Here is a 56,209-nt window from a genome sequence, read left to right on the forward strand (position 1 = left end):
AGTGGCCCGCTCATCACGACATTCGAGCCGTTCCAGGTGTAGTGGATCGCCACCGGACCGCCCTGCGGCGCGGCGAAGGGCTCGTCGCCCGCGAGCCACTTGTACTCGACCGTCACGGTGGTGTCGGTGTAGCCGACCACCGAGGTGAACGCGTACGCCTCGGAAGTCGCTGTGCCAAGCCACTTTCCGTCGTGGAAGAACAGCACGTGGATCGGCGCGCCCGCGGAGTTGCCGCCGACCGCGCGCACCCACAACAACTGGGCGCACTGGCCGGGTAGATCCGCCGACGCCTGCTGGGCGACCCAGTTGCCGTCGAGACGCGCCAGCGCGTTCCGCACGCCGGTCGACTGGGGATCGATGCAGCGGCCCGGTCCGCTGATGTCGTCGGCCGGTTGCGGTTTCGTGGTGCCGGGGGCCGCGGTGACGGGCGGCGCTTCGGTCACCACCGGTGCCTGGGTCCCGCCGGACAACCCGTTCCCACCCGGCGCCTCGGTCGCCCGCGGCTGCTCGCCCGGCGTCTGCGGCGCGCTCGCGGCGACCGTGGTCGTCGCCCGGCTCGTCGACGGCGAAGCGGCCGAACCGTTCTCCGCGTTACACCCTGCCACCGCCGCCGTGGCGATGGCGATCAGCGCGCTCATCCGAACTGCGTTCTTCATGGTTCTCGACTCCTCGTCCGCCGCGCCGGTCGCGCGTTCTGCTGACTCCATCGGGACCCTGAACAGCCCTGTTAGGCGAAAATCGGCGATCATCACCCTAGGGTGCGAAATCGTCACCCTTGCTAAGGAAATCCCGCGGCGAACCCGAAATGCCGTGCGGCGGACAGGGACCGAGCCGGGGCGGCGCCACGCACAGCTCCGGCCGGGGGCGCAGCGCACCCCCGGCCGGAGTCGGGTCGACCAGATGCCGGTTCAGACGATGTCGGTGGTCCCCGAACAGGTCACGACCGGCACCGGCACGGGACCGGTGTTGACGACCGACAGGTCGATGCGCACCGGCCCGGTCCCGGTCGGCACGTCGGTGAAGTACACCGTGCCGCCGGTGCCGAAGAACGACGAGATGTTCGTGTGCCCGGTCAGCGAGCCCGACGCCCCGGTGGCCAGATTGGTCCAGGTCAGCGTGGGGTGGGTCTGGTAGCCCCAGATGCTGGCGCCGGAATGCACGGTGAACGACGGCAGCCCCGACTGGTCGTACAGGTAGGAGACGATCACCTGGTTGCTGTAGGGCACATCGACGATATTCGGACTCAGCCCGAGGCAGTTGATGCCGACCAGGCTGCTCGGCAGCGCGTTCGCCGCCCCGGCGCCCGCGACCATCGTCCCCGCCACCACCGCGACGCCCGCCGCGAGACCGGCGATCGTGGACCTCACTCGCATAGTCATACAGATCCTTCCACTCGTGTCGTATCACCCCCGTATCCGACCGGGACGGCACATTGTTACTGAATGAAAGCATCCTTCGAGGTCCGACACGCGCTATACCTAGGTCTGCTAGGTTATGACCTAGCGGTTCTAGGTATAGGAGTCCGATGCGGATCGACAAAGACCTGGTGGCGGCCTCGGCGACCCCACTGGTACTCGGGATTCTCGCCGAGGGCGAGTCGTACGGGTACGCGATTCTGGAGCAGGTGAACCACCTGTCCCGGGGCCGCATGCAGTGGACCGACGGCATGCTCTACCCCCTGCTGCACCGCCTGGAACGGCAGGGCCACGTGACCTCGGCCTGGCGCACCGCCGACAGCGGGCGACGGCGCAAGCACTACCTGATCACCGAGTCGGGCCGAGCCGCACTCGCCGAGCGGCGCGCGCAGTGGGCCGTCGTCGCCGAGGCGCTCGACCAGGTCTGGCGCGACGCCACGACCCACCCCAGCGTGGCGAAAGGATGGGCGTGATGGACGCCGAGACACAGCTCCAGGCCAATATCGAGCAGTGGCGCGGCTACGTCCAGCGCCACCGCGCGATCTCGGTCGCCGACGTCGACGAGATGGAAGACCATCTGCGCGAACAGGTCTCGTCCCTCCAGGACGCGGGTCTGGACGAGGACGAGGCGTTCCTGGTCGCGGTGAAGCGGATGGGCAGCCTCGACGCGCTGTCCCGCGAGTTCGCGCTCGAGCATTCCGAAAGACTGTGGAAGCAGCTGGTCCTGGTGCCCGCCGAGGCCGACACGACCGGGCGACAACGGAATCGGGAACTGGTGGTCGTCCTGGCGCTCGCGGTCGGTGCGGCCCTGTCGCTGAAGGCGGGCTTCGCCTGGCTGCACGGGTCGGCGGTCGGCGTCAACGCCGCGCTGCTCGTACTCCCCTTCCTCGCCGCGTATTTCGCGTGGAAGCGGCAGGTGATGGCACGGGTCGCGATCGCGCTGGCCGTCCCGTTCGCGCTCGTCGCGCTGGTGCTGAACCTGTACCCCTTCGAGCCCGAGGGCGCGACCGAGGTGATCGCCGCGATCCACGCGCCGATCGCGCTGTGGTTCGTGATCGGTCTGGCGTATGTCGGCGGTGACTGGCGATCGGACCGGCGCCGCATGGATTTCATCCGGTTCACCGGCGAATGGTTCGTCTACCTGACCCTGCTGGCCCTGGGCGGCGGCGTGCTGATCGGGTTGACGGTCGGCGCGTTCGGCACGCTGGATCTGGATATCGAACCGGTCATCGAGGACTGGGTGCTGCCGTTCGGCGTCGCGGGCGCGGTGATCGTCGCGGCCTGGCTGGTCGAGGCCAAGCAGAACGTCGTGGAGAACATCGCGCCCGTGCTCACCCGGGTGTTCACCCCGCTGACCATCCTCATGCTGGTCGCCCTGCTCGCCGCGTTCGCGACCACCCGCAGCGTGATCGACGTCGACCGCACCCTGCTCATCCTGATGGACCTGATCCTGGTGCTGGTCCTCGGCCTGCTGCTGTACTCGATCTCGGCGCGCGACCCGCTGGCCCCGCCCGGCTTCTTCGACCGGGTGCAGTTGGTGCTGGTGCTGTGCGCCCTCGCCGTCGACGTGGTGATGCTGACCGCCATGCTCACCCGCATCGCCGAGTTCGGGTCATCGCCGAACAAGGTCGTCGCGCTCGGGCTGAATGTCGTGCTGCTGGTGAACCTGGCGTGGTCGGTGCGGCTCGGCCTCGGATTCCTGCGCGGGCGACAGGGATTCGCCGACCTGGAACGCTGGCAGACCCGCTATCTGCCCGTGTACGGGGTCTGGGCCGCCTTCGTCGTGGTCACCGTTCCGCCCGTCTTCGACTTCGTCTGAGGCCGCAGCGCCGCGAGTAGACTCGGGGAATGCACGCGGCGCCGGCGTGCCCGGCGCCGCGGTCCACGGGAGTGGCGGATGAGCGCTGGTGACGGGTCCGAGCGGATACCGAGGAAGTGGCGACTGCTGCTGACGGCAGTCGCGGTGGCCTTTCTGTCCCTGCTGCTCGTGCCCCGGCTGATCGGCGTCTACGTCAACTGGCTGTGGTTCGGCGAGGTCGGCTATCGCAGCGTGTGGTCGACGGTGCTGCTCACCCGGCTCACGCTGTTCGTGGTGATCGCGATGATCCTCGGCGGCGCCCTGTTCACGGCCCTGTGGCTGGCCTACCGGTCCCGCCCGGCCTTCTTCCCCGGCGGGCGCGACGACGACCCGATCACGCCCTACCGCACCGTGGTGGGCCGCTATCCGCTGCGATTCGGGCTCGGCATCGCCGCGGTCTTCGGCTTCATCTGCGGGCTGGCCGGGCAGTCACGATGGCAGACGGTGCAGCTGTTCCTGCGCGGTGGGTCCTTCGGCGCGCGCGACCCCCAGTTCGATCTCGACGTGGGGTTCTACGTCTTCGACCTGCCGTTCTACCGGCTCGTGCTCAGCTGGCTGTTCGTCATCGTGTTCGTCGTGTTCCTGGCCTGCCTGGCGACCCACTATCTGTTCGGCGGGGTGCGGCTGTCCGGGAAGTCGATCGGGATCACGGTCGCGGCCCGCTGCCAGCTCGCGGTGCTGGCCGGGCTGTTCTTCGTGCTGAAGGCGGGCGCGTACTGGCTGGACCGCTACGCCCTGCTGTCGAGCGGGCGGCGGGAGCCGACCTTCGCCGGCGCGGGCTACACCGACATCAACGCCGTGCTGCCCGCCCGCTTCATAATGTTCGCCATCGCGCTGATCTGCGCCGCCGCGGTGTTCTCCGCGGTGGTGGTGCGCGATCTGCGGGTGCCCGCGATGGCCGCCACCCTGCTGTTGCTGTCGTCGATCGTGGCGGGCGGGGTGTGGCCGCTGGTCGTCGAGCAGTTCTCGGTGCGCCCCAACGCCGCCGACCTGGAGAGCCCCTACATCGAGCGCAATATCGCCGCGACCAGGCAGGCCTACGGCATCGGCGAGGATCGGGTGCACTACCAGCCCTATCCCGGCGTCGGCACCGCACCGCCGCCGGAGGTCCCCGCCGACGCCACCACGATCGCCAACCTGCGCCTGCTCGACCCGCACGTGCTCTCGCGTACCTTCACCCAGCAGCAGCAGCTCAAGAACTTCTACAGCTTCCCCGACAACCTGGACCTGGACCGCTATCGCATCGACGGACAGCTGCGCGACTACGTGGTCACCGCCAGGGAACTCACCCCCGCCGCGCTCAGCGGCAACCAGGGACACTGGGTCAACCGGCACACCGTCTACACCCACGGGGACGGGTTCGTCGCCGCCCCGGCGAACCGGGTCAACGCGGCGGTCGTCGACGCGGCGAGCGACAGCGCCGCGGGCAACAGCGGCTACCCGATCTACGCGGTCAGCGATATCGCCACCCAGCACGCCGGGCACCAGGTGATCCCGGTCGAGCAGCCCCGGATCTACTACGGCGAGGTGATCGCGAGGGGCGATCCGGACTACGCCATCGTCGGCGGCGGCACCGAACCGCGCGAATACGACACCGACAGCACCAAATACACCTACGCGGGCAAGGGCGGTGTCCCGATCGGGAACTGGCTGAACCGGCTCGCCTTCGCCACCGTCTACACCGAACGCAACATCGTGTTCTCGACGGCGATCGGCGCCGACTCCAAGATCATCTTCCACCGCGATCCGGGCAAGCGGGTCGAGCGGGTCGCGCCCTGGCTGACCATCGACAACAATCCCTACCCCGCCGTCGTCGGCGGCCGCATCGTCTGGATCGTGGACGCCTACACCACGATCGACGGCTACCCCTACGCCGCGCGCAGCTCGCTCGAGGCCCTGTCCGTCGGCGAGGACCAGGGACTGCGGGAGCCAGGGGAGATCTCCTACATCCGCAACTCGGTCAAGGCCACCGTCGACGCCTACGACGGCACGGTGACGCTGTACCAGGTCGACGAGCAGGACCCGATCCTGGCCGCCTGGATGCGGGTCTTCCCGGGCACCGTCCAGCCACCGTCGGCGATCGGTGACGAGCTGCGCGCCCACTTCCGTTATCCCGAGGACCTTTTCGTCATCCAGCGCGACATGCTCGCTCGCTACCACGTGGACGAACCGCGAGAGTTCTTCACCAACAACGCGTTCTGGTCGGTGCCCAGCGACCCGACCGTCGAGAGCAACCCGCACCAGGCCCCGTTCTACGTGCTGGTCGGCGACCCAGGCACCGCCGACGCCTCGTTCCGGCTGGCCGGTGCGATGGTCGGCTTCCGGCGAGAGTTCCTCTCCGCCTACATCTCCGTGCATTCCGACCCGGAGAACTACGGCGAGTTCAGCATTCTCCAGCTGCCCACCGACACCCTCACCCAGGGCCCGCAGCAGATCCAGAACTCGATGATCTCCGATACCAGGGTGGCCTCCGAACGCACCCTGCTGGAACGCTCCAACCGCATCCAGTACGGCAACCTGCTCACCCTGCCGATCGCCGACGGCGGCGTGCTGTACGTGGAACCGCTGTTCACCGAACGGATCTCGACGGCACCCAACGGGTCGACGTTCCCGCAGCTGGCCCGCGTGCTGGTGAGCTACCGCGAGCCCGGCACCGGTGGCGTCCGGGTCGGCTACGCGCCGACCCTGGCCGAGGCCCTCGACCAGGTCTACGGCCCGGCCACCGGCGATCTCGCCACCGCGCCCGGCGGCGGCCCCGGCGCCCCGCCGCCCCCTGGCCGTCGTCCACCGGCGCAGGCCCCGCCGCCACCGTCGGCCACCGAAGCGCCGCTGGACGAGGAAGCCATCGCCCGCATCGAAGCCGAACTCGAGGCGGCCAGGGCCGCGCTGGAACGGCTCGAACAGCAGCTCGGCATCCTGCGCGGTCCCGGCCGGTGACCGCGCGCGCCCGGCTCAGAGCCGGGCGAGCACCAGCGCGGCACAACCGATCAGCGGCGGCACCAGCTGGATCAGCGCGGCCCGCGCCTTGTCCGGCGACGACACCAGCAGCACCACCCCCGCCGCCACCATCGACCCGGCGCCGGCCAGCACCAGCGCCAGCCCGATCCCGGCGTCGCCGAACGCGGTGAACCCCATGCCGACCGCGGCGACGATCGCGAGAAACAGGTTGTAGAACCCCTGATTGAACGCCATCTCCTTGGTCGCCTCGGCCTGCTCCGCCGTGATCCCGAACGTCGCCCTGGTCCGCGGACTGGTCCACTGCAGCGACTCCATCACGAAGATGTACCCGTGCAACAGCACAGCGACCCCGACGAACACCAACGCCACCGCCGTCATCGCGCCACCTTCCGACCGGCCCGGCCCACGCCGAGCTCGCCGCGATTATCACCCACCACCGCACCGCCGACCGGGTCGCCGGGCCGGTTCTCGCCCCGGAAAACCACTGGCCCGCCATGACAGGATCGGTGTGTGCTGTTGACGATCTCCACCACCCACACACCGGCGACCGATCTCGGGTACCTGCTGGTCAAACACCCCGACCGCGTGCAGTCCTTCGCGACGACCGGTGGCACGGCACATGTCTTCTACCCGCAGTCCGACCCCGACCGCTGCACGGTGGCGCTGCTGCTCGAGGTGGACCCGGTGGAGCTGGCGCGTCCGGCCAAGGGCCACCACGGGTTCGCCCTCGGCCGCTATGTCAACGACCGGCCCTATGTGGCGTCGAGCCTGCTGGCGGTGGCGCTGGGCAAGGTGTTCCGGTCGGCGCTCAACGGGACGAGCCGGGACCGCGCCGAATTGGCGACGACGGCGATCCCGTTGGAGATCGACGTGCCCGCCGTCCCGTGCCGGGCCGGCGCCGACCTCGTCGAGCGCCTGTTCGCGCCGCTGGGCTGGACCGTCGCCACGGCGACCGCGCCCCTGGACCCGGAGTTCCCGGACTGGGGCGAGTCACCGTATGTCCACCTCCGGCTGACCGGCACGCTGCGCCTGTCCGCCGCGCTGAACCACCTCTACGTCCTGCTCCCGGTGCTCGACGACGCCAAGCACTACTGGGTGTCCGAAGACGAGGTCGACAAGCTGCTGCGCGCGGGCGACGGCTGGCTCGGCGAGCACCCGGAGCGGGAGCTGATCGCCCGCCGGTACCTGGCCGGGCGCCGCTCGCTCACCCAGACCGCACTGGAACGCCTGCGCTCGGTGGACGACCAGGTCGACGACGCGACGTCCGACACCGACGCCGTCGAGCGCCGCGCACCGCTGGTCCAGCTGCGCAAGGAGGCCGTCCTGGCCGCCCTCGCCGAGACCGGCGCCACCCGCGTCCTCGATCTCGGCTGCGGCCCCGGCGCGTTGCTGCTGGCGTTGGAGGCCGACCACCGCTACACCGAGATCGTCGGCGCCGATGTCTCCAGCGCGGCGCTGAGCATCGCCGAACGCCGCCTGCGCTTCGACCGGATGTCGGATCGGCAGCGGGCCCGGATCTCGGTGCTCCAGTCGGCGCTGACCTACCACGACGACCGGCTGCGCGGCTTCGACGCCGCCGTCCTCATGGAGGTGATCGAGCACGTCGACGAGGCGCGCCTGCCCGCGCTCGAACGCGCCGTCTTCGGGCACGCCGCACCCGGCGCCGTCATCGTGACGACGCCGAACGTCGAGTACAACGCGCGCTACGAGACGCTCGACGGGCACCGCCACGACGATCACCGATTCGAGTGGACCCGTGCGGAATTCGCCGCCTGGACCGCCCGCGTCGCCGCCACGTTCGGCTACACGGCCGAGCTCCGTCCCGTCGGCGACCTCGACGCCGACCTCGGCGCCCCCACCCAGCTCGCGCTCTTCCGGAAGGCCTGACCCATGCACATCGACCTTCCCGAACTGTCCCTGGTGGCGCTGATCGGCATCTCCGGTTCCGGCAAGTCCACCTTCGCCCGCGAGCACTTCGCGCCCACCGAGGTGCTGTCGTCGGACTTCTTCCGCGCCCTGGTCGCCGACGACGAGAACGACCAGTCCGCGACCGCGGACGCCTTCGACGCGCTCGGCCACATCGCCGGGATCCGGTTGCGCGCCGGGCGACGGGTCGTCGTCGACGCGACGAATGTGCAGAAGCACGCGCGGGCCGCCTTGGTCGCGCTCGCACGGTCATTCGATGTGCTGCCGGTCGCGATCGTCATCGATACGCCCGAGGCCGTCGCGTGGGAGCGGACCAAGGATCGCGACGACCGCGACTTCGGCCGCCAGGTGCTGCGGCGACAGAGCCAGGACCTGCGCCGATCGCTACGGCACCTCGGCCGCGAGGGTTTCCGCAAGGTGCACGTCGTCACCGATCCGGCCGACGTCACCATCACCTACGAGCGGGCGTGGAACGACCGCCGCGAGCTCACCGGTCCGTTCGACATCATCGGCGATGTGCACGGCTGCCGGGCCGAGCTGGAGAGCCTGCTGGGCGAACTCGGCTGGCAGCTGATCCGCGACGAAGCGGGCCGGGCCGTCGACGCCACCCACCCGACGGGCCGCCAGGCGGTGTTCGTCGGTGATCTCGTCGATCGCGGTCCCGACTCCCCCGGTGTGCTGCGGCTGGTGATGGGGATGACCGCGAGCGGTGCCGCGCTGTGCGTTCCGGGCAATCACGAGCAGAAGCTGCTCAGGAAGCTGCGCGGCCGCGATGTCACGGTGTCGCACGGGCTGGCCGAGACGCTGGAGCAGCTGGCGGCCGAGCCGCCGGAGTTCGTCGAGTCCGCCGCGCGGTGGATCGACAAGCTGGTCAGTCACCTGCGCCTCGACGGCGGGCGGCTGGTGGTGGCGCACGCCGGACTCAAGCAGGAGTACCACGGCCGGGCCTCCAGCCGCGTCCGCGACTTCTGCCTCTACGGCGAATCCACCGGTGAGACAGACGAATACGGGCTTCCGGTCCGGTATCCGTGGGCGCGCGACTATCGCGGCTCGGCCATGGTCGTCTACGGCCACGTGCCGACCCCGAAGGTGGAGTGGATCAACAACACCGTCTGCCTGGACACCGGCGCGGTGTTCGGCGGCGAGCTGACCGCGCTGCGCTATCCGGAGAAGACGTTCGTGGCCGTGCGCGCCGAGCGGGTGCACTACGCACCGGTCAAGCCGATCGGCGACACCGGTGCCGCCCGCGCCGGCGACACCCTCGATCTCGCCGATGTCACCGGCCGCAAGCACCTGCGCACCGACTACGGCACCGTGCTCGTGGAGGCCGAGAACGCCGCCGCCGCGCTGGAAGTGATGAGCCGCTTCGCCATCGATCCGCGGCTGCTGCTGTGGCTGCCGCCGACCATGTCACCGCCGTCGACCTCGACGGTCGAGGGCTACCTGGAATACCCGACCGAGGCGTTCGCCGACTATCGCGCGGCGGGCGTCGACCGGGTGGTGTGCGAGGAGAAGCACATGGGCTCGCGCGCGGTCGTGCTCGTCTGCCGCGATCAGGCGACGGCGGCGGACCGTTTCGGCGTGACCGACGGCTGCTCCGGCGCGATCTACACCCGCACCGGCCGGTCGTTCTTCACCGACGCGGCGCTGATCGAAGCACTGCTCGAGCGCGTCCGGGCCGCCGCCACACCGCTTTTCGACGAACTCGACACCGGCTGGCTGCTCCTGGATTGCGAGCTCCTGCCGTGGTCGGCCAAGGCGGGCGGGCTGATCCGCACCCAGTACGCGGCGATGGGTGCGGCGGCGCGGGCGGCCCTGCCCGCGGCGGTCGACGCCCTGAATGCCGGTCTCGCGCGCGGACTCGACCTCGGTGACCTGCGGGCCCGCACCGCCGCGCGCGCGGACACCGCGGCCGACTTCACCACCGCCTACCGGCGATACTGCTGGCCGACCACCGATCTCGACGGCCTCCGGATCGCGCCCTTCGCGCTGCTCGCGGCCGAGGGCGCGAGTTTCGCCGGGCGCGACCACGGCTGGCACCTCGATGTCTGCGATCGACTCGTGGCCGCCGACCCGGAGACGTTCCGGCACACCGAACGCCGGGTCGTCGACCTGTCCGATCCGGTCACCGAGGCCGAGGCCACCACCTGGTGGCTGGCGCTGACCGAGGCGGGCGGCGAGGGCATGGTCATCAAGCCGTACGCCGGGCTGGGGCACCGGGCCAAAGGCAAGCTCGTCCAGCCCGGGATCAAATGCCGTGGCCGCGAATACCTTCGGATCATCTACGGTCCCGACTACACCGTGCCCGAACACCTCGAGCGCCTGCGCGACCGGACCCTGAGCCGCAAGCGTGGTCTCGCGATGCGCGAACACGGACTCGGGCTCGCGGCGCTCGACGCCGTGGCCGCCGGCGAGCCGCTGTGGCGCGTGCACGAACTGGTGTTCGCGATCCTGGCGGTGGAGTCCGAGCCCACCGACCCCCGGCTCTGATCGGCGCGGCCGCCCGCGCCGATCGGGTGCGGGCGGCTAGCCGACGAGGTCGACCTGGCGGCCGACCTCATCGAGGTGGCCCAGGGCCTGGGCGTACGACTCGAGCAGAGAGGTCTCGCAGTACGGGACACCGATCTCGGCGCAGAAGTCCGCGACGACGGGCTGGGCTCGGTGCAGGTGGGAGCGGGGCATGGACGGGAACAGGTGGTGCTCGATCTGGTAGTTCAGGCCGCCCAGGGCCGTGTCGACGAGAAAGCCGCCGCGGACATTGCGGGAGGTGAGGACCTGGCGCCGGAGGAAGTCGGTGTTGTCGCCCTCGGGCAGGACTTCCATCCCCTTGTGATTGGGGGCGAAGGTGCAGCCCATATAGAGGCCGAACAGTCCCTGCTGAACGGCGATGAACGCCAGCGCCTTCCCCGGCGAGAGCACCAGGAAGACCGTGCCGAGATACGCGCCCGCGTGCGCGGCCAGCAGCAGGCCCTCGGTGACCCGGTTCGGGATCGGCCAGCGGAAGACCGCCCGCACGCTGGCGAAGTGCAGACTGCCGCCCTCGAGCAGCAGCAGTGGGAAGAACAGCCAGGCTTGGTAGCGGAAGACGAACCGCCGCCAGCCTTTTCCGGCCCTGGCCCGCTCCGCGGAGAACGCCAAGACACCCATGGCGTCGGGATCGGCGCCCTCGGTGTTGGGGTGGGCGTGGTGGCGATTGTGATTGCTGGTCCACCAGCCGATGCTCAGCCCGATCGCGAGGTTGCCCGCGATCAGGCCGTACAGGTAGTTGGCGCGGCGGCCCGCGAAGATCTGCTTGTGTCCCGCGTCGTGTCCGAGGAACGCGATCTGCGCGAACACCGCGGCCAGGAACACCCCGATTCCCAACGCCCACCAGGAATCTCCGACGGCGACGAGCGCCGCCCACCCGCCGAGGAACGCCGCCGCGGTGAGCGCGCTCTTCCACCCGTAGTACCGCAGGTCACGGTCCAACAGGCCGGCCGCCCTGATCCGGCGCAACAAGATCGAATACTCGCTGCCGCGCACCGGGGCGACATCAGAAACAGCTACCACCGCACCAGCATGACGGATCCAGGCCACCGCCAGGTGAACTCGGCGCATCTGCCGAGATGGACTAGGTCACGTCGGAGCGGGATCGGCCGGTATCCAGCGCCGTGAACGCCGCCGCGGCCAGGATCAGCACCGCCGACACCACCAGGGCCACGTCCAGCCCGTGATGGAAGGCCACCTTGCCCTCGTTGAGCACCTCCGACACCTTCGACAGGTACTTCAGGTACGGCCCGATGTCGACGCCTTCGGGAATGCGACCGCGCTCCACCGCCTGGATGGCGTCGGGCTGCAACGAGGTGGGCAGGCCCAGCGCGTCCATCTTCTTCTTCAGATCCGCGGTGAGGAACGAGCTAACCAGCACACCGAGCACGGCGACACCGAACGCCGAGCCGACCTGGCGCATCGTATTGGTCACCGCGGCCGCCATGCCCGAATGCTCCGCCGGGACACCCGACATCACCGCCGAGGTCAGCGGCACCACCGCGATGCCGAAGCCGAGCCCGGCCACGCCCATCGCCGCGGCGATCCACGGATCGTGCAGCGTCCCCGACAGCGCCTGGCGGGTCAGCAGGATGCCGCCCGCGCCGAGCACGCATCCGAGGATCATCGGGACGCGTGCCCCGCGCCGCGACACCCAGTAGCCCGCCACCAGCGAGCCGATCACGATTGTCACGGCCATCGGCACGAAGACCGCCGCCGTGCGCGCGGCCGAATACGACTGCATCACCTGCAGATACAGCGCGGTGAAGAAGAAGATCGAGAAGATGCCGAAGTAGACGGCGAAGGCGACCACCAGCGCGCTGCGCACCGCGGGCACCTTCAGGTACCGGAAATCGAGCAGCGGAGCCCGCACCCGTTTCTCGACGAGCACGAACGCGATCAGCGCGGCCCCGCCGAGCGCGAACAGCCCCAGCACCGACGGCGAGGTATAGCCCCGGTCCTGGCCGACGGTCGCGGCGTAGACCAGCGCGCCGAACGCCGTCGCGCTGAGCACGGCACCGGCCCAATCGACGGGCTCCTGCCGCGGATCAGAACTCTCCGGGACCGCCCACAGCGCGACGATCATCGCCACCGCGCCGATCACCAGGTTGAACCAGAAGATCGACCGCCATCCGTACAGGTCGACCAGCACACCGCCGAGCACCGGTCCCGCCGCCAGCGCGAGGCCGGACACCGCCGCCCACACGCCGACCGCCTTGGCCCGCGAGCGTTCACCGGGGAAGATATGGCGCAGCACCGACAGGGTGCCCGGCTCCGAGGCCGCGGCGCCGAGGCCCATGATCGCGCGGCCCGCGATGAGCAGCGCGACGCTGCTCGCGAGCGCGGAGACCACCGATCCGGCGCAGAAGATCACCAGGCCGACGATCATCACCTTCTTGCGCCCCCACCGGTCACCGAGCGATCCGCCCGCCAACATCAGTCCGGCGAAGACCACCGTGTAGGCGTTGACCACCCACTGCAGCAGGGTCACATCGGTACTCAACTCACGTCGGATATCGCCGAGCGCAACGCTGACCACGGTGGTGTCCAAGAAGGTCACGAACACCACTGCCACGACTGCTGCCAGAGCGACTCCCGGCCGCGCCGGTGTCCCCGGCGCTGTGTCCATCGGTCTCACGGGCACAGGTTACTGGCGAGTTCCCCCGGACGCCGACCCAACCTCGATGCCGGCCGCACTTCGACGGCTCCTGTTGGGCGAGCCGACGTCTCACCGTCACCAGGCGTAGTACGACCGGACCGACGGCTGCCCGGTATATCCCGGTCCCGCGGTGTCGTCGGCGCCCAGGTAGGTCGCGGGGAAGCGGGGTGAGCGCGGCCCCTCACCGCGCAGCCGGTGCGTGCGCCGGTCGAAGGTCATCCCGCTCGCGCGCAGGGCCGCGAGGACGGCGGGCCCGGCCGCGGATCCGTCGGCGCGACAGATCTCTTCGGGATCGAAGTCGGCGGCACACCGGCCACCGGGTACGACCCAGCCCGCCATGGCGGTGAGCACGGCGAGTTTGTCGCCGATGTAGTGCAGGCCGTGGACACAGGTGACCAGGTCGGCGGGGCGGTCCGGGGTCCAGGTCGTGGCCGAAGTGGTGATCAGCCGCAGGCGATCGGTGCGCGGCCGGGCTCGGAAGAAGCCGACGAGGTCGATCCCGATCAGCGTGACATCGGCCGACGGAAACTCTTGAGCGAACCTCTCTTCCGCCTCGAGCAGCGCCCGTCCCTCCCCACAGCAGACATCGATCCAGGTAACCGTGGCGTCGGGATCGGCGCGCAGCCGCTGCGCCAACCGCCGGTAGGGATCGAAGCCGAGTTCCCTGGCATAGCTGTTGACCCCCGACAGCCCGCGCCCGCGATTCATCGCGTTGTTCGCCACCACCGACGACAGTTCCAGCGCGGCGTCATCGAGCAGGCGGGGTGCGGATTCCGTGGTCACCCCACCATTCTGCCGATTCCCGCCTATCCCTCGTTCAGCTCGACCGCCGCCCGCACGAGTTCCTTGAACCCCACTTCATCGAGCGCGTCCCCCTCCCGCAGATCGATCACCCGCCGCGTGTTCCCCTCCAGCCCGGAGTTGAAAACCCCACGCGGATCGGGCAACCGAGCCCCCTTGGCGAAGGTGACCTTCACGATCTCCTTGTACGTCTCCCCCGTACACACCATCCCGTCGTGGTACCACACCGGCACCCCACGCCACTTCCACTCCTCGACGATCCCCGGATCCGCCTCGTGCACCAACTCCCGAATCCGCGCCAGCACCTCCCCCCGCCAATCCCCCAACTCCGCGATCCGCTCATCGATCCGCCGCCCAGCCGAACCCTGATCACCCGTCACAGTCATCACCGGTCGCTCTCGTCGTCGTCACGCCTGAACCCCGAGTATCCCCCGACCACCGGGAAATCCCGGTCAGGCCTGCTCGAGCATGTCGAACGGAATAGTCACCTCGACCGGTTCGTCGAGCAGGAGAACTCTGCGATGGACGGTGTGTGCTCGGTAGCGCCGTCCGGACCAATCGAGGCGATACTCCTCGATCTCCTCGATCCGCTCCTCCTTCTGATCGAGCCTGACGATGAGGTAGCGCGGGATTCCCGCAGCCGCGTACTGGATCCGTTTGTCGGTGATGTCTGCGTCGATGGTCGATTCCGAAGTCACCTCGACGACGAGCAGAAGGTGATCCCGCACAGAGTTGACGTCGTAGGGCTCGCAATCGCGGATCCAAACATCGGGATAGCGAATATTCAGCCGCCGGTCGGCTGCCGACGAATCGGCATCAGCGAATCGTGCCGCGACATCGGAATCCACGATCATGCCGGGGCCACCGGCACGTCGACCCGCCTCCAGCAATCCCGCGAGCCGCCGCACAACCCGGCTGTGCAGCGGACTCTGCGCCATCATCCGCACAACCCGGCCGTCGACGATCTCGATGTCATCCCAATCGTCCGTGGCGCCGTCCAGGAAGGCCTCAACGGTCAGTCGCTGCTCACGATGCTGATCGGGGGTACTCATACCGCCGATCATTGCAGGCATCGACGCGGGACCGACCGACCACGGCGAATCATGCCGGTCGGCGAGATCCTCGCGGGCTCGCCGGTGCGGCGACGCTGGTGCGTGGCCTCACGCGAGACACACCGGGCGGGCGTAGGCAAGGGACGCGGGAGTGTTGTCCCGGTCATCGGGAGAGCGTCGAGGAGCGGTGCCGAGCTGACCCTAGTGTCCTGGCTCACACGCATAGCCACGAAGGAGTCTCAATGCGTCTGCTGAAATCCCGTCCGTCCGCGATCCTCGGATCGATCATCGCGGTAGGGGCCCTCATCGCCGCCGGCAGCGGTACCGCCGTCGCCGCGCCGAACGCCGGCAGCTCGTTCGGCGACACCGGTGAAATGTTCCTCACCTTCGTCCGCCACGCCCAGTCCGCGGGCAATACCTCCGGCCTGATCGACACCTCGGTGCCGGGGCCCGACCTGACCGCCAAGGGCCGGGACCAGGCCGTAGCGGTGGCCGAATTCCTGAGCGACTGCAAGTTCGACGGCATCTACGCGTCGACGATGGTGCGCACCCAGCAGACCGCCGCGCCGACCGCACAGCGATGCAATCAGCCCACCGTCGTGGAGGAAGGCTTCCACGAGATCGAGGCCGGCATCTACGAGGGCACCCCGGAGGCGGAGGCGCGCGAGGGCTACCTCGCCGCCCCGATCCAGTGGATTCAGGGCAACCTCGACGCCCGCATCCCGGGTTCCCTGAACGGCCACGAGTTCAAGAAGCGCATGGACGACTCCATCCGGGACGTCCAGAACCGCGGCGACAAGCGGGCCGTGATCTTCTCCCACGGTGGCGCCATCATGTTCTGGGCGCTCATGTCCGTCGAGAACCCGGACCCGAGCAAGCTGCAGACCGACCCCCTGCACAACACCGGCCGGGTTGTCGTGAAGGGCAGCCCCGCGAAGGGCTGGAAGCTCGTCTCCTGGGACGGCCATTCCGTCTCCTGACCCGGAGACCCCCGCCGACGACAGTCCGGCGAACAGCAGCGGGATCGCGCCGAAAACCGGCCGCGATCCCGCTGTCGTGCCAACTCGGCCCGAGACGCACCGGATGACCGGATCGACTGGCGGCCGATCCAGCGAATCATGTTCAGCAACAGAGCATTACAGCGCCCCCACGCGCTACGACTGAGATGGGCGGCGCTGCTACAAGGGCCACGAGCGCCGCCACTTTTGCTGTTGCCTTCCGCGCCGGAACGTCGCTACGTTGGTCTCGATACATCGAGGAGGGGGCTCGCGTGTCGACTGAATCAGGTATGCCCGGAACAGATCTCGCGATGGGTCCAAGCGAGGTAACCGATGCCGGTGTCTACATCCAGCAAGTCGCGGATTCTCTGATCAACGGACTGAGTTCGCTTGACCTACTGGAACTGAACACGTGATGGCCGACGACGCACGCGACTTCACGTTCGACATCGACGAGCTGGACCAGCTCGTCATTGAGCGAATGGCTGGCGTGGAGGAGTTGGAATCAACCATGACCGATGTTCAATATCCCGAGATGCGCAAGTCCGTGATAGATGCACTCGAAGCGCTCGCCGATCCGGACTATCAAAGGCGAGTCTGGATAAATCACGAATTCCCGCAAGAGAATTTCTACGACGACTTGGACGTGAACGTCAGTATCTTGTACGACGACTGCGTCGTCGTCCCTGACCCTCGCAGCAGGATCGGCACCGTGCTCGTCGATGGACCAGAGGTCGACCGACTGATCGAGTTGGACCGGGTGCTCGGTCCCATGATTGGCCGACTGGGAAACGTACCGGATGCCACATACCTCGGCGATTCAGAGTGGCCGATGGTGGTCATAGCCGCACGTGCAGCTCTGGCCGCGATGCGGGATGCCTGACCAACGCGTCGGATGATTCGCGCCGAAGCAGTGACACTCGGCCAACTCGAGGTTCGGGCCTCGCGTCGACCTGCGGGTCGTAGCCTCGAGGCGACTTAGCGTTAGGGCTCGGCCTGATCTGAACCAACAAGCCCGACCCGCCGACGGCCCAAGCCGTGTCGACGGGAAGCAGGACCAAACGGGGGTAACGCGGGCCAGATACAAACAGGTCAGGCCCGGACTAAGTCCGGGCCTGACCTGCTATTTGGGTGGAGCTAAGGGGACTCGAACCCCTGACCCCCACACTGCCAGTGTGGTGCGCTACCAGCTGCGCCATAGCCCCGTGTTCTTTTGTTTCAGCCGCTCTCGCTGCTGCCTGAATGAAGTTACACCATGCATCTCGGCGACAACAAATCGGCTGGTAGAGGGCGAAAAAGTGGGGTTTCGGGCGGGGCGGGTGTGGCTTGCGTGGGGGGCGGGGAGGGTGGGGGCGGAGTAGAATGTGCCGAACCTCACGCGGGGGTGTCAGGGGGCGAGGTTCACGACCCAGTTCGGGTCGGTCCAGTCGATCTTGGTGGTGCCGTCGTAGATGGCGGGGGTGGCGGCCTTGTTGCCGGTGCGGGCGTCGAGGTCGTCGAGGTTCTTCTTGGCGGCGGCGCGGGCGGCGTCGAGCTGGGTGCCGTTGGTGATGCACGGGCCGACCGACTCGGGGGCGCCGGATTCGATGGCCAGGGTGGCCAGGGCCGGGTTGCTCAGGTCGTCGCCGCCCTCCTCGGGCTGTTTGGTGGTGAACAGGGCCTCGTGGAACTTGCTGTAGGTGGGGCCCGAACCGGTCTGGGCGACGCAGAGATTCGCGGCAAACGCGCGGGTGGAGTAGTCCTTGCTCTTGGACTGGGTGTCCAGGAACGTCACGAAGTGGTAGTTCACCGCCAGCTTGCCCTCGTCGATCTTCTGGGCGAGTTCCTGGCCGAAGGTCGTCTCCATCGCGCCGCAGGCGGGGCAGATGGGGTCTTCGAAGATGTCGACGGTCTTCGTCGCGTCGGGCTTGCCCAGGCGGATGACACCCTCCGGCGTGGCCGTGGCCTGCACGGCGGCCTCGCGCACCGCGCCGTAGCCGTCGTTGCGCACCTCGGTGGGCGCCTGCTTGGTCCACTTGAACGCGGCGAACACGAGGAGCCCGATCACCACGACTGCCACCGCGGCCAAGGCGTAGGTGGTGTTGCTGGAAACGGGACGTGGATTGTGCTGGGAACCGGCGCTGCTCACCCGTCCACAATGCCTCGAGTGTCCGAAGACGCGCCGTCTGGGCGGTCGATTATGCCGCTGACGTGGGGATCTATCGAGTCGGTGTGTCGGCGTCGAGCGGCTTGCGCGGCGGGACGAGGCCCGCGCGCACGACCGGCACACCGTCGGGACAGCCGTCGCAGGTGCACTGCGGGTCGATGCCGTCGCCCGCGTGATCGGGATGTTCCGGGTCCTCGGGGTGCCGGATGCGCGACGGTTCGGGCGTCAGCAGCCAGACCGTCGCCGAGACCGCGAGCACACCACCGGTGACCGCCATGCCGACCCCGAACGAGGTGTGCTCGGCGATCCAGCCGATCCCGATCGGCCCGAGCACCGTGCCCAGGTCCGCGGCCATCTGGAACGCCGCAAGCACCGGGCCGCCCCGGGCGCGGTTGCCGATCACGTCGGCCAGTGCCGCCTGCTGGGCCGGGCTGAACATGCCGGACCCGACCCCGGCCACGAACGACGCGGCCAGGAACCAGGGCAGCGAGGGGGCGTAGCCCAGCACGCCGGTGCCGAGCGCGCAGATCGCCGACCCGGCGATCAGGAAGGGTTTGCGCCCGAATCGGTCCGACAGCCGGCCCGAGACGAACAGCACGGCGGCGTTGCCCGCCGCGAAGACCGTCAGCGCCACGCCGGCCATGCCCGATTCCTGGTGCAGGATCTCTACGACCAGCAGCGGCACGAACGCCATCCGCACGCCGAACACGGCACAGCCACCGGCGAAACTCGACAGCAGGATCGCCCGGTAGGCGGGCTCGGACCACGCGTGCCGGAAGGTGAACGCCGGACCGGCCGCGCCCTCCTCGGCCGCCAGCACCGGGGACTCGCGCAGGCCGAGGAACACGATGAGGCACACGATCAGCAGCGCGGCGGCGTAGATCAGGAACGGCGCGCGCAGCCCGAGCCCGGCCAGCCCGCCGCCGACCAGCGGACCGAGCAGCGAGCCGATCAGGAAGCTGGTCGAGTACACCCCCGAGACCCGGCCGCGCGCGGCGGGCGGCGAGACCCGGATGATCAGCGCCATCGACGACACCGTGAACATCGTCGACCCGACACCGCCGAGCGAACGCAGCACCAGCAGTTGCCAATACGTCTGCGCCAGCGCGCACGCGCCAGTCGACAGCGCGACGATCACGATGCCGGCCAGGTACACCCGCCGCTCGCCCAGCTTCTGCACCAGCCGCCCGCTGGCGGGCGCGAAGAGCAACCGCATCAACGCGAACGCGCTGACGATCGCCGACGCCGCCGCGATGCCGACGCCGAACTCGCGCGCGTACTGCGGCAGCACCGGGGCGACCAGCCCGAAACCGAGCGCGATGACGAACGCCGCCGCGATCAGGACCCAGATCTCGGCGGGTAGCCGGACCTTGGCGGGTGCGCTCACTCGCTCAGCGCCTGGGTCACCATCTCCTCGGCGGCGGCCTGCACCTGGGTCAGGTGCTCGGCGCCGAGGAACGACTCGGCGTAGATCTTGTACTTGTCCTCGGTGCCGGAGGGGCGGGCCGCGAACCAGGCGTTCTCGGTGGTGACCTTGAGCCCGCCCAGCGACGCGCCGTTGCCGCGCGCGGTGGTGAGGATGCCGGTGATCTCCTCGCCCGCGATCTCGGTGCCGGTGATGGCGTCCGGGGTCAGCGCGGCGAGTTTGGCCTTCTGCGGGCCGGTGGCCGCGGCGTCGATGCGCGCGTAGGCGGGACTGCCGTACTGGCGTTCGAGCTCGCCGTAGCGGGCCGACGGGGTCTGCCCGGTGACGGCGGCGATCTCGGCGGCCAGCAGCGCCAGCAGGATGCCGTCCTTGTCGGTGGTCCACACGGTGCCGTCCATCCGCAGGAAGGACGCGCCCGCGCTCTCCTCGCCACCGAATGCCAGGCTGCCGCTGAACAATCCGGGCACGAACCACTTGAACCCGACCGGCACCTCGTAGACGTCACGGCCGAGCACGTTGACGACCCGGTCGATCATCGACGAGCTCACCACCGTCTTGCCGATCTTGGTCAGCGCGTCCCACCACATCCGGTTGGCGACCAGGTACTCGATCGCCACCGCCAGGAAGTGGTTGGGGTTCATCAGGCCACCGTCGGGGGTGACGATGCCGTGCCGGTCGGCGTCGGCGTCGTTGCCGGTGGAGATGTCGTAGTCGTCCTTGATGCCGACCAGTGCCGCCATGGCGTGCCGGGAGGACGGGTCCATCCGGATCTGCCCGTCGCTGTCGAGGGTCATGAAGCGCCAGGTCGGGTCGACGAACGGGTTGACGACCTCGAGCTCGAGATCGAACCGCTGCCCGATCTCCTCCCAGTAGTCGACGCTCGCGCCGCCCATCGGGTCGGCGCCCATCCGGATGCCCGCGCCGCGGATCGCGTCCAGGTTCAGCGCGTTCGGCAGGTCGGCGACGTAGTGGTCGAGGTAGTCGTAGCGCTCGACGTGGGTGCTCAGCGCCTGGGTCAGCGACACGCGCTTGACCCCGGCCAGGCCGCCGCGCAGCAACTCGTTGGCGCGCGCGGCGATGGCGTCGGTGGCCTTGGTGTCGGCCGGGCCGCCGTGCGGCGGGTTGTACTTGAAGCCGCCGTCGCGCGGCGGGTTGTGCGACGGGGTGACCACGATGCCGTCGGCCTGGTGCTTGGTGCCGCCCCGGTTGTGCCGCAGCACAGCGTGACTCAGCGCCGGGGTCGGGGTGTAGCGGTCGCGCGCGTCGACCACCGCGGTGACGTCGTTGCCCGCGAGCACCTCGAGCGCGGTGGTCCAGGCGGGCTCGCTCAGCGCGTGGGTGTCGCGCGCGAGGTAGACCGGGCCGGTGATGCCGCGGGTGGCGCGGTATTCGACGATCGCCTGGGTTATCGCCATGATGTGCGCCTCGTTGAACGCGCAATCCTCGCTCGAGCCGCGGTGTCCCGAGGTGCCGAACACGACCTGCTGACTCGGTTCGGCCGGATCGGGCACGCGGCTGTAGTACGCGGTGACCAGGTGGGCGATGTCCACCAGGTCGGTCGGGCGGGCGGGCCGTCCGGCGCGATCGTGGGCCATGGTGGGTGTTCCCTTCCGTGTCGGCTGCGCGCGGCTGGTCATGAGGATCATGCGCACAACCACTGGGTGAGGGACGCGGCGGCGTACACCGCGGCCAGGCTCGCCGCGACGCTGATCACGACATTGCCCACGGCGTACACGTAGGCGCCCTCGGTCACCAGACGGATCGTCTCGTAACCGAACGTGCTGAACGTGGTCAGCGCACCACAGAAGCCGGTCCCCGCGAAGGCCAGCAGCGTACTGCCCGCACTCGCGCCGATCAGACCACCGAGCAGCGCCGAACCGACAATGTTAACGGCTAGCGTCCCCCACGGCAGCCCGGTGGGAAAGCGCGCGGAGACCGAGCGATCGACCAGGTAACGCGCCGGTGCGCCGAGCATCCCGCCCGCCAGTACGAGTGCCGTCGTCATGCCCGTCCTCCCCGTGCCAGCGCCCACATCTCGATCATCGGATGGCACCTTCCGTCGTCGGATTCATGTGGTCCGCCCCGCCACCCACCTCGTCGTGGCCATGGCCACGACGACAGCACCGAGCCCGGCGAGCATCGACAGCCCGAGATAGGCCACCGCCGTGGCCACCGCACCGGTGTCGATCAGTCTACGAAGCTCGAGGCCGAAGGTGGAGAAAGTCGTGAACCCGCCCAGCACACCGATTCCCAGGAACGGGCGCACCAGTTTCGGCGCCGCCCACAGTTCGGTGACCGTCACCATCAGCACGCCGATCGCGAAGCAGCCGACGACGTTGACCGTCAGCGTCGACCACGGGAACTCCCCCGGCCGCACCGGCCACCACCGCGCGACGCCGAAACGCGCCGTCGCCCCGAGGCCACCGCCCACCGAGATCGCCGCCAGGACGGCCGGATCGAGCGCCGGGGGCCGCGATGCCATGCGCTGCCCTCCCCTGCCGATCCGATGGTGGTCGTTGCTCATGGTATCGAGACGCACCGACAGCCGGACGGGCGGTGGCCCGCAACGACGGCGGGAGCACGACCGCGGGCAAACTCCCAGCACCCACGCGGCGGAGCCCGCCGCGGCACGGAAAACACGACGGCCCGGACCGATCTCGGTCCGGGCCGTCGTGGCGTTTCCGGCAGGTCAGTGCGCGAGCACCGGCTCACCTTCGGCCGGCGCGGGCACCGTGTTCGGCATCAGCAGGCCGATCACGATCGCACCGAGCACGAATGTGGCTGTCGCCCACCAGAAGCTGGTGGTGTAGCTCTCGATCGCGCCCTGCGCCATGGTGAGCGGGCCGGGCTGGTGCGAGGACACGTAGTCGGTCATCGCCGAGGCCGCGATGGTGCTCAGCAGCGCGGTACCGATGGAACCGCCGACCTGCTGGCTGGTGTTGACCATCGCCGAGGCGACACCGGCGTCGTCGTGGTGCACACCGGCGGTCGCGCCCTGGAACGCCACCGACATCGCGCCACCGAGGCCGAGGCCGAGCAGGATCAGCGCGGGCAGGATGTGGGTGGCGTAGCCGGTGTCGAGACCGATCCGGGTCAGCCACAGCATGCCCGCCGCGGCGACCAGGAAGCCACCGCTGATGACGACCTTCGGCCCGACCTTCGGCAGCAGCAGCGAGGGCGCTGTAGTCGAGGAGGCCACCATGCCCGCGACCATCGGCAGGAACGCGACGCCGGTCATGATCGGCGAGTAGCCCAGGGTCAGCTGCATGTAGTAGGTCAGGAACAGGAAGATCGCGAACATCCCGATGCCCATGATGAACACGGTCAGATAGGACCCGCCACGGGTGCGGTCGGCCACGATGCGCAGCGGCAGCAGCGGATGCGCGACCCGGGTCTCGATCCAGGCGAACGCGGCCAGCAACACCGTGCCACCGATCAGGAAGGCCAGCGTGGACGGCGCGGTCCAGCCCTCGGACTCGGCCTGCGAGAAGCCGTAGACGATGCCGAACAGCGCGGCGGTGACGGCGATCGTGCCTGGCCAGTCCAGCTTGGGCCGGGTGGTCGAGGTGTGCTTGGCCAGCAGCAGCACGGCGCCGACCAGAGCGACGGCGGCGAAGATCAGGTTGACGTACATCGCCCAGCGCCACGACGCCCACTCGGTGAGCGCGCCGCCGAGCAGCAGGCCGATGGCGCCACCGGCACCGGCGACCGCGCCGAAGATGCCGAAGGCCTTGGCCCGCTCACCGGGTTCGGTGAAGGTGACCGTCAGCAGCGAGAGCGCGGCGGGCGCGAGCAGCGCGCCGAAGACACCCTGGCCGACGCGGGCCGCGACCAGCATCTCGAAGCTGGTGGCCGCGCCACCGATGGCCGAGGCCACCGCGAAGCCGATCAGGCCGATGATGAAGGTGTTGCGCCTGCCGAACAGGTCGCTGAGCCTGCCGCCGAGCAGCAGCAGGCTGCCGAAGGCCAGGGCGTAGCCGGTGATGACCCACTGCCGGTCACCGTCGCCGAAGCCGAGGTCGGCCTGGGCCGCGGGCAGGGCGATGTTCACGATCGTCGCGTCCAGCACGACCATCAGCTGGGCGATGCCGAGGACGGCAAGCACCCACCAGCGCAGGGCGTGCGACCCGCGGCGGCCGGTATCCGCGGCCGCGGGACCCTTCGTCCCGATGTCGAGTGTGGTGGTCATAACTCCCCTTGTAGGTCGGCTGGGTCGGTGGCGAGTGGCATAATCGGAGATACCGCCTCCGCTTCATTCGAAGCTACCAGAGTAACGGAGAAACCACCTCCACTTAATCCCTCGATTGGTAGGATGTACCTGTGAATCACGCCACGACGACTGCCGCACCACCCCGCCGACTGCGCGCCGACGCCGCGCGCAATCAGGCCCGCATCGTCGCTGCCGCGCGTGAACTGTTCGCCGATCACGGCCTGGAGATCACCCTCGACGACGTCGCCGAGCGCGCCGGCGTGGGCGTCGGCACCGTCTACCGCCGCTTCGCGAACAAGAAGGAATTGATCGCCGAGGTCTTCGACCAGCACATGGTCGACTTCGCCGACGCCGCCGACGCCGCCATGAACAACCCCGATCCCTGGCTGGGCCTGGTGGAGTTCTTCGAAGACGCGTGCAGGCACCTGGCGACCAATCGCGGTTTCGGCGAGGTGATGCTCGAGCTCGAGGAAGACCCGGCCCGCTTCGCCGAACTGCGCGATCGGATCCGCCCCTCGGTCACCGCGATCATCGATCGCGCGCGCGACGCGGGGGCCGTGCACCCCGATGTCACCACCACCGATTTCTTCGCCCTGATCCACATGGTGAACTCCTTCGCCGAGTTCGCCGGACCGGTGAATTCCGAAGTGTGGCAGCGTTATATGGCCATCACCCTCAACGGCGTCCGCACCGACGCCGTGCCGCGCAGGCCCCTGCTCGTCGCCCCGCTGACCGATGACGAGGTCGAGCGCGCCAAGGCGGCGGGCTGCCTCGGCCGACGCCGCTGAGCAGTACTTCTTCCCAGCACCAGTAGCGCGCGTCACAGTCCATCCTTTACAGTTGGACACATGACCAACAGCTCCTGGGTGAACTGGGCGGGCGAGCAGCGCTGCTCACCCGCCGTCGTCGCCGCACCGCGCGGCGTCGAAGAACTGGCCGAGATCGTCACCGCGTCCGCCGCCGCGGGCCGGACCGTGCGCGTCGCGGGATCGGGCCATTCGTTCACCGACGCCGTCCTCACCGACGGCACCCTGATCGATCTCGGCGGCCTGGACCGGGTGCTCGACGTCGACACCGCGACCGGCCGCGTCCGGGTCGAAGCCGGATTGACCCTGCACGCGGCGAGCCCGCTGCTGCACTCGCACGGCCTGGCCTTCCCCAACCTGGGCGATATCGACACCCAGACCATCGCGGGCGCGACCGCCACCGGCACCCACGGCACCGGCGCCAAGCTGTGCAACATCTCCGCCGCGCTGCACTCGGTGGAGATCCTGCGCGCCGACGGCACCACGGTCGAGCTCAACGAGGAGACCGATCCGGACGGCTGGCGCGCGGCGCGGGTCAGCATCGGCGCGCTGGGCATCGTCACCGCGGTGACCCTGCAGCTCGAGCCCTCGTTCGTGCTCGACCTCGTCGAGCGGCCGGTACCGATCGCCGACGTGCTCGCGAATCTCGACGAACTCGCCGACGGCAGCGACCATTTCGAGTTCTTCGCCTTCGCGCACGCCGATGTGGCGATGACCAAGTCGAGCAACCGCAGCACCGAACCCGAGCAGCCGCGCGGCAAGGCGGGCGCCTGGCTCAACGACGTCCTGCTGTCGAATCACCTCTACGACACCATGTGCAAGCTGGGCAGGCGGGTGCCCGCCACGGTCCCGGCGATCCACCGGCTCGCGACCAAGGCCGGCAGCAACAATCGCAAGATCGACCGGTCCTACCGCGTCTTCGCGACCCCCCGCCTGGTGAAGTTCAACGAGATGGAATACGCCATCCCGCGCGAGCACGCGCGCGCCGCGATCGGCGAGATCCTCGAGGTGACAAAGCGATTCGGCACCCCGATGCCGATCGAGGTGCGCTGGGTCGCCCCCGACGACGCGCTGCTGTCCCCCGCGGGCGGGCGCGAGACCTGCTACATCGCCGTGCACCAGTACGAGGGCATGGTGTGGGAGCCGTACTTCCGCGCCTGCGAGGCGGTGTTCAACCGCTACCAGGGCAGGCCGCACTGGGGCAAGCGGCACTTCCAGACCGCCGAGACGCTGCGCCCCCGCTACCCCGAATGGGACCGGTTCGCCGAGGTGCGCCGCCGCTTCGATCCCACCGGCGTCTTCGCCAACGACTACGTGAACCGGGTGCTCGGGCCGCTGAGCTGACGGCGGACATCCGCCGGACAACAGTGTCGCCGGTCGCCCCCACACCCACCGGTGCGGATGGAATGATGGTCGGTGATACCCGAAGCGCCACAAGCACTTCGCCCCTGCGCCGAAAGGGCGACCATGGCCCACACTCCCAGCGTGTTGTTCGTCTGCGTCCACAATGCGGGTAGATCGCAGATGGCGGCGGGTTTCCTACGGGCGATGGCGGGCGACCGGATCGACGTGCGGACCGCGGGCAGCGACCCGGCGGCCGAGCTGAACCCGGCCGCCGTCGCGGTGATGGCCGAGATCGGCATCGACATCGCCGGGGAACGGCCCAAGCCGCTCACCGACGACGCCGTCGGGGTGTCGGATGTGGTGATCACCATGGGCTGCGGCGAGGTGTGTCCGTACTTCCCGGGGATCAGCTACCGGGACTGGGTCCTCGCCGATCCGGCCGGGCAGCCGATCGAGGTGGTCCGCAGCATTCGCGACCACCTGCAGATCCTGATCGGCAATCTGATCGCCGAACTGGTGCCGGTCCCCGCTCGCTGAGATCGGCGGCCCGGACGTCCGATTCGTTCAAGACGACACCACACGCCCGTGTCTACGCTGCGGATATGACTCCTCAGCTCGATGTCGTCTCGATCGTCGTCTCCGATATGGCCGCCTCGGTGGCCTTCTACCGCAAACTGGGGCTCGTGTTCCCCGAGGGCGCCGAGTCCGAGGGCCACACCGAAGCACAGGTCGGCGGTGGCCTGCGCCTGGCCCTGGACACCGAACAGGTGATCGCCTCGTTCACCCCCGGCTGGCAACCCCCGACCGGGCACGGACGCAGCGGAATCGCGTTCCGCTGCGCCGACCCGGCCGAGGTCGACAAGCTCTGGGCCGAACTCGTCGACGCCGGCTATCACGGAGAACTCGCGCCGTGGGACGCCGTCTGGGGCCAGCGCTACGCCACGCTCGCCGACCCCGACGGCCAGGGCATCGACCTCTACGCCCCGCTGCCCAGCGAATAGGCCGACCAGCCGCCGGGATCGCGCTGACGCCGCTGATAGCGGCCGAGCAGCTCGCCGACCTCGTCGCTGACCGGCGGTTCGCCGGTCAGCCTGGTCCACAGGTGGGTGTCGTGATCGGTGAGCGTCACCGGTCCGGTGGCGGCGACGTCGACGACGAAGGTGAACTGCCGCGTGCGGGCACCGCGCCCGGACAGGTAGTCGAATTCGCCCAGGTAGTCGCTGACCTCGGTGACCCGCAGGCCGGTCGCCTCGAAGACCTCGCGCGCCACCGCGTCGTCGAGCGACTCCCCCGGCTGCACGACCCCACTCGGTAGCTCCCAGCGACCACTCAGCGAATCCGATCGTCGGCGGCGGAGGATGAGCACCCGGTTGTGGCGGACGACGACCGCTCCGACGACAAGTCGACGGACTTCGTCTCTTTCGGCCTCGATACGGAGCGTGGAGTACACGGATACGTCGATCATCGGGTTCACATCCTCTCGTCGGTGGTTCGGACTTGCCTGGCACATACGACGGGGCGTGCCTTGTGAGCGTAACTCGCCGGTACGACCTTGCCGAATGAGACTTTCCGGGCGCGGGCGCGAGGCTCAGCCCGCTTGTAACGCGCGCACCGAGCATCCGGCCAGGTCACGGACTTCCCTGGACAGATGCGCCTGGTCCGCGAAGCCGGTGACCGCGGCGGTTTCCGCCGCCGGAATGCCCGCGCGCACCGCCGCGAGCGCGCGCTGGAAGCGCAGAATCCGGGCCAGCATCTTGGGTCCGTAGCCGAAAGCGGCCAGGGAGCGCCGGTGCAGCAAACGCGCGGACATCCCCGCCGCGGCCGCCGTGCGCGCCACCGTGGTGCCCGCGGCGATGGCGTCGACGATCCCGGCGAGCGCCGGGTCGGGCGGTGCCGCGTCGGAAGCGAATCGCAACACGATCGATTCCAAGGCCGCAACGCGGTCGGGCGCGTTGTCCACCCGGTCGACCAGCGCGCGGACCCGGCGATCGGGGAAGAGGTCGGCCAGGTCGACCCGCTGATCGAGCAGTTCGACGGCGGGAATGCCCAGCAGCGCGGGCGCGGTGCCCGGCGCGAACCGGATGCCGACGAACTCCGCGGCCCTGGCGGTGGGTACCCGGACGGCGCGGCTGTCCGGGCCGGCCACCATCAGCGTGCCCTCGGTCCAGATCAGGTCCATGCAGCCGTCGGGGAACACCGTGACCGGGCCTGCCGGTTCAGCCACCGCGCGCGTCCACACGACGGCGCGATCCAGCCGCGCCGCGCGTTCCCGGTATTCCGCCACGCCTTCGACGGTAACCCCGACCACCGACGAATCGCTCCGCCACCGGCCCGCAATCGATACCCTGGCTGGCGTCGGGACAGTGAGGTCCCGTTTCGCGAAAGGACGCGGCCCATGCCCGCAGACGACTTGGTCGACACCGTCAACAGCGTCATCGAGGTGGCCATGCCGGTGGCCGCGAAGATGGGGGTCCGGGTGCTCGAGGTGGGGCGCGGCCACGCCGTCACCACCGTGCCGATCGAGGGCAACGGCAATCACTTCGGAGCCATCTACGCGGGCGTGCAGTTCACCGTCGCCGAGGTGCTCGGCGGCGCGATCACCGCGGGCAGCTTCGACACCTCGGCCTTCTATCCGCTGGTGAAGTCCTTCGACATCGCGTTCCGGGCGATGGCCCGCACCGACCTGCGCGCCGAGGCCACGCTGAGCGAGGACGAGATCACCCGGGTCGCCGCCGAAGCCGCGGCCGCTGGCAAAGCCGACTTCGTCCTGGAGGCGGTCGTCACCGACAGCGCGGGCACCACGGTCGCCACCTCGCGCGGGCTCTACCAGCTGCGCGCCTTCGGGCGCTGACCCGCCGCGGCACGACCGGGGCGTGGACCGGGGCTGACCGCGACCCGGTGCCGGATCGGTCGTAAGATCTGGCGGCACAACGTTTCGGCTCGGCGGAGGGGTGCGCTCCATGCAACCGGCAGGATCAGTGCGGCGACCGCGGGTCGCGGGATTTCCCGGCCCCGACATCGATGACGAACCCGATGTCTGGTCGGGCGCGGCGATCGATGACGACCGGATCAGGGCGCTCGCCGTCGGCGCCTACTACGGGCGCAGCTGGGGCGCCTACTGCGACGCGGTCGCGTTCCTGCCCGAGGAGGACGACAGCACCGCCACCCGGCGCGAGACCGCCATCGAGGGCCTGCACGAATCGTGGGGCGTCGACAACGCCGAGGACGCGCGCGACACCATCCGCAGGCTGCTCGCCGGCATGCACGCGCCGCTGTTCGAGCTCGTCCATCCGCTGGCCGTGGCCGCGGCCACCGAGACCGGGCGGGTCGACCGCACCGGCCTGGCCGACGAGCATCGCGAATTCCTGCACACCCTCTCGGGTTTCCGCGGCTATCGTGGGCCCGCCGGCATCGACCGCGACTACGACGCCTGGCTGCAGGCGATCAAACTCGGCATCACCGAGAGCTTGCCGACCCCGTTGCAGACCGACGCCACCGCCTGGGACCTGGCCCGGCTGGTCTTCATCGCCCGCGCCGCCTGCACCGCCGGGTATCTCACCGAGGACGAGGCGTGGGAACACATGCTGACCGGCCTCGACCGCGCCCGGCAGCACTACCGCAACTGGCGCCAGTTCGGCGACGGCTTCCTCACCGGCGCCATCTTCTGGGCCGCCGCGCAGGATCTCTCGGCCGCCAGGACCCAGATCGCCGAACGCAGGCGGATGATCGCCGGACTGCACCTGCGACCGTCGAGCCCGTGGCGGCGGGTGGCCCTGCACCGGGGCGCGCCGGTGTTCAGCCCGGCATCGCCAGCATGATGCCGACGGCCTGACGCCGGAACGGATCGTCGGCGACCATCCCCAGCTTGCGCCGCTCCACCAGCAGCTGCCATTCGCCGAACAGGTCGGCCGAGGACGGCAGCGACGGCGAGATCGACCCGTCGACGTGCTCGATCTCGCAGGCCAGCCGCAGCGCCTCGGCGACCCGGCCGAAATCCTCGGGCTCCCAGTCGAGGAAGTCCAGGTCGCTGCCCGCGCCCGACACGCGCAGCGTCACCACCTGCCCCGGCGGGGTGCGCACCTCGGCGCCGGTGAGCACGGCGACCGGGAACTCGTAGATCGCCCACGCCGAGACGAACAGCAGCCGCAGCGTGGTGATCGCGACCAGTCCCGGCGCGCCCTCGTGCCCCGCCTGGGCCAGCTCCAGCACGTATTCGTCCGGTCGGGCGCAGCCGTGCAGGATGTCGATCTCGCGGACCGAGTTGCCCGCGAAGCGCATTCGGTCCGCCGCGGCCGACACATCGGGCCTGCGCGGACCGTTCGGGCCGGGCACCGGGCGCGGCGGCACGAGATTCGGCCGCGGTGGGAACACCCGGCGCAGGCTGACCAGATCGCGTTCGACCGCCCGGACCAGCACCTGCGCCTGCTCGCGCACCCCGAGCTCGAGGAACACCGGGACCGGATGCCGGTCGGTCGCCGAGCCGTTGACGCGGAACTCCGACGACCGGAAGAACAGCAGCATCGCCAGCTGGTCGTCGTCGGTGGTCGCGAGCGCGATCCGGGCCAGCTCGGCCACGGCGATATCGAGCGCGGTCTCGTTGTCGGCCCGCAGCGGCGTCGTCACCAGCCTGCCGTCCGCGTACCGCACGGCGACGCGCGCACCCCACACCTCGATCACAGCCACATCCCTCCTGGCCCGCCCCGCCTCGCAGGATCCTACCGATGGGCTGTTCCGGCGGAAGGGGGCGGCGTAGATTCGACTGCGCTGCTCGGGTGAGTTTTCTTCCACGAAGGGATCGCCGTCATGAGCGTGTCGCCCCGGTACCGGGGGCACCGTAGCGCGTCCGCGGTGCTCGCGTTCCTGCTCGTCCTCGGCACCGCGGCCTGCGGGTCCGGCAGCGACACCGGGTCGTCGACCGCGCCGCCGGACAGTCCCGAGGCCACCGCGATCACCGACATCGTGCGCGGCAAGGTGACCAAGCTCGGGGTCAGCTCGGCCGTCTACGGGGTCTGGCGGGGCGAGGAGCAGATCGCGCTCGGCGCGTTCGGCGGATCCCCGCTCGGTGTCCCCGCGACCCCCGAGATGAAAGTGCGCGTCGGCCAGCCGATGGAACCCATGCTGTCGACCGTGCTGTGGCGGCTCGACGGCAACGGCGTGCTGAAGATGGACGAACCCATCGCCCGCTGGCTGCCCGACTTCCCGCGCGCGGACAAGATCACCCCGCGCATGCTCGCCGACAGCACCTCCGGCATCGCCGACTACGTGACCGACCCGGAGTTCCTGAAGATCTTCGCCGAGAACCCGATCCGCGAGTGGACCGCGTCCCAGCTGTTCGAACGCGCCAACGCCCGTCCGCCGCTGTTCGAACCCGGCACCGACTTCGGCTACGCGCACAGCGATCTCGTCGTCCTCGGCGAGGTGCTGCAGAACGCCACCGGGAAGCCACTGGGCGAGTTGATCGCCCAGCACATCCTGATCCCGCTCGGCATGCACGACAGCAAGGTCGTCCTGAACCCGGCGATCGACGAGCCCTACCTGCACGGCTACACCAACGAGCGCAACGGCTTCGAGGACTCCACCTTCTGGAACCCCACCGCCTTCCTGCACAGCGGCAACATGAACGCCCCCGTCGCCGACCTCGGCCGCTGGGTCCGCGCCCTCGCCACCGGCGAACGCCTCACCCCCGACCAGTTCCAGCAGATGATGGGCCCCTCCACCGCGGGCCTCGGCCCGTTCACCACCGAGAAGTACTTCGCCTTCGGCGTCGTCCACCTGGCCGACTGGCTCTACATGAACCCCGCCTACGGCGGCTACAACGGCGTCGCCCTCTACGACACCAAAACCGAGACCACGATCATCGTCTACACCACCCACGGCCCCACCTCCCCCGCCACCAACAACGCCATCCCCATCGGCACCGCCCTGGCCACCCACCTCGTCCCCGACCGCCCACCCGCCGTTCCGGGGGAATGATCGACGGAATCCGTCCGAACCGGAAACGACCTCCGTTCCGCTGACCTGTGGCTTTACGAATTACGCAAGAGTCACACAGCCCGACCTCCCCTAGCGTCTACCGAAAGCGTTGCGCCGCAACGTGACAACGGCCGGTGGCGATGGTTCCGCCGGGGTGGAGGGGAGAGACATGAAGATATCGGCGATGGTGGTCGCGGTGCTGGGTGTTGCACTGACCGGGGTCGGTAACGGGGTCGCCGGGGCCGAGGCCGGGATGAGCACGATCGTGGCGGAGGACTTTCCCGGGTCGTGTCTGGTGGTGCAGAACCATGTCGGGCACGATGTCGAGATCCGGCTCAACTACCCGACGTGGGGTGGGTACTGGACGTTCGTGCACGACCAGGTGAGTGTCGTGGCCGACGCGGACAACGTCGTGATCACCTCGCCGAGTGGTGCCTGGAACTTCACCATGAACCCGCCCGCCGAGGTCGTCTGGGTGTTCGACGCCGGGCTCAACACCGAACTGGGGTGCAACGGTTCCTGGGTGGCGAGCCTGACCTGACAGCGGTTGCCCGCCTGCGGATTCGACGATCGGCCGAAAGGTGGCAGGCTGTGGTGATGGCCGACGAACTAGAACCCGCCACCGAACTCTCCGGTGGCGACGCAACCGAAACGCAGGAAGAAGCGACCAAGCGGAAGTTCCGCGAAGCACTCGAGCGCAAGAACGGGAAGGCCGGGGTCGGCGGCGCCGGGCAGAACGCCGCCAAGGTGCGCGGAACCCAGTCCGGGGCAGGGGGCAAGCGCACCTTCCGCCGCAGGGCCGGCGGGTAGACCGAAGCGAAAAGCCCCTCACCTGGATTCCAGGTGAGGGGCCTCGAGTGGAGCTGCCGGGAATCGAACCCGGGTCCTCCGTCGTGCCATCAGGGCTTCTCCGTGTGCAGTTCGCTCTGCCTCTACTCGGACCTCCAGGTCTCGCGAACAAGCCCGGATGACGATCCCAGTCGCTGTTAGATGTCCCGTCCGACTCCGCGACCGAGCCGAACGGTAATTCCCTCTAGCTGATGCCAGGGTCCGGATCGAGGGACGAACCCGGTCTGACAGAGACGACCTGCTACTTAGGCAGCGAGGGCGTACTCGCGCTGATTGGAATCGGCGCTTAATTGGTTGCAACGACGCTTACGGTGGTCTCTTGCCTGCACCGACACGCTTCCCCTGAATCAACGTACGCAGTCGAAACCGTTCAGCCCCGTACGTGCCCGCACCGTGCGGGCTAGTCATGTTAACACTGCCGTCGCCGCGAATCTTCCCGATATTTCTGCCAGCGCGGGGTGTCGCCGATGTGACTCGTCAGCGAACCACACTGATTCGCACCGCCGATCCGGGTAGACGCGCCGGTCGACCGGGGTACTGTTCTCGATCGGCCGGACCGGGACGCGCGAGATCCCGTGTGCGGCTGGAACAAGGAGTTACCTCATGGCATTCACCAGTCGGCTGCGTCGGTCGGCGGCTGTGCCCGTCGTGGCCGGTCTCGTCCTCGCTGCCGCTTGCTCCGCCGGCGAATCGACCGCCGGGCCGGGTGTGACCAGCGCACCGTGTCCCGGATCACCGCACAAGGACCGGGGGTGCATCTACCTCGGCGTGCTGTCCGACCTGGCGAACGGCCCGTTCACCGCGCTCGGCGCGTCGATGAACGAGGGCCAGCTGGCGTTCTGGAACCAGGTGAACCAGGCGGGCGGCATCGGCGGCTACGACATCGACATCACCACCAACACCCGCAACACCTCCCTCGACCCGCGCACGCACCGCACCGCCTACGCCGAGATCGAGCCGAACGTGCTCGCGCTGGCGATGAGCTTCGGCACCGCCCAGACCATCGCGATGCTCAATCAGATGGACGCCGACGACATGGTCAGCGTGGCGGCCACCCAGTGGTCGGGCTGGAACTACCGCAGCGCCGATCGCAACCTGGTGCTCAGCGCGGGCTATTCCTACTGCACCGAGGCGGTGACCGGCCTGGACTGGTTCACCCGCACCCACTACGCGCCGCACAACATCGCCGTCGTCGCCTATCGCGGCAACTACGGCGGCGACTACGCCAGCGGCGCGCTGAAGTGGGCGATCGCCAACGGCGCCACCATCGCCGACCGGATCGACACCGGCCCCAACGGTGAGGTCGGCAATCAGGACGGGCCGGTCGAGGAGATCCTGGCCGCCGACCCCGACCTGGTCATGCTGGCCACCGGTCCGGCCGAGACCGCCGAGATCGTGGGCAAGCTGGTGAAGTCGGGCTACACCGGCCGCTTCCTCGGCTCGCTGCCGACCTGGAACGCGGCGCTGCTGCAGACCGCCGCGGCCCCCGCGCTGACGGCGCTGTACAACTACACGACCCCGGTCGACAGCTGGAACGGCGACAGCGTCGGCGCCCGGCACGCCCGCGCCGCCATCGATCGCGAACCGGCCAACTTCGGCTATTCACTCGGCTGGGCGATCTCCTATCCGCTCAAGGCCCTGCTCATCGCGGCGGCCGAGGAGCGGGAGCTCACCCGGGCCGGGTTGCGCCGCACGATCACGGATCTGCGCCCCGACGGTGAGGGCATGGTCGTCATCCATCCGGCGGGCGCGAACGAACCCGATCTGAGCGGCGAGTGGACCTCGGTGTTCGAGCCGGACAAGGCGGCGCCGATGGGCGCGCGGGCGATCGAGGTCGGCTACCAGGGCAGCACGCTGGAAAAGCTGAACCTGCACGAGCCCTGCACCCGGCTGTAGTCGGCGTCAGCTCGCGGCGATCATGGCGACCGCCGCGAGCGCGAGCACCATGCCCACCTTCTGCGTCGTGCTGATCCGTTCGCCGAGCAGCACCATCGCCAGCAGCACGGTCGCGGCCGGATACAGCGAGCCGATCACGCTGACCACCGACAGCAACGATCCGTGGAAGGCGTACAGCAGCGCCGCGTTGGCGATCACATCGAGGACACCGACCGCCAGCGCCAGCCGCAGCGGTTCCCCGTGCAGGCCGCGGAACTGGCCCGCCGCCAGCGCGGAGGTCCAGACGACGGCCGTCGCGGCGGCGCGCTGGCCGAGCAGCGGCCACAGCCCGGCACTCGCGCTGGTCTCGTGCAGGAAGAAGAAGGCGAATCCGAACGCGGCGCCGGAACCGACGGTCAACAGCGCGACCCGGCGGGTGAAGCGCAGTTCCCGCCCGCCGATGATCTCCTCGGTCGTCTCGTCGGGCGCTTCCCGGCTGACCAGCACGACCGCGACCAGCGCGAGCGCGATCCCCGCGATGGCCGCCGGGCCCGGCCGCTCGCCGAGGAAGAACCCGGCGACCACCGGGATCCCGGCGACCAGCACCGCGGTCACCGGCGACACCACCGACATCGGCCCGTCGGCGAGCGCGGCGTAGAACCACCACACCGCCAGCCCGCTGGCCACGCCGGCGGCCAGGCCCCACAGCATCGACGCCGCGTCCGCGTGCCCGCCGACCAGCGGCGCGATCAGCAGGACCAGCAGCACCGAGAACGGGTACGACACGACGACCACCCGCAGCGCGGTGACCCGCCGGGCGGCGATCCCGCCGAAGAAATCGCTGACTCCGTAGCCCGCCGCCGCCACGAGGGCGAGCAGGACGGAGATCAACGCATGCCTTTGACCCGCCGACCGATCTCGCGCGTGACCTCCCGCTCGGCCTGCCTGCGGGCGAGGTCCTGGCGCTTGTCGTAGTCCTGCTTACCCTTGGCGAGCGCGAGCTCGACCTTCACCTTGCCGTCGGAGAAGTACATCGACAGCGGCACCAGCGTCTGGTTGCCCTCCCTCGACTTGCCGACCAGGTGCTCGATCTCGCGCTTGTGCAGCAGCAGCTTGCGGGTGCGCCGCGGCGAATGGTTGGTCCAGGTGCCGTGGCTGAACTCCGGAATGTGCAGGCCGCGCAGCCAGACCTCGCCGTTGTCGACGGTCGCGAAGGCGTCGACGAGGGACGCCTTGCCTTCGCGCAGGCTCTTCACTTCGGTGCCGACCAGCGCGATCCCCGCCTCATAGGTGTCGAGGATCGTGTAGTTGTGCCGCGCCCGGCGGTTGGTCGCGATGACCTTCCTGCCCTTTTCCTTCATAACGGTCAACTCTAAGTGACCGCGCCAGCCGTTTATTCCAAGGTCCGCCCCGCCCTCAGCTCGCCGCGCGCTCGAGGGCGCGGGCCAGTGCCCGGTCGCGCTGTTCCTCGAAGCGGGTCGCCTTGGCCTCGAGGTCGAGCAGGTAGGCGTGCAGTTCGTCGCGGGCGCGTTCGCCCTCGTCGCCGAGGTCGGTGCGGTCGAAGACCTTCCAGGTGCGCAGCACGGGTTCGAGCACGACATCGAGGTGCTGGCGCAGGTCGTAGACGCCGTGCTTGGCGAGCAGGACCGCGTTGCGGCGGAAGTTGGGCTGGTTCAGGCCGGGCATCTGGAAGCGCAGGACGACGTCGGCGATGGCGCGCATGGTCGCGTCGGGGGTGAGGTCGAGGGCGGCCGCGCAGAGCTTGCGGTAGAAGACCATGTGCAGGTTCTCGTCGGTCGCGATGCGTGCCAGCATGCGGTCGGCGATCGGGTCGTCGCACAGCCTGCCGGTGTTGCGGTGGCTGATCCTGGTGGCCAGCTCCTGGAAGGTGACGTAGGCGACGCCCTTGAGGAACTGCGAGCCCTTCTCCGGCTTGGCGATGCCCGCGGTCATGTGCGCCATCCTGGCTTCCTCGAGCGCCACCGGGTCGACCGCGCGCGTCACCACCAGGTAGTCGCGCATGACGATGCCGTGCCGGTTCTCCTCGGCGGTCCAGCGCCCGACCCAGGTGCCCCAGGCGTTGTCGAAGCCGAAGGTGTCGGCCAGCTCGCGGTGGTAGGAGGGCAGGTTGTCCTCGGTGAGCAGGTTGGTGATCATCGCCGCCTTGGCCACCTCGCTGAGCCGGGACTGCTCCGGGTCCCAGTCGATGCCGCCCATCGCGGCGAAGTTGCGGCCCTCGTCCCACGGCACGTAGTCGTGCGGGTGCCAGTCCTTGGCCTTGGCCAGGTGGTCGTTCAGGTTCGCTTCGGCGGTCGGTTCGAGTTCGGCCAGGATGTCGCGGTCGGACAGCTGGAGCGTCATTGGATGTCACCTCGGAGTTGACGGGCGGGAAACGGCTGACCCCCTGGGCCCAACGATGGCGGGCCGACGGTCCGGCGGCGGGTCACATGACGAAACACTGTGTCCGGTCACAGCGAACGGCTAACCGGGCGGTAGCGCGGGACCGAAGCGGTCGATCCGCAGCGGCAGCACCGGCCACAGCGTGCGGTCGGGAGTGAACTCGCCGACGACGAGCACGCCCGCGTCGTCGAAGGCCGCTCTGGCCCGGTCGACATGGTCGCCGGAGGTCACCAGCACGGCGGCGCGCAGGTGATGTTCGGCCATCAGCGCGGCGGTGAAGCGGGCGTTGGCCACCGTGGAATCGGCCTGCGGCTCCCGCAGGATCCGCGCCGGGTCGACACCGGCCGCGAGGAGCCAGTCGGCCATCGCGTCGGCCTCGCTCAGCCCGGCCCGCGGGTTCCCGCCGGTGACGATGATCGGCGACCACGGCGCGAACACCGCCTGCACCAGGCCCGCCCGTAACCGCCGGACCAGTTCCGGGCGCAGGTCGCCCTCGGGTGTCAGGCCGTAGCCGAGGATCACCACGGCGGTGTCGTCGCCGTAGGTGCCGAGCAGCGTCGGCGTCAGCATCCGATGCAGGTCCGCGACGCCGATCGGGGTCGCGGGCTCGGCGGTGCCCTCCGGTGCTGTCGCACAGACGAATCCGGTCGCGATCAGGGCGGCGCACACCCCTCGCGTCACCCAGGTCACCCACAGCATTCCCGTCGCCTCCTCGGGCCGGGACCGATCGGCTCGATCGGTCGAGGAGGCCTACAGTGCGCCGCGGGCGGAGCGGTCGGCGGGGCTATGACCTGCGGCTACCACAGGTCACAGTGCTCGGCGTCGTCTCCTGGTCCGCAGCATCGCAAAGATTCCGGAACCGCGCGGGTACCGGATCGCGAGGGGCCCGGCCGTCAGCCGCCCGGACGCAGGGCCAGATAGAGGGCGAGCGCCGAGGCGAAGACGAGGATCAGGGCGACGGTCGACCAGCGTGGCCTGCCCCGGTGGACCACCGGGTGGTGGCCGCCGAGCAGGCTGGGCGCGACGACCGGGTCGATGTGCCGGTGCGGGATCGGCGGCAGCGGAGTATCGCCGCCGCCCTGGCTCGTGCCGCCCGACGACTCGCTCTCGGAGCCTTCACCGTTCGCCATGCCTCGACAGTATCGCGCCCCGCCCCGGTTCGTCGCGGGTTCCTTCGCCGGTTACTCCTCGGTCAGCGCGGCCAGTACGCCCTCGCCGTAGCGGGCCAGTTTGTTCTCGCCGACGCCGCCGACGGTCCCGAGTTCGGCGAGCGAACCCGGTTTGCGCGCAACGATTTCGCGCAGGGTCGCGTCGTGGAACACCACGTAGGCGGGCACGCCCTGCTCCTTGGCGGTCGCCGCCCGCCACGCGCGCAAGCGTTCGAACAGCGGCAGGTCGGTCGCGGGCAGGTCCACCGCCGCCTTGGCCGATTTCGCGCTGCGCGCGGGCCGGGCGGCGCGTTCGGGCTCCCGGCGCATCAGCACCTTCTTGCCCTCGAACAGCACCTCGTTGCTGGCCTCGGTGAGCGCGAGCACGCCGTACTCCCCCTGCACCGCGAGCAGGCCGCCGGCGAGCAGCTGACGCGTCACGCCGCGCCATTCGGTATCGCGCAGATCGGTGCCGATGCCGAAAACCGACAGCTCGTTGTGCCGGTGCTGGGTGATCTTCGGGTTCGACTTGCCCAGCAGGATGTCGACCAGATGGCCCGCGCCGAACGCTTGTCCCCGTTCGCGTTTGAGCCGCAGCACGGTCGAGAGCAGCTTCTGCGCCGGGACGGTGCCGTCCCAGGTCTCCGGCGGATTCAGGCACACATCGCAGTTGCCGCAGGCCTGGCCGGGCTGACCGAAGTAGTTCAGCAGCTGGACGCGGCGGCAGCCCACCGTCTCGCACAGCGCGAGCATGGCGTCCAGGTGCAGCTGCAACTGCCTGCGGTGCGCGGCGTCGCCCTCGCTGGAGTCGATCATCTTGCGCTGCTGGACGACATCGGCGAGGCCGTAGACCATCCACGCCGTCGACGGCTGCCCGTCGCGGCCGGCGCGACCGGTCTCCTGGTAGTAGCCCTCCACCGACTTGGGCAGATCGAGATGGGCGACGAAGCGCACGTCGGGCTTGTCGATACCCATGCCGAAAGCGATGGTGGCCACCACGATCAGGCCGTCCTCCCGCAGGAACCTGGCCTGGTTCTCGGCGCGGGTCCGGTTGTCCAGGCCCGCGTGGTACGGCACCGCGCGCACGCCGTTCTCATTGAGCATCGCGGCGGTCTTCTCCACCGAATTGCGCGAGAGGCAGTAGACGATGCCCGCGTCGCCGGGGTGCTCGGCGCGGATGAAATCGAGCAGCTGGCGGTCGGCCCGGTTCTTCGACTCGATCCGGTACTGGATATTGGGCCGGTCGAAGCTGGAGACGAACTGCTTCGCCGACCCCAGGTCGAGCCGCTCGACGATCTCGGCGCGGGTCTTCTCGGTGGCGGTCGCGGTGAGCGCGATGCGCGGGACATCGGGCCAGCGCTCGTGCAGCAGCGACAGCGCGAGATAGTCGGGCCGGAAGTCGTGGCCCCACTGCGACACGCAGTGCGCCTCGTCGATCGCGAACAGCGCCACCGTGCCGCGGTCGAGCAGCCGCAACGTGGACTCCAGGCGCAGGCGTTCGGGCGCGAGGTAGAGCAGGTCGAGTTCACCGGCGACGAACTGCGCTTCCACCGTGCGCCGCTGATCCGGCGACTGGGTGGAGTTGAGGAACCCGGCCCGCACGCCGAGCGCGCTGAGCGCGTCGACCTGGTCCTGCATGAGCGCGATCAGCGGCGAGACGACCACCCCGACACCGGGCCGCACCAGCGACGGCACCTGGTAGCACAGCGATTTGCCGCCACCGGTCGGCATCAGGACCAGCGCGTCACCACCGCCGACGACCTGCGCGACGATGTCGGCCTGGTCGCCACGGAAGGCGTCGTAGCCGAAGACCCGGCGCAGCACCTCGTCGGCGGTCTCCGCGCGGGCGGGCGCCGCCGCGCGGCCGGGGGTGGCCGGGGCGAGGTCGTCGAAGTGGAAGCCGCCCGTGTCGTCGAAATCATGCTCGGAGACGTAGCCACCATCGGACGGGTACGCGTCGTCGGGCGGGAAGTCTTCGGGCGGGAAGTCGTCGACATCGGGGGCTGTGGCGCCGGAATTGCTCACCGGGCCATCCTACGAGCGCGGGCCGGGCGCGCAGCCCGTCCACCGGACCCGACGACGGCGTTCACCGGCCTGCGCGCACATGTGGATAACCCGGATCAGCCGTGCAAACGGGCGAGGACCTCGTCCTGGAGCAGGCCGTTGCTCGCCACCGCGTCGCCGCCGTGCGGGCCGGATCGACCGTCCAGGGAGGTGAACGCGCCACCGGCCTCGCGGACCAGGATGTCGAGCGCGGCCAGGTCCCACAGCGAGACCTCCGGCTCGGCGGCGATGTCGACCGCACCCTCCGCGACCAGGCAGTAGTTGAAGAAGTCGCCGTAGCCGCGGACCCGCCAGACCTCGTCGGTGAGGTTGATGAACTGCTCCCGCAGCCCCCGCTCGTGCCAGCCGGACAGGCTGGAGAAGGCCAGGCTGGCCGAGTCGAGATCGCCCACCGCCGACACCGTGATCGGCTTCGGCGCGCCGGGGTGCACCTGGGCCCACGCGCCCGAGCCCGCGGCCGCCCACCAGCGCCTGCCCAGCGCGGGCGCGCTGACCACCCCGACCACCGGCACCCCGTCGACGAGCAGCGCGATCAGGCTCGCCCAGACCGGCACGCCACGGACGAAGTTCTTGGTGCCGTCGATCGGGTCGACCACCCACTGCCTGCCGGTGAACTCGGCGTCGCCGCCGAATTCCTCGCCGAGCACGGCGTCGCCGGGGCGTTCGGCGGCGAGCACGCGCCGGATGACCTGCTCGACCGCCAGATCGGCATCCGAGACCGGCGTCAGGTCCGGCTTCGCGTCGACCTTCAGGTCGACGGCGCCGAAACGCACCCGCGAGATCGCGTCGGCCTCGTCGGCCAGTCGGAGGGCAAGGTCCAGGTCAGCGGAGTAGGCAGCCACGCGGGCCAGTGTATTTGGCCGCGCGGACGCGGCCGACGTCGCGGCCGACGGGCGTGCCGCTCGGCGCGGCGGCACGTGTGCCCGCGGCCGCGCACGGCGGCCTTCGCGCCGGGCCGACCACGCGGTCGGCCCGCCTGCCTCGGTCGTCAGACCGCGACCTGTGCGGACCGGGCGGCGACGAGAGCGCTTGCCCACCAGTGCAACTGATCGAGCAGGGCCTGCGCCGCCGCCGCCGGCTCCGCGGGCTCCCGCAGCTGCCCGTTCTCGTCGAAGAGCAGGTAGTAGCGCGGGAAGGACACATAGTTGCGCACGGTGTGGGCGTTGAGCTCGTTGAACACCTGCCGCAGGTGCTCGATGGCCAGCAGTCCGCCGGAGCCACCGCTGTAGCCGACGAAGCCGATCGACTTGGCGTCCCACTGGGTGAAGTGCCAGTCGATGGCCGATTTCAGGGCGGCCGGGTAGCTGCGGTTGTAGTCGGGCGTGACGACGACATAGGCGTCGGCGGCGGCCAGCCGCTCGGTGAGGTCGTTCATCCCTGCCGGGCGCGGCATGTCGGGGTCGACGGCGGGCGGCACCGGCGGCAACGCGGCGGGCAGCTCGGCCTCGGCCAGATCGATGATGTCGACGTCGAAGCGGTCGTCGACCTGCTGGGCGAACCAGTTCGCGACCACCGGACCGAACCGGCCCTCGCGGACGCTGCCGATGATGATCGCGAGCTTCAGTGGCTGTGCGGACACCGTGTTCTCCTCTGTCGTGAGCCCGGCCCGATCGGCCGGTGTCACTACCGTCGCCGGTCGCGGAGCTGGCAGGGAGACCACGCTGAGAGTGGTAGTGGCACGGCCACTCTCCGGCCCGCGCGAGTGGGTACCGTCGATCGGGTGAGCGACAACGAACTCGGGCTGTTCCTGCGTACCCGCCGCGAGGCGGTGACGCCCGCCGAGGTGGGCCTGCCCGCGGGCACGCGCAGGCGCACACCGGGGCTGCGCCGAGCCGAGGTCGCGATGCTGGCCGGGGTCAGCGTGGAGTACCTGATCCGGCTCGAACAGGGCCGCGACCGGCATCCGTCGCCGCCGGTGCTGTCGGCGCTGGCCGACACGCTGCGGCTGAGCCCGCGCGAACGGGTGCATCTGCACCAGCTCACCAAGGGCATGTCCGGTTTCAGCTGCGGTGCCGCCGAGAACGGCCCGAACCGCACCGTCCGGCCGACCATCCGCGCCATCCTCGACCAGCTCGAACCCGCGCCCGCCGCGATCACCAACCGGTTCACCGAGGTGCTGGCCTGCACCGCGGGCTACCGCACACTGATGGCGCCCAGCGGTCTGTTCGAGCAGGGCGAACCGGCCAATGTGGCCCGGTTCGTCTTCACCCATCCGGGCGCGCGCGAGCTGTACCCGGACTGGGACGCCGCCGCCGACAAGCTCGTGGCCTCGCTCAAGCAGGGCCCGTACCGCGCCGATCCGATGGTGGCCACGCTGGTCGACGAGCTGACGGTCACCGCGGGCGCGCCGTTCACCGATCGGCTGGCCACGCTGCCGGGACTGCCACCCTCGGGCGGGATCAACCGGATCAGCCATCCCGAGGCGGGCACGCTGCGACTGGCCTACGAATCACTGGATCTGTCCCTCGACGACGACCAGTCACTGTATGTCCTGCTGCCCGCCGACGAGGCCAGTGCGACGGCCCTGGACCGGCTGCTCGGACGGCGCCCCGGCGGCCTGCGCGCCATCGCGAGCTGACCGCAGCGCGCCGTCGCGGGTGCGCGTGTTTCACCGTGTCGGAGCCGACCGGTAACCTTGGGAATCGTGCATCCTGACGTTATCGCCGATCTCGCCGAACTCGACACCACGCTCAAGACGGTCGAGTCGGTCCTCGATGTCGAGGAGCTACGCCGTCGCATCGATGAGCTCGAGCACCAGGCGGCCGATCCCGAGCTGTGGAACAACCAGGACCACGCCCAGCAGGTGACCAGCGAGCTGTCGCACGCCCAGAGCGAGCTGCGCCGCGTGGAAGACCTGCGCCAGCGCCTCGAAGACCTGCCGGTGCTCTACGAATTGGCCGAGTCCGAGGAGGGCGCGGCCGCCGCGGAAGCCACCGCCGACGCCGACACCGAGCGCGCCGCGCTGCGGGTCGACATCGAGGCGATGGAGGTGCGCACCCTGCTCTCCGGCGAATACGACAAGCGTGACGCGCTGGTCAACATCCGCTCCGGCGCCGGTGGCGTCGACGCCGCCGACTGGGCGCAGATGCTGATGCGCATGTACATCCGCTGGGCCGAGCGGCACAAGTACGTCGTGGAGGTCTACGACACCTCCTACGCCGAAGAGGCGGGCATCAAGAGCGCCACCTTCGCGGTGAAGTCGCCCTACGCCTACGGCACGCTCTCGGTGGAGATGGGCACGCACCGGCTCGTCCGGATCAGCCCGTTCGACAACCAGGGCCGCCGCCAGACCTCCTTCGCCGAGGTCGAGGTGCTGCCGGTGGTCGAGACCACCGACCACATCGAGATCCCCGAGGGCGAGGTCCGGGTGGATGTGTACCGCTCCTCGGGCCCCGGTGGTCAGAGCGTCAACACCACCGACTCCGCGGTGCGCCTGACCCACATTCCCACCGGCATCGTGGTGACCTGTCAGAACGAGAAGTCGCAGCTGCAGAACAAGATCTCGGCCATGCGCGTGCTGCAGGCCAAGCTGCTCGAGCGCAAGCGCCAGGAGGAGCGCGCGCAGATGGACGCGCTCAAGACCAACGAGGGCGCCTCGTGGGGCAACCAGATGCGCTCCTACGTGCTGCACCCGTACCAGATGGTCAAGGACCTGCGCACCAACTATGAGGTGAACAACCCCTCGGCGGTGCTCGACGGCGATATCGACGGCTTCATCGAGTCCGGAATCCGTTGGCGCATGCGGGAACAGGCCGACGCGTAGCCACCTGTTCGCTCGGCCGGTGTGACGCTGTTCGCGTTTGACCGCGCACCGTGACCCCGCTGTAACCTTTCGGGTGTGTGTTCGAGCGAACCGGAACTGTGCCAGCGCAAGCCCCGTCGACTCTCGGCCGGGGCGAGGCGATGAGCGGCGTCCTCGCGATCAACACGGCACCGGAGATCACCGCGTGGCTGCGGTCCAGTGGGCTCGAGATCGTCCTGCTGGTGGTCGGCGCGATGCTGTTCGGCCGGTTCGCCGCCTTCGTGCGCGACCGGGTGACCACCAAGATCGACGCGGGCTTCCACTCGAGCGACGCCCTGGTCCGCACCGAGGCCGCCAAGCACCGGCACGCCCTGGCCCAGGTCATCACCTGGGTGGTGCTGACCATCGTGTACGTGCTGGTCGGCATGGAGGTGCTGCGCAGGCTGGGCTTCGCGGTGACCGGTCTGGTCGCCCCGGCGGCCGTGCTCGGCGCGGCGCTCGGTTTCGGCGCGCAGCGGATCGTGCAGGACATCCTGGCCGGGTTCTTCCTGATCACCGAGCGCCAGTACGGCTTCGGTGACGTGGTGCGGATCGCGGTCACCGGATCGGCCGACGCGGCCGAGGGCACCGTGGAGGACGTGACGTTGCGCATCACCACGCTGCGCAACTCCGACGGCGAGGTCATCACCGTCCCGAACGGGCAGATCGTGAAGGTGACCAACCTGTCCAAGGACTGGGCACGCGCCGCGATCGACGTGCCGGTGTCGGCCCAGGCCGACATCACCAAGATCAACGAAGTCCTGCACGAGGTGTGCACCAAGGCCTACCAGGACCGCCGCCTCAAGCCACTGCTGCTCGACGAGCCGTCCGTGATGGGTGTGGAAGATCTCTCGCTCGACGAGATGAACATCCGGATGGTTGCCCGCACATTGCCGGGCAAACAATTCGAGGTGGGGCGTGAGCTGCGCGTGCGCGTCGCGGCCGCCCTGCGTAAGGAAGGAATCAGTGAAACCACGTAAGTCGACGGCGATCCTCATGGCCACCTGGGTGTCCACGTTCGTCGTCTACCTGTTCGTCAAGCCCGCCGAAACCGCCAACACCGGCCCGGTGTCGCTGCTCAACGCCGTGCCCGCCTGGGTCGATCCGACGCCGTAGGGTTGCTCGCCGCCTCGCCGACGCCGGTCGGGGCCCGGTCGCCGGGGCGGTCGCTGGCTACACTGGCTCCCCGTGATCACCATGCGCAACGTCACCAAGTCGTACAAGACCTCGACGCGGCCGGCGCTGGACAACGTCTCCGTCGAGGTGGACAAGGGCGAATTCGTCTTCATCATCGGCCCGTCCGGTTCGGGGAAGTCGACCTTCATGCGGCTGCTGCTCAAGGAGGAGTCGCCGACAGCGGGCGAGATACGGGTGGCCGATTTCCGGGTCGACCGGCTGCCGGGCCGGAAGGTGCCCAAGTTGCGGCAGCGGATCGGGTGCGTCTTCCAGGACTTCCGGCTGCTCCAGCAGAAGACCGTGGAGCAGAACGTGGCCTTCGCGCTCGAGGTGATCGGCAAGCGGCGGCAGTTCATCGAACGCACCGTGCCCGAGGTGCTCGACATGGTCGGGCTCGGCGGCAAGGGCAACCGCCTGCCCTCGGAGCTGTCCGGTGGTGAGCAGCAGCGCGTGGCGATCGCGCGCGCGTTCGTCAACCGGCCGCTGGTGCTGCTCGCCGACGAGCCCACCGGCAATCTCGACCCCGACACCAGCGCCGACATCATGGCGCTGCTGGAACGGATCAACCGCACCGGCACCACCGTGCTGATGGCCACCCACGACAACCACATCGTCGACGCGATGCGCAGGCGGGTGGTGGAGCTCGACCACGGCAGACTCGTGCGTGACGAAGCGACCGGTGTCTACGGGGTGGGGCGATAATGCGACTGAGTTTCCTGTTCACCGAGGTCGCCGACGGTCTGCGCCGCAACCTGACGATGACCATCGCGATGATCCTGACCACCGCGGTCTCGCTGATGATGCTCGGCGGCGGCATGCTGTCGGTGCGGATGGCCGACAAGACCGAGAACTTCTTCATCGGCAGGCTCGAGGTGCGGTTCTACCTCGACGACGCCGTCTCCGACACCGATCCCGACTGCGCCGCCGACCCGTGCAAGTCGCTGCTGGCGGATCTGAAGGGCACCTCCGGGGTGGAGAGCGTGCAGTTCCTCAATCGCGCCGACGCGCTCGAGGAGGCCAAGAAGCTGTTCGCCGATCAGCCGGAGATGGTGCAGTACATCGCCGACTCCCCGCTGCCCGCCTCGCTGCGGGTGAAGATGACCGACGCCGATCAGTACCAGCACATCTACGACAGCTTCGCGACCAGGCCCGGCGTGCGGATCGTCGCCAACGACAAGGAGTTCGTCGACCGCCTGGTCAGCCTGTTCGACGGGTTGCGTAATGCCGCGTTCGGGCTGGCGCTGGTGATGGCGCTGGCGGCGATGCTGCTGGTCCTGAACATGGTGCAGATCGCCGCGTACACGCGGCGCACGGAAGTCGGCATCATGCGCCTGGTCGGCGCGACCCGCTGGTACACCCAGCTGCCGTTCCTGCTGGAGGCGGTCGCGGCGGCGTTCGTCGGCTCGGTGCTGGCGATCCTCGGGCTGGTGATCGCGCGGCCGCTGGTGATCGACCGGGCGCTGGGCCCGCTGTTCGACAGCAATGTCTTCCCGCGCATCACCGGGGACGACATCGCGGTCGTCGCGCTGACCATCGCCCCGATCGGCATCGTGTTCGCCGCCGTGACGGCCTATCTCACCCTGCGGTTCTACGTCAGGGAGTAGTCGAGGCGCCGTGGGCGGGGACCCGCTCCCCGGTCTCCGCCGTCCGTGCGTCCAGCGCGGCGCCGAGTTGCGCGGTGAGTTCGACGCGCTGCCGGTCCAGGTCGGTGATCCGCCGGGTCAGCTCGGCGCTGCGCTCGGACATGATCCGTACCGACATCTCACACGCCTGCACCGGCCCGTCCGGGTCGGTGCAGGGCATCAGCTGGGCGATGTCGTCGGTGGTCAGGCCCGCCGCGAGCAGCTCGCGGATCTTGGTCACCTCGCCGACCGCCGCCTCGGGATAGCTGCGATAGCCGTTCGGGTCACGGTGTGGCCGCAGCAGACCCTGTTCCTCGTAGTAGCGCAGCAAGCGCGTGCTGACGCCGGTCCGGTGCGCGAGTTCGCCGATCAGCATGTGATCGCCCGCACGTTCGCCTTGACCTTCACACCCATGTGAATCCCTAACCTCCGCCGTATGACAACGATTCCCTTGCGAACGACCGTCCACGGCTCCGGCCCCGGCCTCGTCCTCGCCCACGGCGCCGGCGGTGCGATCGAGAGCAATTTCGGCGTCGTGCTCGCCGACCTGGCCGCCGCGCACACGGTGGTCGCCTCCGACTACCCCGGCGACGACACCCCGCTCGACCTCGACGCCCTCGCCGACGCCCTGGTGGCGGCCGCGGTCGACGCGGGCGTGCCCACCTTCACCGTCCTCGGTTTCTCCCTCGGCACCGCGGTCGCCGTGCGCGCCGCCGCCCGGCATCCGGAGCGGGTCACCGGCCTGGTGCTCACCGCCGGACTCGCGGCACCGGACAACCGTGCCCGGCTGGCTGTGCAGGCCTGGCAGGACCTGCTCGCGCGGGGCGCGACCGAGAGCTTCGCCCGGCTGGTCCTGCTCACCGGGTTCGCGCCCGAGTTCGTCAACGCGCTGCCCGCCGCCACGATCGACGAGCTGGTCGCCCAGACCGCCGCCGGGATCCCCGGCGGCACCGGGCAGCAGGCCGCGCTCATCGAGACGGTCGACACGACCGCCGACCTCGCGGGCATCACGGTGCCCACCTTGATCGTGAACACCGCCGCCGATCTGCTCGTCGACCCGGCCAATTCCCGCGCGCTGGCCGCGGCGATTCCCGGCGCCGAGTACACCGAGATCGACGCAGGTCACGTGGTGATGGCCGAGCAGCCCGACGAGTGGCGCAAGGTCCTGCTCGAGTTCCTGGCCCGGCGCGGTCTGTAGTGCTCAGCCGAGGGCGCGCAGCTGCGGCCACACCTGCGACCAGAGCCGCAGCGGCGCACGGCAGACGAACAGCGGCTCGCCCTGCTCGTCGTTGTCGATCCCGAGCCCGTTGTCGAGCACACCCACCGGTTCGACGACCGCACACAGCTCGGTGAGCCGGTCGCGCTCGATGCCGACGGTGAGGACGGTGGTCGCGGTGTCGGGCGGCGGGCCCCACCACCAGTAGGCGTTGTGGCCCGAATACGGTGTCGGCAGGCCGTGTTCGGGCCCGTAACGTTCGATGGCGCCCGCTTCGCCGTAGTTCGCGGTGAGCACGGCGGCCTCCGGTGGCCGGGCGGCCGCGATCTGCGCGACGTAGCGGGGCCAGCCGATGGTCTCCCCCGCGTCGTAGTTCACCGCGAGCACCGGCGAGTCCGGCAGCTGCGCGACCGGGAGCACCGGCAGGAACAGCACCGCCGACATCGCCGCGTTCAGCGCGACCACCGAACCCACTGCCGCCCAGCGCTTCCGGTGATCACCGAGTGCCGAGGCCAGCCCGACCGCACCGGCGGCGAGCAGCACCGGATACATCCCGCCGAGGTAGTACGCCTTGCCGCCGCCCACCAGGAACAGCACGAACAGCAGCCCGTAGGCGAGGGGGAAAGCCCGATACCGCGAGCGCCACAATCGCCACATCCCGTAGCCCCACAGCGGCACCAGCAGCGGGCCGAACAGCCCGAATTGCAAGAGCACGAACATGATCGGCGAATCCGAGGTCCCCGACGACCCGCCGGCGATCGCCCGGCTCAAGGCCCACTGCGGCCAGCCGTTGTCCGCCTGCCACCACAGATACGGTGCCGCGAGCACCGCCGAGATCCCGAGCGCGGCCGCGAAATACTTGGTGGCGAACACTTTTCGCTGGTCGGTCAGCAGCACCGCGAGGGCGAGCGCGCCGACCGGCACGACGATCAGCACCTTGTTCTGCACCCCGAACCCCACCGCCGCACCGACCGCGAGCCACCATCGCGGATCGGCGCCGCGCAGCAGCTTCAGCACCAGCAGGCAGATCAGCGACCAGGCCGCCAGGTCGAAGACCGTGGTCCCGAACAGGTGTCCCGCCGCCTGCGCCATGGCCGCGCTCGCCACCGCGGCGGCGGCCAGCGCCCGCGCGCCACGCCCGCCGCCCAGCTCTTTCGCCAGCAGTCCGGCGCAGACCACGACGAAGGTCGCGGCCGCGATCGCGGGCAGCCGCAATACCCACAGGGCATCGGGGTCGATGGTGCTCAGCAGCCGGGCCAGCGCGGGGGTCAGCGGGGGTTGGTCGGGGTATCCCCAGTCCAGGCGGCGACCCGCCGCCAGGAAGTACATCTCGTCACGGTGGTAGCCGTAGCGCGTCGTGGTGATCAACAGAACCAGCGCGAAAACCGACGCGATCACGGTCACTCGTCCAGACTGACACGAAATCCCCGATTTCGCGGACATCGACGAGCTTCTTACTCCAGAGTAAGATAGTCTTACCGAGGAGTAAGATAGCTGGGGTCCACAGCGCCCCGACAGCCGAGGAAATCAGGTGATGATGAGCACTCGAGACAGCGCGACGAAGCGACGTCCGAACGACACGTCCGCGGTCGGCCTCAGCCAGCCCAAGCGGGACTGGATGGGCGCCGCCATGCGCGCTTTGACGACCATTACCGGGTCGGAGCTCGCCGAGAAGTACAACCTGCGTAAGCCCATCGAACGCGTCACCTACGAGGGCACCAAGACCGGCTTCCGCACCCTGGGCGCGGCGACCCGGACCTTCGCCAAGGTCACCGGCGGCGGCCAGCCCAAGCGGCTGCCCGACAACGAGGCCAAGACGAAGGACTACTTCGACCTCACCCCCTCCGACGAGCAGCAGATGATCGTCGAGACGGTGAAGGACTTCGCCGGCGAGATCCTGCGCCCGGCCGCCTACGACGCCGACAACGCGGCCAAGGCGCCGCGCGATCTGCTCGAGCGCGCCGCCGAGCTCGGCATCACCCTGATCAACGTGCCCGAGGAGCTGGAAGGCGCGGCCAGCGAGCGTGGCGCCGTCACCAACGCCCTGGTGGCCGAGGCGCTCGCGCACGGTGACATGGGCCTGGCGCTGCCGATCCTGGCGCCCAGCGGCGTGGCCGTCGCGCTGTCCCAGTGGGGCACCGACGCGCAGCAGCAGACCTATCTGCCCGCCTTCACCGGCGAGAACGTGCCGCAGGCGTCCGTGGTGATCAACGAGCCGCGCGCGCTGTTCGACCCGTTCGCCCTGCAGACCAAGGCCACCCGCTCCCCCAGCGGCTTCCGCCTCAGCGGCGTGAAGAGCCTGGTCCCGGCCGCCGCCGATGCCGAGCTGTTCATCGTGGCCGCCGAACTCGACGGGCGCCCGGCGCTGTTCATCGTCGAGTCCGACACCGCGGGCCTGTCCGTCGAGGCCGACCCGAGCATGGGTCTGCGCGCCGCGGGCCTTGGCCGCCTGGTCCTGGACAACGTGGCCGTCGGCGCCGACGCCGTGCTCGGTGACGGCGACGCCAAGGCGCGCGCCGAGGAGTACGCCGACGCGGTGCAGCTGGCGCGCCTCGGCTGGTCGTCGCTGGCGATCGGCACCGGCCAGGCCGTGCTGGACTACGTGATCCCCTACGTGAACGAGCGCGAAGCGTTCGGCGAGCCGATCTCGCACCGCCAGGCGGTCGCGTTCATGGTCGCCAACATGGCGATCGAGCTCGACGGTCTCCGGCTCGTGACCCTGCGGGGTGCGTCACGCGCGGAGCAGGGTCTGTCGTTCGCCCGCGAGGCGGCGCTGGCGCGCAAGCTGGCCACCGACAAGGGCATGCAGATCGGCCTGGACGGCGTGCAGCTGCTCGGCGGCCACGGCTTCACCAAGGAACACCCGGTCGAGCGGTGGTACCGCGACCTGCGAGCCGTCGGCGTTGCCGAGGGCGTGGTGCTGGTCTAGTCGGTCCGTCTTCGATACCCAGGAGAATTCCATGATCAATCTCGAACTCCCCAAGAAGCTGAAGGCGAGCGCCAACCAGGCCCACCAGGTCGCCTCCCAGATCTTCCGTCCCATCTCCCGCAAGTACGACCTCGGTGAGCACGAGTACCCGGTCGAGCTCGACACCATGGCCGCCATGATCGAGGGCCTGTCGGACTCCGGCACCCAGAAGATCGGTGGCGCCGCGGGCGGTCGCGGTGACGAGGCGGACGGCGACCTGGTCGCCAATGCCAACGGTGGCAACATGTCCGCGCTGCTCAATGCGCTGGAGACCTCGTGGGGCGATGTCGGCCTGATGCTGACCATCCCCTATCAGGGTCTGGGCAACGCCGCGATCGCCGCGGTCGCCACCGACGAACAGCTGGAGCGCTTCGGCAAGGTGTGGGCCGCGATGGCCATCACCGAGCCGTCCTTCGGTTCCGACTCCGCCGCCGTCACCACCACCGCCGTGCTCGACGGTGACGAGTGGGTGCTCAACGGCGAGAAGATCTTCGTCACCTGCGGTCAGCGCGCCACCCACATCGTGGTGTGGGCCTCGGTCGACAAGAGCCTCGGCCGCGCGGCGATCAAGTCCTTCGTCGTCCCGCGCGACGCTCCCGGCCTGTCGGTGGCGCGGCTCGAGCACAAGCTCGGCATCAAGGCCTCCGACACCGCGGTGCTGCTGCTGCAGGACTGCCGCATCCCGGCCGACAATATCCTCGGCTCGCCGGAAGTCAACGTGGAGAAGGGTTTCGCGGGGGTCATGCAGACCTTCGACAACACCCGCCCGCTGGTGGCCGCGATGGCCGTCGGTGTCGCCCGTGCCGCGCTGGAGGAACTGCGCACCATCCTCACCGAGGCCGGTGTCGAGATCTCCTACGACACCCCCGCGATGAACCAGCACGCCGCCGCCGCCGAATTCCTGCGCCTGGAAGCCGATTACGAGTCGGCCTACCTGCTCTCGCTGCGCGCGGCGTGGATGGCCGACAACAAGAAGCCGAACTCGCTCGAGGCTTCCATGTCCAAGGCCAAGGCGGGCCGCACCGGCACCGACGTCACCCTCAAGGCCGTCGAACTGGCAGGCACCCTGGGCTACTCCCAGCGCCTGCTCCTGGAGAAGTGGGGCCGCGACTCGAAGATCCTCGACATCTTCGAAGGCACCCAGCAGATCCAGCAGCTGATCGTGGCTCGCCGCGTCCTCGGCAAGACCAGCGCCGAGCTCAAGTGAGCTGGTAGACAACGGGAGAACCGGTGCGGGTCGTCACGACGCGCACCGGTTCTTTCGTTTCCGGGGTCAGGGGACTTCGGTCAGGGGTGGGGGTGCCCAGCCGCCGTTGCCGACGGAGCTTTTCGGGACATAGCAGCGGAAAGTCAGGGAGAACGGCTTGTCTGGGGCCGAGGGGAGCCAGTTCGATTCCGGTACGCCGGGAACAGCTTTCGGGCCGATGCCGATCTTCAGCGAGCCGTCCGGTTCTGGGGTCAACGCGGAGTGGTCGTTGAAGTTGTAGCGGTGCAACGGGTTCGGGATCACCCGGAAGTCGGGGACCGAGACCAGGATGACCGACCAGTAGCCGTCGACGACCGAACTCGGCAGGCCGTCGGCCGGGAAGTGCAGGACGTAGCTCTTCGCGCCGTCGAGCGGCTTGCCGTCCGCGCCGCGGCTGGTGTTGAAGTAGACGACCTCCTCGGAGGTGTTGGCCCAGATACCGAGCAGGTCGACGACGGTGCGCAGGGTGTAGTCGGCGCCGTAGTTGCCCGAGGGCATGCCACCGACCCAGCGGTTCACATACGGGGCGCTCTCGGTGAGCGCGTACTCCTTGAATTCCGGGACGACTGTCTCACGCAGAAAGGTGTCGACCTGGTCCCGCACGGCCGGGTCCGAGGCCAGGTAGGTCGCGATCGAGCGGGCCAGTACTTGCATCCGGAATGCCGCGGGCGAGACGTCGAGCGCGCCGGCCAGCACCGCATCGAGATCGTCGAAGATCTCGGCGCCGAGCAGGTTCGCGTTGTCGAAGGCGGGGATCCGCGGTGGGGGTGCCACGGTGATGTCGCCCAGCGGCGTGGCGGTGAACTTGCGCTGCAAGGCGAGCGCGCCGTCGGGATCATCGCCCAGTTCCACCCTGGCCAGCAGCTTCGCCTTCGCCGAATGCAGGTCGATGCGCGTCGCCCCGTCCGGAATCGGTGGGTACGTCCCGGGTTTCACGAGCGCGAAGGTGCCGTAGGGCTGCGATGGCGTGGTCCGCTCGTTGATATTGAACGTGACCTCACCCCACTCGTCGAGGACCTGCGCCGTGTAATAGCGCCCGGTCACCTCGGGGACCTCCAGCAGGACCGCGGTGTCGTCGTCGACCGCGAACCAGGCCTCGAGGTAGGCCACGTCGAAGTTGGGGTTCACGAAATCGGCGGCGCCGAGCGGGTTGTACTTGATCCGGTTGTAGTCGAATTCGTCCTCGACGCGGTCGGTGTGTTCCTGGCGGATCACCAGGAACCGGGCCAGCAGGTAGATGTAGGCCTGCCGGATCTCGTCGTCGGTCGGCTTCCAGACTCCGGGGTTCGGCGGCATCGCGTGATCTCCTTCGGCTGGTCTCGACACAACGGACGTGCCCTCCGATGATGGCGGCGCCGGGCCGGGCCCACCTCATCTGTTTCGGGTGATCTCCCACTGCGGCACGCGCCACACCAGCGGAAATGGTTTGACTGAATTTTTAGTCAGGATCTACACTCGGGGGCACCGGAGGGTCGGAGGACCGCCGGTATCGGGCGGCGACCGCCGTCCGCACCCGAACGAGGAAGCTGGTCCCCGCGATGCGACGTCGCACTTTCGTACAGTCGAGCCTGGCCGCCATCGGCGGCCTGCTGGTGGCGGCGTGTGATGACCCCGCCCCGACCACACCCACCGGGAGCAATCAGCACGATGGGAGAGAGTGGATGATGCCCGACGAGGGGCACCCGCACGAGCGCACCTGGATGGCGTTCGGCGCCAGTGCCCGGATCTGGGGCCGGGAGCTGCTGCCCGAGGTGCAGCGCAATCTGGCCACGATCGCGACCACCATCGCCCGCTTCGAACCGGTGTCGATGCTGGTCCGCCCAGGTGAGATGGAACTGGCCAGGAGCCTGGTCGGTGGCGCGAACGTCGAACTGATCGCCACCGAGATCGACGACCTGTGGATGCGCGACACCGGCCCGGTGTTCGTGCGCAGCGGCGGCACGCTGGCCGGCGTGGACTTCAACTTCAACGGCTGGGGCAACAAGCAGGAGCATCGCCGCGACGCCGAGGTCGCCGAGTTCGTCACCGGCCGCGCCGGCGTGGAGACCCTGCACACCGATCTCGTGCTCGAGGGCGGCGGCATCGAGGTCGACGGCGAGGGCACCGCGATCATCACCGAGAGCTGCGTGCTCAACAACAACCGCAATCGCGGGTGGAGCAAGGGCGATGTCGAGGAGGAGCTCGCCTACCTGCTCGGCATCGAGAAGGTGATCTGGCTGCCCGGCATCGCCGGCGAGGACATCACCGACGGGCACACCGATTTCTACGCCCGGTTCGCCACGCCGGGCGTGGTCGTCGCCGGGCTGGACAACGACCCCGATTCGTTCGACTACGACGTCACCCGCAGGCACCTCGACATCCTGCACTCGGCCACCGACGTGCAGGGCAGGCCGCTGCGGGTCGAGGTCCTCGAAGGCCCGTCGACGGTGCGCGAGACCTACGCCGACGACGATTTCGCGGCGGGCTACATCAATTTCTACGTCTGCAACGGCGCGGTCATCGCCCCCGAATTCGGCGACCCTGTCACCGATCCGACGACCGCGGCCACCCTGGGGCGCCTGTTCCCGGACCGCGAGATCGTGCAGATCGCCATCGACGGCATCGCCGCGGGTGGCGGCGGTATCCACTGCACCACCCAGCAGCAGCCCGCGCGCTGATCCGCCCGACCCCTAATGTGAGGACCTGTGTCACCGCGTCGAACTCAGATCCTGGAAGCCGCAGTCCGCGTCATCGCAGCGCACGGGGTGCGCGGACTGCGGGTCGAACAACTCGCCGCCGAGGCCGGTGTGTCCACGGCCCTGATCTACTACCACTTCAAGGACCGCGGCGGCGTCCTGCGCGCGGCGCTCGAGCACATCAACCATCGCGCGCAGGACTACACCGACCAGGCGCTGGCGGCGGCCGAAGATCCCCGCGCCCAGCTCGAGCACCTGCTGCTGCTCGAGCTCCAGGACGTCGACGAGGTCAGGATGAACAGCATCGCCTGGGGTGAGCTGCGCGCCAGCGCGGTCTTCGACCCCGACCTGCGCACCCCGCTCACCGCGACGACCCGCGCCTGGAACGCCGACGTCGAAACCCTGCTCGCCGAGGCGGGCGCCACCGCGCCCGCCCTCGCCGCCGAGCACCTCACCGCCCTGGTGGAAGGGCTCAGCGAACGCTGGCACACCGGTTCGATCGCCCTCGACCGCGCCCGTGCCATCCTCACCCACGCCATCGAACGGGAACTGGCCGCCTGATTCAGAGGCTCGCGGTGTCGTCGAGGTGCAGGCGACGGTCGAGGCGGTGCGGGTCGACGTCGAGGAGTTTGCGGTCCCAGTGGGCGAGGTCGGCGGCGGCCGCGTAGGTGGCGTCGAGGAAGTGCAGGAGGGTGGCGTCGGGGTCGGGGGACTTGCGGACGACGTCGTACGGGAGGACGAATTCGCCCAGGGTGGAATCCCATTCGGCGCCGTCGGGGCCGGCGGGACGGCCGCTGTAGCCCTCGGGGGCCGGGTAGGCGTAGGCGTAGAAGGTGCCCTCGGCGCCGCCCGGCCAGAAGCCGGCGCTGGCGCACTCGCGGGAGTACGCCTCCTCCATGACCCAGTCGGCGCAGTTGGGCGCGCCGCCGGGGTGCAGGGGCGCGGTGCGGCCGGAGAACCGGGTGCAGGCCAGGTCGAGGGAGCCCCAGAAGACGTGCACCGGACTGGTCTTCCCGGCGAAACCGGCGCGCCAGAACTGGAAGACCCGTTCGGCCTGGACCAGCTGCTGCCAGAACAGGGTGACGGCGTCA

At 69.5% G+C, this 56,209-nt stretch carries 57 protein-coding genes, 1 tRNA gene and 1 other RNA gene (2 of these 59 only partly in view); 28 read left to right on the forward strand and 31 right to left on the reverse strand.

All coding sequences use genetic code 11. The annotated features are described in order from the left end of the window. Together AB0L91_RS04420 and AB0L91_RS04425 are read right to left on the reverse strand one after the other, a co-directional pair. Window positions 1-656, reverse strand: the 5' portion of a protein-coding gene (locus AB0L91_RS04420) for an LppP/LprE family lipoprotein (protein WP_365007228.1). Its footprint begins 31 nt before the window's first position; only the first 656 of its 687 coding nucleotides appear in the window; its start codon is at window positions 654-656; its stop codon lies beyond the left edge, outside the window. A gap of 252 nt (window positions 657-908) precedes the next feature. After that, on the reverse strand, window positions 909-1,379 hold the full coding sequence (locus AB0L91_RS04425) for a hypothetical protein (RefSeq protein WP_355282927.1): 471 nt from the start codon (window positions 1,377-1,379) through the stop codon (window positions 909-911). A 146-nt stretch (window positions 1,380-1,525) separates the two neighbouring features. Here AB0L91_RS04425 and AB0L91_RS04430 point away from each other — a divergent pair, with 146 nt between their 5' ends. The 3 genes from AB0L91_RS04430 to AB0L91_RS04440 all read left to right on the forward strand — a co-directional run bounded on the left by AB0L91_RS04430 (window position 1,526) and on the right by AB0L91_RS04440 (window position 6,210). Then, window positions 1,526-1,888, forward strand: coding sequence for a PadR family transcriptional regulator (locus AB0L91_RS04430; protein ID WP_365007229.1), 363 nt, complete (start codon window positions 1,526-1,528; stop codon window positions 1,886-1,888). Then, a complete protein-coding gene (locus AB0L91_RS04435; protein ID WP_365007230.1) occupies window positions 1,888-3,234 on the forward strand; it encodes a permease prefix domain 1-containing protein in 1,347 nt (448 codons plus the stop codon). Before AB0L91_RS04430 ends, AB0L91_RS04435 begins: the two co-directional genes overlap by 1 nt. Before the next feature lie 78 nt (window positions 3,235-3,312). Then, the gene (locus AB0L91_RS04440) at window positions 3,313-6,210 is read left to right on the forward strand and encodes a UPF0182 family protein (protein ID WP_365007231.1); all 2,898 of its coding nucleotides are present in this window, start codon (window positions 3,313-3,315) and stop codon (window positions 6,208-6,210) included. Window positions 6,211-6,225: 15 nt separating this feature from the next. Here the strand turns inward: AB0L91_RS04440 and AB0L91_RS04445 are convergent, their stop codons facing one another. Next, a complete protein-coding gene (locus AB0L91_RS04445; RefSeq protein WP_365007232.1) occupies window positions 6,226-6,609 on the reverse strand; it encodes a DUF1304 domain-containing protein in 384 nt (127 codons plus the stop codon). A 132-nt stretch (window positions 6,610-6,741) separates the two neighbouring features. Between AB0L91_RS04445 and AB0L91_RS04450 the strand changes: the two genes are divergently transcribed. Next, window positions 6,742-8,118, forward strand: a complete 1,377-nt coding sequence (locus AB0L91_RS04450) for a 3' terminal RNA ribose 2'-O-methyltransferase Hen1 (RefSeq protein ID WP_365007233.1) — start codon at window positions 6,742-6,744, stop codon at window positions 8,116-8,118. 3 nt (window positions 8,119-8,121) lie between these two features. Then, a complete protein-coding gene (locus AB0L91_RS04455; RefSeq protein WP_365007234.1) occupies window positions 8,122-10,647 on the forward strand; it encodes a polynucleotide kinase-phosphatase in 2,526 nt (841 codons plus the stop codon). A 36-nt stretch (window positions 10,648-10,683) separates the two neighbouring features. Here the strand turns inward: AB0L91_RS04455 and AB0L91_RS04460 are convergent, their stop codons facing one another. The 5 genes from AB0L91_RS04460 to AB0L91_RS04480 all read right to left on the reverse strand — a co-directional run bounded on the left by AB0L91_RS04460 (window position 10,684) and on the right by AB0L91_RS04480 (window position 15,195). Beyond that, on the reverse strand, window positions 10,684-11,706 hold the full coding sequence (locus AB0L91_RS04460; RefSeq protein WP_365007235.1) for an acyl-CoA desaturase: 1,023 nt from the start codon (window positions 11,704-11,706) through the stop codon (window positions 10,684-10,686). A gap of 61 nt (window positions 11,707-11,767) precedes the next feature. Next, window positions 11,768-13,243: an MFS transporter gene (locus tag AB0L91_RS04465; RefSeq protein WP_365007236.1), complete on the reverse strand. Its 1,476-nt coding sequence runs from the start codon at window positions 13,241-13,243 to the stop codon at window positions 11,768-11,770. A 174-nt stretch (window positions 13,244-13,417) separates the two neighbouring features. Further along, window positions 13,418-14,125 (reverse strand): class I SAM-dependent methyltransferase, encoded by a 708-nt coding sequence (locus AB0L91_RS04470; RefSeq protein ID WP_365007237.1) that lies wholly within the window; start codon window positions 14,123-14,125, stop codon window positions 13,418-13,420. Between the two features lie 23 nt (window positions 14,126-14,148). Then, complete coding sequence (locus tag AB0L91_RS04475; protein WP_365011179.1) at window positions 14,149-14,529, reverse strand: DUF1801 domain-containing protein; 381 nt, start codon at window positions 14,527-14,529, stop codon at window positions 14,149-14,151. 66 nt (window positions 14,530-14,595) lie between these two features. Further along, window positions 14,596-15,195 carry a Uma2 family endonuclease gene (locus AB0L91_RS04480; RefSeq protein WP_365007238.1) on the reverse strand — a complete coding sequence of 200 codons (600 nt, stop codon included), beginning with the start codon at window positions 15,193-15,195 and terminating at the stop codon, window positions 14,596-14,598. Window positions 15,196-15,437: 242 nt separating this feature from the next. On the opposite strand from AB0L91_RS04480, the gene AB0L91_RS04485 reads away from it, so the two are divergent. Further along, window positions 15,438-16,175 carry a histidine phosphatase family protein gene (locus AB0L91_RS04485; protein ID WP_365007239.1) on the forward strand — a complete coding sequence of 246 codons (738 nt, stop codon included), beginning with the start codon at window positions 15,438-15,440 and terminating at the stop codon, window positions 16,173-16,175. A 433-nt stretch (window positions 16,176-16,608) separates the two neighbouring features. Next, entirely contained in the window at window positions 16,609-17,076 is a 468-nt protein-coding gene (locus tag AB0L91_RS04490) for a hypothetical protein (RefSeq protein ID WP_365007240.1), read from the forward strand. Between the two features lie 249 nt (window positions 17,077-17,325). On the opposite strand, the gene AB0L91_RS04495 is transcribed toward AB0L91_RS04490, so the two are convergent. The 7 genes from AB0L91_RS04495 to AB0L91_RS04525 all read right to left on the reverse strand — a co-directional run bounded on the left by AB0L91_RS04495 (window position 17,326) and on the right by AB0L91_RS04525 (window position 23,954). Continuing rightward, window positions 17,326-17,398 (reverse strand) — tRNA-Ala (locus AB0L91_RS04495). A 182-nt stretch (window positions 17,399-17,580) separates the two neighbouring features. Beyond that, window positions 17,581-18,321, reverse strand: coding sequence for a thioredoxin domain-containing protein (locus tag AB0L91_RS04500; RefSeq protein WP_365007241.1), 741 nt, complete (start codon window positions 18,319-18,321; stop codon window positions 17,581-17,583). A gap of 70 nt (window positions 18,322-18,391) precedes the next feature. Next, window positions 18,392-19,726, reverse strand: coding sequence for an MFS transporter (locus AB0L91_RS04505; RefSeq protein WP_365007242.1), 1,335 nt, complete (start codon window positions 19,724-19,726; stop codon window positions 18,392-18,394). After that, window positions 19,723-21,360 carry a phosphoglucomutase (alpha-D-glucose-1,6-bisphosphate-dependent) gene (gene pgm, locus AB0L91_RS04510; protein ID WP_355282992.1) on the reverse strand — a complete coding sequence of 546 codons (1,638 nt, stop codon included), beginning with the start codon at window positions 21,358-21,360 and terminating at the stop codon, window positions 19,723-19,725. The genes AB0L91_RS04505 and pgm overlap by 4 nt, the downstream gene beginning before the upstream one ends. Before the next feature lie 47 nt (window positions 21,361-21,407). Next, on the reverse strand, window positions 21,408-21,770 hold the full coding sequence (gene crcB, locus AB0L91_RS04515) for a fluoride efflux transporter CrcB (protein WP_355282995.1): 363 nt from the start codon (window positions 21,768-21,770) through the stop codon (window positions 21,408-21,410). Window positions 21,771-21,833: 63 nt separating this feature from the next. Beyond that, window positions 21,834-22,247 (reverse strand): fluoride efflux transporter CrcB, encoded by a 414-nt coding sequence (gene crcB / locus AB0L91_RS04520; RefSeq protein ID WP_365007243.1) that lies wholly within the window; start codon window positions 22,245-22,247, stop codon window positions 21,834-21,836. Between the two features lie 207 nt (window positions 22,248-22,454). Beyond that, a complete protein-coding gene (locus AB0L91_RS04525; RefSeq protein ID WP_365007244.1) occupies window positions 22,455-23,954 on the reverse strand; it encodes an MFS transporter in 1,500 nt (499 codons plus the stop codon). A 131-nt stretch (window positions 23,955-24,085) separates the two neighbouring features. On the opposite strand from AB0L91_RS04525, the gene AB0L91_RS04530 reads away from it, so the two are divergent. The 4 genes from AB0L91_RS04530 to AB0L91_RS04545 all read left to right on the forward strand — a co-directional run bounded on the left by AB0L91_RS04530 (window position 24,086) and on the right by AB0L91_RS04545 (window position 27,126). Beyond that, entirely contained in the window at window positions 24,086-24,763 is a 678-nt protein-coding gene (locus tag AB0L91_RS04530; RefSeq protein WP_365007245.1) for a helix-turn-helix domain-containing protein, read from the forward strand. A 60-nt stretch (window positions 24,764-24,823) separates the two neighbouring features. Continuing rightward, a complete protein-coding gene (locus AB0L91_RS04535) occupies window positions 24,824-26,125 on the forward strand; it encodes a D-arabinono-1,4-lactone oxidase (RefSeq protein ID WP_365007246.1) in 1,302 nt (433 codons plus the stop codon). A gap of 123 nt (window positions 26,126-26,248) precedes the next feature. Further along, on the forward strand, window positions 26,249-26,662 hold the full coding sequence (locus AB0L91_RS04540; RefSeq protein ID WP_365007247.1) for an arsenate reductase ArsC: 414 nt from the start codon (window positions 26,249-26,251) through the stop codon (window positions 26,660-26,662). 65 nt (window positions 26,663-26,727) lie between these two features. Further along, a complete protein-coding gene (locus AB0L91_RS04545) occupies window positions 26,728-27,126 on the forward strand; it encodes a VOC family protein (RefSeq protein ID WP_365007248.1) in 399 nt (132 codons plus the stop codon). Here the strand turns inward: AB0L91_RS04545 and AB0L91_RS04550 are convergent. Both AB0L91_RS04550 and AB0L91_RS04555 read right to left on the reverse strand, forming a co-directional pair. After that, window positions 27,102-27,590 carry an NUDIX domain-containing protein gene (locus tag AB0L91_RS04550; protein WP_365007249.1) on the reverse strand — a complete coding sequence of 163 codons (489 nt, stop codon included), beginning with the start codon at window positions 27,588-27,590 and terminating at the stop codon, window positions 27,102-27,104. The two genes, AB0L91_RS04545 and AB0L91_RS04550, sit on opposite strands and share 25 nt — an antisense overlap. Window positions 27,591-27,713: 123 nt before the next feature. Next, window positions 27,714-28,409, reverse strand: coding sequence for a helix-turn-helix domain-containing protein (locus AB0L91_RS04555; RefSeq protein ID WP_365007250.1), 696 nt, complete (start codon window positions 28,407-28,409; stop codon window positions 27,714-27,716). Between the two features lie 111 nt (window positions 28,410-28,520). On the opposite strand from AB0L91_RS04555, the gene AB0L91_RS04560 reads away from it, so the two are divergent. After that, on the forward strand, window positions 28,521-28,976 hold the full coding sequence (locus AB0L91_RS04560) for a YiiD C-terminal domain-containing protein (RefSeq protein WP_365007251.1): 456 nt from the start codon (window positions 28,521-28,523) through the stop codon (window positions 28,974-28,976). Window positions 28,977-29,103: 127 nt separating this feature from the next. Next, entirely contained in the window at window positions 29,104-29,943 is an 840-nt protein-coding gene (locus AB0L91_RS04565; RefSeq protein ID WP_365007252.1) for a DUF1266 domain-containing protein, read from the forward strand. Here AB0L91_RS04565 and AB0L91_RS04570 read toward each other — a convergent pair. Continuing rightward, entirely contained in the window at window positions 29,921-30,808 is an 888-nt protein-coding gene (locus AB0L91_RS04570) for a hypothetical protein (protein ID WP_357343714.1), read from the reverse strand. The genes AB0L91_RS04565 and AB0L91_RS04570 overlap by 23 nt on opposite strands. A 120-nt stretch (window positions 30,809-30,928) precedes the next feature. Here AB0L91_RS04570 and AB0L91_RS04575 point away from each other — a divergent pair, with 120 nt between their 5' ends. The 3 genes from AB0L91_RS04575 (at window position 30,929) to AB0L91_RS04585 (ending at window position 32,908) form a co-directional block, all read left to right on the forward strand. Next, on the forward strand, window positions 30,929-32,098 hold the full coding sequence (locus AB0L91_RS04575) for a serine hydrolase domain-containing protein (protein WP_365007253.1): 1,170 nt from the start codon (window positions 30,929-30,931) through the stop codon (window positions 32,096-32,098). Window positions 32,099-32,267: 169 nt separating this feature from the next. Next, entirely contained in the window at window positions 32,268-32,639 is a 372-nt protein-coding gene (locus tag AB0L91_RS04580) for a hypothetical protein (RefSeq protein ID WP_365007254.1), read from the forward strand. Between the two features lie 56 nt (window positions 32,640-32,695). Beyond that, window positions 32,696-32,908, forward strand: a complete 213-nt coding sequence (locus AB0L91_RS04585; RefSeq protein ID WP_365007255.1) for a DUF5302 domain-containing protein — start codon at window positions 32,696-32,698, stop codon at window positions 32,906-32,908. Between the two features lie 45 nt (window positions 32,909-32,953). Here AB0L91_RS04585 and ssrA read toward each other — a convergent pair. Next, window positions 32,954-33,325: a transfer-messenger RNA gene (gene ssrA / locus AB0L91_RS04590) on the reverse strand. Window positions 33,326-33,550: 225 nt separating this feature from the next. Here ssrA and AB0L91_RS04595 point away from each other — a divergent pair. Further along, the gene (locus AB0L91_RS04595; protein WP_357343708.1) at window positions 33,551-34,843 is read left to right on the forward strand and encodes an ABC transporter substrate-binding protein; all 1,293 of its coding nucleotides are present in this window, start codon (window positions 33,551-33,553) and stop codon (window positions 34,841-34,843) included. A 6-nt stretch (window positions 34,844-34,849) separates the two neighbouring features. Here the strand turns inward: AB0L91_RS04595 and AB0L91_RS04600 are convergent, their stop codons facing one another. The 8 genes from AB0L91_RS04600 to AB0L91_RS04635 form a co-directional block, all read right to left on the reverse strand. After that, window positions 34,850-35,713, reverse strand: a complete 864-nt coding sequence (locus AB0L91_RS04600) for an EamA family transporter (protein WP_357343706.1) — start codon at window positions 35,711-35,713, stop codon at window positions 34,850-34,852. Continuing rightward, window positions 35,710-36,183 (reverse strand): SsrA-binding protein SmpB, encoded by a 474-nt coding sequence (smpB, locus tag AB0L91_RS04605; protein WP_110036321.1) that lies wholly within the window; start codon window positions 36,181-36,183, stop codon window positions 35,710-35,712. Before smpB ends, AB0L91_RS04600 begins: the two co-directional genes overlap by 4 nt. Before the next feature lie 55 nt (window positions 36,184-36,238). Next, a complete protein-coding gene (locus AB0L91_RS04610) occupies window positions 36,239-37,183 on the reverse strand; it encodes an acyl-ACP desaturase (RefSeq protein WP_357343705.1) in 945 nt (314 codons plus the stop codon). A gap of 120 nt (window positions 37,184-37,303) precedes the next feature. Then, on the reverse strand, window positions 37,304-37,921 hold the full coding sequence (locus AB0L91_RS04615) for a YdcF family protein (protein ID WP_365007256.1): 618 nt from the start codon (window positions 37,919-37,921) through the stop codon (window positions 37,304-37,306). A 194-nt stretch (window positions 37,922-38,115) separates the two neighbouring features. Further along, entirely contained in the window at window positions 38,116-38,352 is a 237-nt protein-coding gene (locus AB0L91_RS04620) for a hypothetical protein (RefSeq protein WP_365007257.1), read from the reverse strand. A gap of 51 nt (window positions 38,353-38,403) precedes the next feature. Then, entirely contained in the window at window positions 38,404-40,395 is a 1,992-nt protein-coding gene (gene recQ, locus AB0L91_RS04625; RefSeq protein ID WP_365007258.1) for a DNA helicase RecQ, read from the reverse strand. 95 nt (window positions 40,396-40,490) lie between these two features. Beyond that, complete coding sequence (gene hisN / locus AB0L91_RS04630; RefSeq protein WP_365007259.1) at window positions 40,491-41,276, reverse strand: histidinol-phosphatase; 786 nt, start codon at window positions 41,274-41,276, stop codon at window positions 40,491-40,493. A 146-nt stretch (window positions 41,277-41,422) separates the two neighbouring features. After that, on the reverse strand, window positions 41,423-42,013 hold the full coding sequence (locus AB0L91_RS04635; protein WP_357343697.1) for an NAD(P)H-dependent oxidoreductase: 591 nt from the start codon (window positions 42,011-42,013) through the stop codon (window positions 41,423-41,425). A 141-nt stretch (window positions 42,014-42,154) separates the two neighbouring features. Here AB0L91_RS04635 and AB0L91_RS04640 point away from each other — a divergent pair, with 141 nt between their 5' ends. The 6 genes from AB0L91_RS04640 (at window position 42,155) to ftsX (ending at window position 46,995) form a co-directional block, all read left to right on the forward strand. Then, complete coding sequence (locus tag AB0L91_RS04640; protein WP_365007260.1) at window positions 42,155-43,012, forward strand: helix-turn-helix transcriptional regulator; 858 nt, start codon at window positions 42,155-42,157, stop codon at window positions 43,010-43,012. 66 nt (window positions 43,013-43,078) lie between these two features. Then, entirely contained in the window at window positions 43,079-44,197 is a 1,119-nt protein-coding gene (gene prfB / locus AB0L91_RS04645; RefSeq protein WP_365007261.1) for a peptide chain release factor 2, read from the forward strand. Between the two features lie 140 nt (window positions 44,198-44,337). Further along, a complete protein-coding gene (locus AB0L91_RS04650; protein ID WP_357343692.1) occupies window positions 44,338-45,195 on the forward strand; it encodes a mechanosensitive ion channel family protein in 858 nt (285 codons plus the stop codon). Continuing rightward, entirely contained in the window at window positions 45,182-45,331 is a 150-nt protein-coding gene (locus tag AB0L91_RS04655) for a hypothetical protein (protein WP_189026920.1), read from the forward strand. Before AB0L91_RS04650 ends, AB0L91_RS04655 begins: the two co-directional genes overlap by 14 nt. A 72-nt stretch (window positions 45,332-45,403) precedes the next feature. After that, window positions 45,404-46,093, forward strand: coding sequence for a cell division ATP-binding protein FtsE (ftsE, locus tag AB0L91_RS04660; protein WP_218717630.1), 690 nt, complete (start codon window positions 45,404-45,406; stop codon window positions 46,091-46,093). Continuing rightward, window positions 46,093-46,995: a permease-like cell division protein FtsX gene (ftsX, locus tag AB0L91_RS04665; protein WP_218717631.1), complete on the forward strand. Its 903-nt coding sequence runs from the start codon at window positions 46,093-46,095 to the stop codon at window positions 46,993-46,995. Before ftsE ends, ftsX begins: the two co-directional genes overlap by 1 nt. On the opposite strand, the gene AB0L91_RS04670 is transcribed toward ftsX, so the two are convergent. Beyond that, window positions 46,985-47,389 carry a MerR family transcriptional regulator gene (locus AB0L91_RS04670; RefSeq protein WP_365007262.1) on the reverse strand — a complete coding sequence of 135 codons (405 nt, stop codon included), beginning with the start codon at window positions 47,387-47,389 and terminating at the stop codon, window positions 46,985-46,987. The genes ftsX and AB0L91_RS04670 overlap by 11 nt on opposite strands. A 60-nt stretch (window positions 47,390-47,449) precedes the next feature. Here AB0L91_RS04670 and AB0L91_RS04675 point away from each other — a divergent pair, with 60 nt between their 5' ends. Further along, complete coding sequence (locus AB0L91_RS04675) at window positions 47,450-48,211, forward strand: alpha/beta hydrolase (RefSeq protein WP_365007263.1); 762 nt, start codon at window positions 47,450-47,452, stop codon at window positions 48,209-48,211. Window positions 48,212-48,214: 3 nt separating this feature from the next. On the opposite strand, the gene AB0L91_RS04680 is transcribed toward AB0L91_RS04675, so the two are convergent. Then, window positions 48,215-49,633 carry a glycosyltransferase family 39 protein gene (locus tag AB0L91_RS04680; RefSeq protein ID WP_365007264.1) on the reverse strand — a complete coding sequence of 473 codons (1,419 nt, stop codon included), beginning with the start codon at window positions 49,631-49,633 and terminating at the stop codon, window positions 48,215-48,217. A 130-nt stretch (window positions 49,634-49,763) separates the two neighbouring features. Between AB0L91_RS04680 and AB0L91_RS04685 the strand changes: the two genes are divergently transcribed. Both AB0L91_RS04685 and AB0L91_RS04690 read left to right on the forward strand, forming a co-directional pair. Next, entirely contained in the window at window positions 49,764-51,158 is a 1,395-nt protein-coding gene (locus AB0L91_RS04685) for an acyl-CoA dehydrogenase family protein (RefSeq protein ID WP_355283088.1), read from the forward strand. Window positions 51,159-51,189: 31 nt separating this feature from the next. Continuing rightward, on the forward strand, window positions 51,190-52,404 hold the full coding sequence (locus AB0L91_RS04690; RefSeq protein ID WP_355283091.1) for an acyl-CoA dehydrogenase family protein: 1,215 nt from the start codon (window positions 51,190-51,192) through the stop codon (window positions 52,402-52,404). Window positions 52,405-52,470: 66 nt separating this feature from the next. Here the strand turns inward: AB0L91_RS04690 and AB0L91_RS04695 are convergent, their stop codons facing one another. After that, on the reverse strand, window positions 52,471-53,739 hold the full coding sequence (locus AB0L91_RS04695; protein WP_365007265.1) for a DUF1214 domain-containing protein: 1,269 nt from the start codon (window positions 53,737-53,739) through the stop codon (window positions 52,471-52,473). Between the two features lie 242 nt (window positions 53,740-53,981). Here AB0L91_RS04695 and AB0L91_RS04700 point away from each other — a divergent pair, with 242 nt between their 5' ends. Both AB0L91_RS04700 and AB0L91_RS04705 read left to right on the forward strand, forming a co-directional pair. After that, window positions 53,982-55,100, forward strand: coding sequence for an agmatine deiminase family protein (locus tag AB0L91_RS04700; RefSeq protein ID WP_365007266.1), 1,119 nt, complete (start codon window positions 53,982-53,984; stop codon window positions 55,098-55,100). Window positions 55,101-55,127: 27 nt separating this feature from the next. Continuing rightward, window positions 55,128-55,679, forward strand: a complete 552-nt coding sequence (locus AB0L91_RS04705; RefSeq protein ID WP_365007267.1) for a helix-turn-helix domain-containing protein — start codon at window positions 55,128-55,130, stop codon at window positions 55,677-55,679. A 1-nt stretch (window position 55,680) separates the two neighbouring features. On the opposite strand, the gene AB0L91_RS04710 is transcribed toward AB0L91_RS04705, so the two are convergent. Continuing rightward, window positions 55,681-56,209: the 3' portion of a DUF5996 family protein gene (locus tag AB0L91_RS04710; RefSeq protein ID WP_365007268.1), read on the reverse strand. The gene runs 431 nt beyond the window's last position; only the last 529 of its 960 coding nucleotides appear in the window; the start codon falls outside the window, past its right edge; its stop codon occupies window positions 55,681-55,683.

It is taken from the genome of Nocardia sp. NPDC051833 (assembly GCF_040681225.1).
Lineage (GTDB): Bacteria > Actinomycetota > Actinomycetes > Mycobacteriales > Mycobacteriaceae > Nocardia.

What these genes read in the sequence shown, in the direction of transcription:
- ftsX (WP_218717631.1), top strand. Translation starts at nt 46,093, where the DNA reads ATGCGACTGAGTTTCCTGTTCACCGAGGTCGCCGACGGTCTGCGCCGC.
- AB0L91_RS04620 (WP_365007257.1), bottom strand. Translation starts at nt 38,352, where the DNA reads ATGGCGAACGGTGAAGGCTCCGAGAGCGAGTCGTCGGGCGGCACGAGC.
- crcB (WP_355282995.1), bottom strand. Translation starts at nt 21,770, where the DNA reads ATGACGACGGCACTCGTACTGGCGGGCGGGATGCTCGGCGCACCGGCG.
- smpB (WP_110036321.1), bottom strand. Translation starts at nt 36,183, where the DNA reads ATGAAGGAAAAGGGCAGGAAGGTCATCGCGACCAACCGCCGGGCGCGG.
- pgm (WP_355282992.1), bottom strand. Translation starts at nt 21,360, where the DNA reads ATGGCCCACGATCGCGCCGGACGGCCCGCCCGCCCGACCGACCTGGTG.
- AB0L91_RS04585 (WP_365007255.1), top strand. Translation starts at nt 32,696, where the DNA reads ATGGCCGACGAACTAGAACCCGCCACCGAACTCTCCGGTGGCGACGCA.
- AB0L91_RS04540 (WP_365007247.1), top strand. Translation starts at nt 26,249, where the DNA reads ATGGCCCACACTCCCAGCGTGTTGTTCGTCTGCGTCCACAATGCGGGT.
- AB0L91_RS04675 (WP_365007263.1), top strand. Translation starts at nt 47,450, where the DNA reads ATGACAACGATTCCCTTGCGAACGACCGTCCACGGCTCCGGCCCCGGC.
- AB0L91_RS04650 (WP_357343692.1), top strand. Translation starts at nt 44,338, where the DNA reads ATGAGCGGCGTCCTCGCGATCAACACGGCACCGGAGATCACCGCGTGG.
- AB0L91_RS04455 (WP_365007234.1), top strand. Translation starts at nt 8,122, where the DNA reads ATGCACATCGACCTTCCCGAACTGTCCCTGGTGGCGCTGATCGGCATC.
- AB0L91_RS04685 (WP_355283088.1), top strand. Translation starts at nt 49,764, where the DNA reads ATGATGAGCACTCGAGACAGCGCGACGAAGCGACGTCCGAACGACACG.
- AB0L91_RS04550 (WP_365007249.1), bottom strand. Translation starts at nt 27,590, where the DNA reads ATGATCGACGTATCCGTGTACTCCACGCTCCGTATCGAGGCCGAAAGA.
- AB0L91_RS04695 (WP_365007265.1), bottom strand. Translation starts at nt 53,739, where the DNA reads ATGCCGCCGAACCCCGGAGTCTGGAAGCCGACCGACGACGAGATCCGG.
- AB0L91_RS04690 (WP_355283091.1), top strand. Translation starts at nt 51,190, where the DNA reads ATGATCAATCTCGAACTCCCCAAGAAGCTGAAGGCGAGCGCCAACCAG.
- crcB (WP_365007243.1), bottom strand. Translation starts at nt 22,247, where the DNA reads ATGGCATCGCGGCCCCCGGCGCTCGATCCGGCCGTCCTGGCGGCGATC.
- AB0L91_RS04430 (WP_365007229.1), top strand. Translation starts at nt 1,526, where the DNA reads ATGCGGATCGACAAAGACCTGGTGGCGGCCTCGGCGACCCCACTGGTA.
- AB0L91_RS04580 (WP_365007254.1), top strand. Translation starts at nt 32,268, where the DNA reads ATGAAGATATCGGCGATGGTGGTCGCGGTGCTGGGTGTTGCACTGACC.
- AB0L91_RS04615 (WP_365007256.1), bottom strand. Translation starts at nt 37,921, where the DNA reads ATGCTGTGGGTGACCTGGGTGACGCGAGGGGTGTGCGCCGCCCTGATC.
- AB0L91_RS04480 (WP_365007238.1), bottom strand. Translation starts at nt 15,195, where the DNA reads ATGAGTACCCCCGATCAGCATCGTGAGCAGCGACTGACCGTTGAGGCC.
- AB0L91_RS04610 (WP_357343705.1), bottom strand. Translation starts at nt 37,183, where the DNA reads ATGACGCTCCAGCTGTCCGACCGCGACATCCTGGCCGAACTCGAACCG.
- AB0L91_RS04525 (WP_365007244.1), bottom strand. Translation starts at nt 23,954, where the DNA reads ATGACCACCACACTCGACATCGGGACGAAGGGTCCCGCGGCCGCGGAT.
- AB0L91_RS04670 (WP_365007262.1), bottom strand. Translation starts at nt 47,389, where the DNA reads ATGCTGATCGGCGAACTCGCGCACCGGACCGGCGTCAGCACGCGCTTG.
- AB0L91_RS04425 (WP_355282927.1), bottom strand. Translation starts at nt 1,379, where the DNA reads ATGACTATGCGAGTGAGGTCCACGATCGCCGGTCTCGCGGCGGGCGTC.
- AB0L91_RS04575 (WP_365007253.1), top strand. Translation starts at nt 30,929, where the DNA reads ATGAGCGTGTCGCCCCGGTACCGGGGGCACCGTAGCGCGTCCGCGGTG.
- AB0L91_RS04560 (WP_365007251.1), top strand. Translation starts at nt 28,521, where the DNA reads ATGCCCGCAGACGACTTGGTCGACACCGTCAACAGCGTCATCGAGGTG.
- AB0L91_RS04445 (WP_365007232.1), bottom strand. Translation starts at nt 6,609, where the DNA reads ATGACGGCGGTGGCGTTGGTGTTCGTCGGGGTCGCTGTGCTGTTGCAC.
- AB0L91_RS04490 (WP_365007240.1), top strand. Translation starts at nt 16,609, where the DNA reads ATGGCCGACGACGCACGCGACTTCACGTTCGACATCGACGAGCTGGAC.
- AB0L91_RS04440 (WP_365007231.1), top strand. Translation starts at nt 3,313, where the DNA reads ATGAGCGCTGGTGACGGGTCCGAGCGGATACCGAGGAAGTGGCGACTG.
- AB0L91_RS04700 (WP_365007266.1), top strand. Translation starts at nt 53,982, where the DNA reads ATGCGACGTCGCACTTTCGTACAGTCGAGCCTGGCCGCCATCGGCGGC.
- AB0L91_RS04545 (WP_365007248.1), top strand. Translation starts at nt 26,728, where the DNA reads ATGACTCCTCAGCTCGATGTCGTCTCGATCGTCGTCTCCGATATGGCC.
- AB0L91_RS04435 (WP_365007230.1), top strand. Translation starts at nt 1,888, where the DNA reads ATGGACGCCGAGACACAGCTCCAGGCCAATATCGAGCAGTGGCGCGGC.
- AB0L91_RS04485 (WP_365007239.1), top strand. Translation starts at nt 15,438, where the DNA reads ATGCGTCTGCTGAAATCCCGTCCGTCCGCGATCCTCGGATCGATCATC.
- AB0L91_RS04475 (WP_365011179.1), bottom strand. Translation starts at nt 14,529, where the DNA reads ATGACTGTGACGGGTGATCAGGGTTCGGCTGGGCGGCGGATCGATGAG.
- AB0L91_RS04535 (WP_365007246.1), top strand. Translation starts at nt 24,824, where the DNA reads ATGACCAACAGCTCCTGGGTGAACTGGGCGGGCGAGCAGCGCTGCTCA.
- AB0L91_RS04595 (WP_357343708.1), top strand. Translation starts at nt 33,551, where the DNA reads ATGGCATTCACCAGTCGGCTGCGTCGGTCGGCGGCTGTGCCCGTCGTG.